The organism is Vibrio sp. 10N.261.55.C5 (assembly GCF_041470505.1).
Lineage (GTDB): Bacteria > Pseudomonadota > Gammaproteobacteria > Enterobacterales > Vibrionaceae > Vibrio > Vibrio crassostreae_C.
In genome coordinates this window covers 1-57,671 of record NZ_JBFRMS010000014.1, presented here as the reverse complement: position 1 = coordinate 57,671, position 57,671 = coordinate 1, and the positions used below count along the sequence as shown (strand labels likewise).

Genomic DNA, 57,671 nt, shown 5'->3' with positions numbered 1-57,671 from the left:
TGCTATTACAGCTACCCCACTTAGTTTTCATTTTCTTGATGCCAACGGCATTCGCTTCAACCCCCAGTTTTTCTTGCCACAAGGGTAAAAGCGTAGACAATGAGGCTTTAATTTCGGATCGATAAAATTCATTAAGCAGCTTCAAACGATTGTCTGTAGTGGTTTTGCTCCCGATACCAAGCTCAATACGATTACCTTTTACCTTGACGAAGTGTTTACATGGTGTTTCTACAATTCTGAGCAAATAACGTTGTCCCCAAAGATAGTGGCTCTCACCACTAACCATTTCTCTAACAGATTGACGGCGCTGGCTAGCAAAATCAGCTTGCTGCTGTTTTATCCATGAAAGCTTATTGATTACCGCTAGGCGGATTGCTTGTTCACTCGTTGCCACAGGCACAGACAAACGCACTGCGCCATTAGGCGGCAATACACTTAAGTGAATATTGTTTATCGCTTTACGATTAACGGTGAGCTCAATACCAGCAATGGTTACTTCATAACTATCGGTCGTCGCCATTAATGGTATTCTCTTTGCGCTTTGATGATATCCATCATACGGTCCAACTGTTCATCAATAGCATCGTCATCGTCCATCTCAAAATCATTAGTCGCTTCAAGGATCGCGTTTTCGATTTTGCGCTCTTTGAACGTATCGCCAAGCCAATCAGCTTCTTTATTCAACCGAACAGCTGTATCGACTTGTGTAGTGAGCACCTCATCATTACCAAAGTTGTCATATAGCGCTTGCTTTGCAAGAGTATCAACGGAATCTGGATAATTATGAGCAGCGTTACTTGTCGGGTTGACAACTTTCTTGGCTAATTCTCGTATTTGCTCTAAATACTCTTGGTAGCTGATGACTTGCTCTCGCCTCTGCTTAATTAACTCATCAAGCAGTGTCGCCATACTTTCAAAGTATTTGGGGTTTACTGGATTTTCATCGACAATTGTTTTACGAACGTTATTCTCAATTGCTTCAGCCATGGCTTCTTCGTTTTTACGAATGTCTTCAGGCAATGATTGCAACCCTTTGCTATCGTTGTTTACCACCAAATCAATTAAGCCAAACTCTTCAAAGTCCATCAGGGTTTCACTGTCATCAGCACGAATATACATGTCGAGTAATTGACGCATCGCTGGCTCAAAACGCTTCATTTCAAGTAAGTCACCGCTACTCAGCTTCACTTCATCTCTTACTTTTTCAAAATAGGCGACTTCTTGCTTGATACTCTGCGCTTCCTCTGCGGTATAGCCCGCTTGCTCCATTTCGTTGGCTAAATTGGTATAGGAACGGATAAGCTTAGCGACCGCTTGATAAAGGGTGAGTCGCAGCGCTTCTTTTTCACTCCGCTCATCTTCATTGGTTGATTCCGCGCCCGATTCACCAACAAAATAGTGCATAAAAGCTTGAGTGTCCCTAGGGGCTTTTACTGGCTCACAGAGAGCTCTCGCCACTTCTAGTGCATTGTCTAAGTCAGTTCTCGCCTCTTTCAATCTATCTTTTAGAAGTCCCGCTACATCTTCATCATCGTAGCCGTCAAAAGCCTCGGCAGTATAGTCTTTAATTGCTTTATCTAGAGAACGGAAGAGATCTTTATAATCAACAATATAGCCATACTCTTTATCGTCCCCATCTAACCTGTTTACACGACAGATTGCCTGAAATAAGTTGTGGTCGGCCATTTTTTTATCGATGTAAAGATAGGTAGCCGAAGGTGCGTCAAATCCTGTTAATAGTTTATCAACGACGATCAACAAACGCATTTGACCAGGCTCTTTGATAAAACGCTCTTTCACTTTCAGCTCAAACTCTTCGACACGCTTAGCTGCTTCTTCTTCACTTTGCTCAAAGTAATCTGCAAGCATTTTGCGGTAGGTTTCATATTTAAACAGCTTTTCTGTTTGGCCAGCGCCAGACTCTTCGCCTTTAATCGAACTTGCGGCTGGTTGGTAACTGGTGACAATCGCGCATTTACCCGCAAGGTCAGTCTTGCTAAATAAATCGTACACCACACAGGCTTGGTGAACACTGGCACACACCAACATAGCATTGCCTCGACCAGAGACCAGTGCAGGCTTTCGCTTCATATCAAGCCAAATATCCATCACGATTCGCTCAAGCCTCGACTTACTCGAAAGAACCTTTTGCATCGTGCCCCATTTTTCTTTGAGTTGTATTTTAGCTAGGTTCGAGAGTCCCTGAGTATTAGCATCAAACCAAGTATCCACCCCTTTACTGGATGTTAAATGCTGATCGATATCCCGAGCTTCATAGCGCAAGTCAAGCACCACGCCGTCACTCACCGCCTCATCGAATTTATAGGTATGAATATAAGGTCCAAATACCTCTAAAGACTTTTTCTTGTCCTTTTTCATGAGTGGCGTACCTGTAAAACCAATAAACATGGCCTCAGGTAATATTGCTTTCATCGCCTCATGCAGCTTTCCAGACTGGGTTCTATGACACTCATCAACCAGTACAAACAAGCTCCCCTTCGCACTAAAATCGTCTGGCAGAGCCCCTTTCAAGTCCTTAAGAAATTCATCGGTTGTGTCGTTTTTTTCACTTTCAGTTGGCTCTTCACCATTTCGGCCAAACTTGTGTACGAGTGAACACATCAACCAAGGGTTTGGCTCATTAAGTGTAGCGACAAGGTCGCTTCCGCTTTTTGTGCGATAGATATCCTCATCCACACCGGTAAATACTTTTTCAATCTGTTCATCGAGCTCTGTTCTGTCGGTGATGACGAGTACCCTAGAATCCGTGACATTCTCTCGAATCCACTTGGCTAACCAAACCATCGTCAAGCTCTTACCCGAGCCTTGAGTATGCCAAATAATGCCGCCCTGTCTTGAGGTGATGTGCTTCTTAGCCGCTTGGATGCCAAAGAACTGATTATGACGGCAGGTTTTCTTAATGCCTGCATCGAACACGATAAAGTCATGCAGTAGTTGTAAGAAGCGTTTTTTCTCACATAGCTGCGCGGTATGTTCATCAAGTAATGTTTCAGTCTTAACCGTTGCATTAGGGAGTTGATGAGCGCTTGGCTGCTCTTTCCACTCTAGGTAGTATTTTTCAGATGTTTCAATGGTGCCATAGCGCAGCCCTTGGGTGTCATTACCCGCCATCACTAGCTGCATGGTGGTAAAGAAGTTGCGAATAAAGTCTTTTTTCTGGTTATCGAGATTCTGGCGAATACCTTCACTCACAGATACCGATGAGCGCTTTAGCTCAATGACACCTAGCGCAATACCATTCACATAGATAACGATATCAGGGCGTTTTTTCTTCTCCCCCTGAATAGTCACTTCTTCTGCAATAGCAAAGTGGTTTGCTTCTGGATTCTCCCAATCAATTAGCCACACGTTTTGGTTTTGCTGACCTGTGCCTTCTTTTTCTTTCACTCCATAACGAAGTAAGCGGTAAACCTCTTTATTGGCATCATAAAGCTTTTTGCCTTCACCCAGAGCAGCGGCAACATCGAGCTTTCTTAGTGTGCGTTTGATAAGTGCGTCAGATATCCCACGTTTTGTCAGCCAATCGGTTAGCAGAGCGGTCTCGATATTTCGGTTACCCTCTCGGTATTCCCAATCGCCCAAATAATCATAATCTAGCTGATCTACAAAGAATCTTCTGAGGCGAGTTTGTGTCACACGCTCTTTTTGTCCAACTTTGCTCATATGTTAATCCCAGCCTTAGAATCTTTTTTTAATATTTCAATCATTTTTTGCTCATGTTCGAGGATTTGCTTCTCGCCCCATTCCCCGCTGTTGTTTAGGTGCAGGATCATTTCGTACAGTTTTAAGGTATCGATGTTTTTATCATTAATGGCTGCTTTAAAATGATCTCGCTTTGCCGAAGGTTGTACATTACTTAACTTTGAGTTTTTACTGTGGCTGATAAGGCATAAGTTACCAAAACGGTGTAGTTCACTATTATCGAGTTTTTTATGGCCATCCAATGGATGCTGTGGATAAAAATGCTCGACTGAGCTTCGGAAGCTAAACTCAAACTGGTTAATAACAGCGTCGGCACCGTTTTCCATTCCATTACACCAAAGCAGGTAATCGAGGTAGTTAAAGACTAAGTTATTCTCAATCTCGCCATACCTGAGTAAATCCATTACCGACTGATCATCCGTGTCTAAGGTACGATAACCCGCACCTTGGTAAATCATGGCGAAATACTCTGATCCTTCTGGCTGTAAAAAACGGCCAAAGACAAATTGGCGAGCTAGATGTTCAAGCTTTTCAAGGTAAACAGCAGGGCTTATTTCATCCAGATAGTACAACTGATACAGCGCACCATTGAGCCAATGTTTATAGACTAGCGTTGGCGTAGAAACGTGAAGTGCGCTCAATAGCATTAGAATACGTCGGTTAATTCCCTCGAAGCCATCTTCGCTGCCATGATTCGCATTACTGTCAAAAGTGTTAATGTAGCTTTGACTCTTATCGTTGTAAAAATGCAACCGCTTGAGACTCCACTTATCTTCACCCTGAGCAAATTCACGCTTGATAATGTATTGGTCAAATAAGTATTTAGACTTCAGCAAGGCAAATACAAAGGCTTTTACTGCTTCAATTCTCGCTTCATTGTCCAACAGGTCTTTTTTAAGTAGATACTGTTCAAACTGCTCAAGTAACCGTTTGTCATCCAAGGCCACATCTTGCTTGGTGGATACTCTCAGTACGTGCAGTAAGAAGTTCGAGAAATTAATCACACTGTTAAAGCGCTCTGGTGTAAGCTCTGCGTCACCGCTTCTTTTTGCTGAAGGTGGATTAGCCAGCATGTCACATAAACGGAGAGAAACGTCTACACTCATGGTGTTGTCGGTTTTTCCTTGACGATTAGCGATCACACTCAGCACATCATCAAAGCTTTGTGGAGTAAACTTGCCCCAATCGTTGGTGCCGAAAAGCTGATGTCGCTCGGCCTTGCTAAAGCCGTATTGAATGTAGCGCTCCATATTGGCGGTTGCATCCCACACCTTCGCCAGAACATCAATACTCTGTTCGCGCTCATTTTTATCTTCAATGTCGTTCAATACTGACATCAAACGAGCTTTAACTACCTCATGCTTTTCAAGCTGCTCACCACGGTTATTCATCACCTCAAAGTAGTGATTAAGATCGGTGTCTTTTGGCACAGAAACACGAGCAATTTCCACTTGATTAAAAAGGTAGGCGCAGAAATCACCCAGTCTATTACCTAGAGCCAATAAGCCTTTTTCAAGAAGATGATACCCCTCAACAACATCAAGGTTGAACTCATCATTTTTCAAATGTTCTAGTGCAACACCTTGCTTCAAAGCAGAAAACGTATCTGACGACTTTTGGCGGCTCTCAAAATCAAGATTCGGTACACCATACCAGCTCATATCAATGGATTGTGGCGCAGAGCGTTTACTTTCTATTGAAATATTGCCCTCAGCAATACGCTTGAGCGCAAAAGCGAGCAAGGTCAGTGTAGTGAAACGCTGTTGACCATCTATTACTTCAAACTGGCCGTCAGGACGCTCAAAGACCACCAAAGTACCAATATAATAGGGTTGGTTCGGCTTGTGCTGCTGGTAATCCTGCACATCTTGAATCAGTTGGTTGATTTCCCCTTCGCCCCAGGCGTAGTTGCGCTGATACATGGGCACGAGGTAGCGGCTGGAATCGGCTAGCAGCTCTTTGACTCTAAAGCTGTGTATTCCATCATGTGTTTTTACGCCAAGACCGCTACTCATAATACTTCATCTCCTGAAACAGCCTCTCAATCTCTGCCAGCTTGGTGCCTTTAACCTCACTTTGTTTAATGGTTGGTAGTGGCCAATTTAAAACATCACTTGGCTGTATCGCTTGCTTAATGCGTTCGAAAACATTGTGCTTTAAAGCATGATTATCCATCGTTACCAACTGCACTACCTGCATTTTCAAGCGGCAGCGATAAGCCCAAACAAACAATTTTTCAATCGCTTGAGATAACTGATTTGGTCCAAACTTATCCAAATAGAAGATCACCCCGCAATCAAACAAGGTGCGAATGTAACCATCACCGGTACGAGAGCGTGACGAGTAACTATTTAGGGTTCGCAAAATCCGACTCGCTAATGGCTCTAATTCATGCCCTAATATAGTAATAGGCCTGTGCTCATCGCCTTTGTGTTCGCTGTCGATAATCGTGCTAATGGTCCGTTGATAGTGGCTGGTCATTTCAAAAAAGCGGCGACCATTGATGATCATTTGGTCAAGGTGAAATGGAAAGCTCATCGTTTGATGATCGATCTTTCTTTGGTATTGGCTGTTGTAGTCATCTACAAAATGGTGGGATATTCTTAGCGGCTCTACATACGGATACAACCCAACCTGCTCAAGGTTTACGCCTTTAAACAGCCCTACCTGTGACTTACCAAAATACTGGGCAGGTTTTCCCTGCGCCCAGTTACGAATGCGAAATAGGTAATTGGCGAACAGGTTCGCAAGTTGCGTGCTTTGTAAGCTTTCCCAGTGACTTACCGACTTGGCTTTTAACTCGTTTTCTGCACTAGAGAACTCACGCAAATGGAACGCTTTTAATAGATCGTGAGGGTCGAGATCACGCCCTCTGGCGTTTTGTGAATCAAAAAACTGAAACGCCTCTGATACATCATCCAATACAAACGTAACTACTTCACAACGGTTGAGCAAAAAGTCAATATCCGCTTCGGTGAAGTCACTGCGGCTGACGGCTCTTCTGGCCGCCATATAGTTTTGATGCAGATTATGGTGCGAAATATCACTGCTGAAACGTTGTGCTTCCAAAAAGCAAGTAAGTGGTGCTTTAAGCTTTTGTAGACACTCCCGCAAATCTTGCCGTTTTATTGCCTGATTTTCACTTGAGCTTTGCAGGCGCTCTTCAATTAACGCCTGTACAAGTAACACCAAGGTGAGTGTTCGCTGCTGACCATCCACAATATCAAGCTGCTCGAGTTTCTCTTGATCATTGCCACCATCGTAGTGACGGTGAAATACCACCGCCCCTAAACGATAGGCCGACTTATCACGATACACTTTTAAGTCATTTAATAAATCGGCAAGATTGGCTTGCGTCCATTTGTAAGGGCGCTGGTACTGAGGAATAACCACATTTTCCAACGCCAATAACTCACCGACTTTCGTCACCCGTTTATCAAGTAAGTGCGGCACGCTTTTGGACACAACAACCGTCATACTAGCTATCCTTCTTGAATGGCAGGCGAGTTCTACCTGTTAACAGCTCTTGCATCATGCCCTGTTTGATTTGGCGGTTCTTCGCCAAACGCTGTTCAAGGGTTTGGATTTCGCAGTCCATATCCGAGAGGATGGCGGCGATAGCGGTTTGTTCTTCAACACCAGGTGAGGAAAATTCAAAATTAACAAAATCTTTCTGATACAAATGAGTAATCGTAGAACCAGCTGTAATTCCTTTCATAAAACTTTTGAAAACAGACGACGTTAGAACGTAGAAAAGATACTTCGGGTGAAAACTTTGTAGTTTTGGACGTATTACAAATACACCACTATTCAACGTTGCAGGTAGTGGCAGGTCATTTATAAAGCCAACTTTCCCAATAGTCCCATCCTTGGTAATCAAAACATCATTTGTTTTTAATTGAATATTTGCATCTTGTTTATATCTCCAATCGCTAACAAAACAGCAGCTATCCCAATTTACATTACCTGCATCAAAATCGGTTCCTGTTACTAGAAATTTTGACCCCGTGTACAAGTACTCTTTTGTAGTTAAAGCCTGCCAACCAATTCGAGCTTTCAATATTGCATTATCACCAATATTTACTTTACCCCAATCCTCAGGAATCTCTCCTAGTTCACTGGGTTTTGTGCCTTTTGGCTGGCCTTTCTTTTCGCCTTCGGTGTAAGTGGCGAATTGCGGCAAACGAGTTTTACCTGTAAGCAGTTGCTGCATGGTAGCGGTTTTAATCGCTTGTTTTTTCGCGATAAGGTTTTCCAACTCCGTTAATAGCGCATCGACATCGGATAAGGCGTTGGCGATGACGGTTTGTTCACGCTTCGGAGGAATTGGAAGTTTTAATTGTAATAAATCTCTAGTGTATATAGCTGCAACACTTGTCGTGCCTGTTGCAATGCCAGCCAAACCAGTGACAAACGTTTTGGTGTTCATGGCTGCATTCATATATGAGTTGCTCGACACCAATTTTTCATCGAACACGAAGCGCATTAGGTTTGAATTAAAGTACGCTTCTGGTAATTCATTTTTCCATATGGCGACTTTTCCAACTAACTCCAAAGTATTTCTAGTATTAAATAAGACATCATTAAGCTCTAAGCGGTCTCTAACACTCACGTTACCTTTAACAAACTCAAGCTTATCTAGCTTTATTTTCCCCCGACCTAAATTGCCCATTTTAATTAATGGGTAATTTGACTCAGTTTCTGAGTTAGCATAATTACCTCCCAATTGTGTTGACGTGATTAATTTATCTAAAGGATAAATATCCCAATCTTCAGGAATAACCCCCACTTCAGTCTGTTTGTATCCTTCAATATTCCCCCGCTTTAAAGCACTCATAGCGACCACTCCAAGCCCATGGCTTTTAAGTGCTTTGCCACTTTATCACTAAGTTCGTCAACCGATTTAGACATTGCTGGCATTGGTGTACTGTATCGCTCTTCTAATTGCTTGACACGGTTAGCCATTTGCTGGGTAACACGCTCAATTTCAGCTGTGATATTGACTTGTAATGTCGCTAACCATTTGTCATCCACTATCAGCGCTTTTACTTCATCAATCGTTAATTCAGGGTATTTGTTGAATACTAATAAATCCAACGCCTCTTGTGCTTCTTTAACCGCTTTCTTAGCGGAAGCTTCAGCATTGAATAGCTTGGTTACTTGTTTAAGCGCTTTTAGCTCTTCAGTATCGGTTGCGAGTTTGGTGCGGGCTGCAATACTAGCTTTGGTGATTTTGTCCTTATCGTTGATGGCTTCAACCAATAAGCCATCTTCACCACCATTCTCCTCAAGATAGTTTTCAAGGGTTTGAGTGGCTTCATCTTGTGTTGTTTGCAGCGCATCCACTGAGGTTTGCTTGTCAGCAAAGTAGCGAGCAACAATTAAACTCAGTGGAATAAGCTCGGCTTTGTACTTTTTCTTAGCAATCACTAAGTCTGGTGTTTCTTTGAGCTTTTCTCCTTTTTTAGCCACAAGCTCGCGTATCGTATTGCCGGCTTGCCAATCATCTTGCATTAACACATACACGTCGTCTTGCATGGTCTCTGCCCAGTAATCCATTAAGATTTGGTAGATGTCGTATTTGCTTAGCAGATCGCTATTGGCATAACCGTTTAATAATTGCTCTGAAATATCGAAGATCAGCTCTTTAGGGCTATCACCTTGTTTGATTTCTTTAAGCTGAGCCTGTTTAACCCAAGCATCAAATGGTTTTAAGCTACGCTGCGCAAAGTCTTTAAACTCTTGGTGCACCAGAATGCGGCCTTTCACTTCACTTGCGATGACTAATGCGTTGCTATAGCCTTCACGAGCAGGTTTAAATAATGTTGCTCGAATATTTGGGAATACCTTCCAGTAACGCGCTAATGCGTCAAGATCGCGATTTGGTATGCCACCTTGCAGGTGCGCACTTAAATCGTGTAAATCTTCTGGCTCTGATGAGTCGATATAGCGTGGAATATTTAGGTTGTAATCGTTAGCTGCGATTTCATCAATAGGCACTAAGCGACTGAAACGTTGAAGTTCTTGGCCTTTGGTAAACACATCGACAATTTTATGAATGTCTTGGCTGCGCAAACGGTTTTTATTGCCATCTTTAATAAAGCCTTTGCTGGCATCCACCATAAAGATTGAACGGCCAGTGATGGTAGGCAGGGATTCATCCCCTTCTTTAAAGCCTGCAACCGCTTTTTGTGCATGCTCTTTATCAATAACGATAATACAAGCAGGAATACCTGTGCCGTAGAACAAGTTTGCAGGTAAACCTATGATACCTTTAATGTAACCTTGCTTAATTAGGTTCTCACGGATTGTAGCTTCTGCATTACCACGGAATAACACACCGTGAGGCAAGATAACCGCACCTTTACCAGTGCTTTTTAAGCTTTTTAGTATGTGTAGTAAGAAAGTGTAGTCACCATTTTTTTCAGGTGGAATACCCCAGGTAAAGCGATCGTATACATCGTTCTCTGGGTTCAAGCCACTGGTCCAGTTTTTATTAGAAAATGGCGGGTTAGCGACACAAAAATCAAAAGCTTTCAGTTGATTAGGCCCATCTTTCCACTCTGGCTCAGACAGGGTGTTGCCTTTAAACACTTTTGCGGTGGCGTTGTCATGCAAAATCATGTTCATGCGAGCCAATGCACTGGTGGCGTTATCCATCTCTTGACCGTAGATAGACAATCCGCGTGGGGCTTCATCACTGGCTTTTAATAGCAAAGAACCTGAGCCACATGTCGGGTCATAAACCGATGCCTCAAGTGGGGTGTCTTTGGTGATACCCACGACTTTAGCAAGAATGCTAGACACTTCTGATGGCGTATAGAACTGGCCTTTGGACTTACCAGATTCGGTAGCAAAATGGCGCATAAGGTATTCGTATGCGTCACCCAGCAAGTCATCACCATCGGCGCGGTTGGCAGAGAGATCTAACCCTTGAAAGATACCGACTAACTTGGTTAGGCGATCGATCATGTCTTTGCCTTTGCCTAATTTGTCCTCGTCGTTAAAGTCGGCAACGTCAATCACGCCTTTAAGATCATTAGCTTCAGCAAGCGCTGCGATGATTTTATTTATTTTATCGCCAATCTCTTTATCGCCTTTGGCCTCAACCATATCGTCGTAGCTAGCACCCTCTGGCACTTTGATCATGCCACGACGCACGCCTTTGTATTTATCAGAGACATATTTCATGAACAGCATGGTCAGCACGTAGTCTTTGTATTGGCTAGCATCCATACCGCCACGCAGTTCGTCACAGCTAGCCCAAAGGGATGAATAGAGTTCTGTTTTTTTAATGGCCATGTTGGTAAACCTTTATAATAATTGGGCGGTTATAATTTGTTGGTATCTAAGCCTGCGGCTTTTAGGCGTGTGGTGAGGTTTCTCATCTTGCTGAATTCTGTTCCATAACTGGGTCTTAGCCCCAACTCTTCACAAAATTCTCTCGCTGTAATATTGACCAACTCATCAGCGTACTTAATCGACTGTAAGTGAAGTTCAGCCATAAACCCGTTCCGTGGAGCTGAGGCAAGTGCTTGTTTGATGTTTTCTCTAATCACTTTGTTCACAATACCCTCAATAAGTTATGTAACGTCGAACTCAGGATTCTAGCAAAATTAGCTAAAATAGCTAACCAATCGTCGCAGAAGTGAGGCTTGTGAATAATTATGTTGAATCACAGCGGGGAATAAGTGCGGGTGAACTAATACAGAGGCAAAAATACGTTAGCTGAGCTCAAGTTATCATGGTGATCACCGAGCGACTCTGTTGGTATCGCAACTACCAAGCGACTTTTTTGAGTTCAACTATCGAGGGGAACTGACCGTAGTCTATCACTAAGAAGTTTCTTTACTTTCCTGTACTCCATCATCGTCATTGGATAATGTTAAACATATTTCCTCAAACTGGTTTAACGTTATGTGATCAACAGCACCACATTCATACAAATCATTTATTGTCTCATGTATCACATACAAGATATCATTCATTTCATGCTCACTTTAGGGCAAAAAACTTTGTTATAACAGTTTATTATGAACAAAACTAATAAGAATAGAATACTCATCACCCCGTTTAAAAGAACAGGTTTCCTAGGCTAAAGTTATTAAATTGAAGAATCACTTCACCAAGTAGTTTCATTTATTTCTGAAGATAAACCAAGCTTTGTAGCATAATTCAGTTTAGAAACAGAGCCGTCCCGTTTCGTGTGCTACTTCGGTAAGCTTCCCCTACCCGTACATTTAGTTTCTTAAGCTAAATCATTTTCCTAGCAACTGTTTAACTCGACATATTGAGTTTTTCAATTACATGGAAGAAAAAGCCGAGATCACTCTCTGCTTAAATGCCCCAAGTCGAAGCTCATCAAACGTCCCTAGTGCTCCATAGAGACTATTTGAGCTGTGTGTACTGCTTTCCCAAGATACTGTTGTTCTCCCATTGTTTGGGGACTCGAGCGGAAGCGCGACACTTAAGCTATTTCCTCGATCAGAGAACTCTGTTTCGATAGGTTTCCCCATACTTACATAGAGACGAGACTCAGGAATATCCTGTTCAATCCTTTCAGAAAACTCAATGAGACTTTGTTCAGCAAAAGTGAATAACCACGCTTGTTGATTTATTGTATTGTTCACACGAAGTATTCGTCCGAGCACCTGCCTGAAATACAATTCCGTTTTGATCGAACTCATATGGCAACATACTTGAAGGCGCGGAATATCAGTACCCTCACTGATCATACCTACACTAACAATCCATTGTGCGTCACTTTGTCGATAACGCTCTATTTCTGCCAGCGGCTCTTCATGTCGATAAGTGACGATAGAAACGGTTTGCCCAAACTTTTGAGATAGTACCTCTTTGATTGTTTGCGCATGTTGAACCGACGCTGCAACAATCAGCCCACCGGCATTGGGAGACCTGATACGTACTTTTTCTAACCGCTCACATCCTAAACCGAGTAGATATTCCATCGCCTCTTGGTTGTGAATAACACTCTGGTAGGATGCTTTTGTCTGTTTAAGCATCTCTAATATTGATGAAAAGGATTCGACTTTTTCGCTACTACTAACAGACAAGTGTTCATTATCAACCAAGACGATTTTAGGCGTTCTACAAACACCATCAGCTATAGCTTGTTTAAGAGTGTATTGGTAATCCACACGAAGCTGTCCGTCTGGGTCGCTGTACTCACCCATGGCAATGGGTAAAGAGTCTGAACGCCACGGTGTACCTGAAAGTGCGAGGGTAAAAGTAGCAAGCCCTTGAATCTTTGTGAGAACTTGCTGCCCCCAAATGTTCGCATTTTCAACCTCAGAGCCAGAGCAATGGTGTATTTCATCAAAGACAACAAAGACCCTGTGATTCCGCAATGTTTGCCAAAACTCATCATTGAGGAACTGGATAGATTGGTATGTTAAAGATTGCCCTATAGCTCCCATACCACCATTAAATGTGCAATTAAGTATAGATGAGAAGGTTCTTTTTATACCATCAGAAACCGTCAATGATGGCGAGAAGCACAATACAAGATCTACCATGTCACTTTGTAGCAGTCTTGAAGCAATATTAGCGGCAAGTACTGTCTTACCTGCTCCAGGTGTAGCTTGGCAAAAGAAATAGGAGCCGTTAGATTGATATTTTTCCAACGCTCTGTCAGAGCATTCACTTTGCCATCCCCTTAACACGGTTTATCTTCCTCATAGAGAGTATTAAGAACCTTTGTTAAAACATTCACTTTACCGAGTAATAAAGCGGCGCGATCTTTAGCTTCCTGATGCAAAGGGGCCAGTTTATTTTTTAGCTCCGGAAATCTGGATACAATCGACTGATACTCGTCAACCTCCCCAAGCACGATCTCAAGCTCACCCTTATATTCATTGCGTTCACTGTTTAAAATGGAATAGTTTTGAACAGGTACTTGAGGTTTTAGATCTGCTTGATTATTCGCGGTTACATTGTCATACAACGCTTTGAATTGATCTGCTTGAAAGTAACGTTTTTTCCGGCCAGAGCCCTCACTTCGCAGCCAACTTTTCTTTTCAAAGTGAAAAATTGCTCGGTACACCTTTTTGCGAGCTTCGGCAGAATTGGAGCCCATATTCTCAAGTGATAGCCACAAATCTCTCGCTTCTAGCACGGTGAATCCATCTAACCCATTTTCTATCAACAACTTGTGCATGACCACACTAATTCTTCGAGCCCGTTTCATTCCCAAAATCATACCAACTAAAAACTAAGTATTGCTTAGTATACAGAAATCCATAAAACTAAGAAAATCTTAGTTAACTTGAGACCTGAGAAATGAAATCTAAGTGTCATTTAAAAACCCAATCCCCGAGCGACTCAAACAAGCTCGAAAAAAAGCAAAACTCTCTCAAAAAGCCTTGGGAGAAAGCATAGGTATGGATGCTAGTTCAGCAAGCCCTCGAATGAATCAATACGAGAAAGGCAAGCACGCCCCAGATGTTCAAACCTTAAAGCTAATCGCTGATGAACTAGGTGTCCCACTCAATTATTTTTTCTGTGAAGATGAAAGCTCTGCTGAACTAGCATGCATTATTTCTCAAATGACTGAGAGCGAAAGAAAGAAACTCATCTTGGCACTGAGTCAAAGTAGAGGTTGATAGTAAAAGAATTTATTATCAATAATACATGTGTTGTTCATAGTGGAACGGTGTGGTGGTCGGAAATTCAAAAGCTCTGAGTCTAGGTATACTTATTAAAGCCTTAGCGGTCGGTTATGTGAGATAAGTGTATTTACAGCCAAGAAAGGACCATACTTTAATCCATATTGATGGGATTAAGAGGCTAGTCCTCTTTACTCTCATTGGCTATGGCGTTTTCAACATCTTTCTTAAATGCCGAAAGTAGATATTTAACGCTCTGCATCGCTTGTACGACTGTGAGTTCATTCCTTTCCATCTGCGACTCTATATCTTCGATTCTACGCTCTACACTCTCTACAGTTGTTTTTAGAGAAGCTGCACCATAAACCTTTGCATAACCATGAAGTTGCTCCCAAGCTAGATCCAGATAAATGTCTAGAGAGCTAATAAGGGTGTGGCCTGAGAATTGCTGTAACTCCTTCTTGAACTGCATGGTATGGAGAACATTTTTCCTAAAATCGTCTTTACTGTTGATCTCTTTTGACACCAAAATTCGATCTATCATCCAATTTGTAAATCGAGCATGTCGCCACAGGTGGGGGGACACTCGTCCTGTAATTGCTAACTCGTCAGCCCATTGTTTGATGTACTTAGTCCAAGATTTAGCACTAAATGGTTGACCATTATTTAAACTAATAAATAGATAATCATGCTTAACCATAAACTTCTTCATAACGCGTCTTCTAACGTCTATATAACTGATTATTTGCTCTAAAAATGTATGATCGACAGGTAGATAACGAACATTATCTTCTTCATTTCGTTTTTTACTAGTTTTGACTCTAAGTGTTCCTGTTCGTCGCGCATCAATATAATCACTATATCTAAGAGTATGGAGCTCTTCGACACGGGCACCAAGCATTTCCATTGATACATAGATCGCTTTATCACGTTTTCGTTTATCGTACTTCTCCCTTTTCGCCAGCCTTTTCAGTTTGGTATCTTTGATATAAGAAACATCTTTCTTTTGGCTATTGATGTATTTCCATATTTTGAGAGCATCCTCCTGACTGACAGGGTGACGACTCTTTATCGCTCCCTTTCTTGGGAATGATGGATGCGTGAAAGTTGTAACTTCTTTTTTATCTTTCCTGCCCTCGATAAAGATAGATCGCCTCTTCTCAATAACAAATATAGCACTAGTTTCATCATGACCAATAAAGTGAGTCAAGTCTTGAAATGTCTGGACAAACTGAAGGAATTTGACGCAAATTTCACCGATCTTCGCAACCTCCGTCGATGACCGTTTAGGTTCGCCATTAGGTTTTACTTCTAATGTAAGATTCTGTATAAAAAGAGTAAACGAACTATCTGTAAGTTGGCTAAAGCGACTCAACGTAGGTTGACTATCTATAAAGCGAATTAAGTGCACAAGCTTATCCGCATACGTCCTAATCGTTGTTGCTTTAAGATTTTTTTGCACTGCTAAGTGGTGCATGTAGGCATTAGCTTCCATACAAGGTTTGTAGTTGGAATAACTAAGAAAAGGGACATCAATTGGTTTTCGCTTCTTTGCAATACTTGGAACACCCAAATGCGTCCAAAATTCAACCCCCCTTAATGTATTGGTAATCATATATTACCTTCAAAATACAGATCGCAAACATTCTGAATCTGATGGTTAGCAGTAAGATAAACCTCCCAACGTTGTTCTTCTGTCCCTTTGTATATAGCGAGGGTCTTCATTTTTGATCGAGATTCACGCAGTAACGCAGTAAGTAACATGTTCTCTCTTTGTAGTGCTTCAATCTCTTTCTTTTGATCCAAGATACGTTTTTTTTGACCAGCATGGGTGTTCAAACTACCCTTGCGTGACTTATTTTCCTTAATCTCGAACTCAAGAGCATTCACTGCATTTTTTCGTAGCTGATCAATTGCATCAAAGCCTCCACCGAAAACCTCGTCCGCGTTAGATTTAAAGGTGTTTAAAGCGCATGGCTCAATATTTCGCTCCAGAGATTCAAGCTTAGCGAGTCCTCCTTGAGATTTTAATTGTTTTAGTAGCTCCTTATCTTCTTTGAATAATTTAGGTGAGCCAATAATTTCATTTAGGTAATCTCTTGTTTTCCATATTTTATTCTGATTTATTTCCTTATTCATCATTCATTCTCCAACTCATTAACTTTTAAAATAAGGTTGAAGCTTTTGACTTCCTCTCCATTCTCATTCTCAACTGTAAAAAACTCTGGATACAACGCTATGGAGCCATCTTCTAGTAACGTTAACACTTCATTTTCTAAATCTTGTTCCGCTTGAAGCTTTTTTATATGCGGAACAGTCTGATATTCATTTCCATCTTCAAAATCCCAAACTGCTTCATCCAACGTTTTAACATGCAGCATTCTAGAGGCATCGTTTGTCAATCTCTTAGCAATGGTTTTTCGAAGTTTCTCAACTTCATTAAGGTCATCGATCATTGATTTTCTACCGATTACACTTTGAACAATGGTGCTTGCTTTTGCACTATTAAGCACTGCGCCTGATTCAGACTCAGTAATATAATTATGTAAGTGTTCTAGATCTGAGTGAGCAAGCATCCAGCGAAGCGCTTCCATATTTTCATAACCTTTTGACCAGAAAAATACTAAAGCAAAGAAGCGTCTTAATTGGTGCTGCCTCACATAATGACGACGGTATTTACCATTACCTATCTCAACGATTTCTGTCTCAAAATAATCGCATAGCGCATCAAACGCTGCATTGAATCCATCAGAATTACGCTTGCCCATTTTAAATGTTTGCGTATCAATATAATTAAACAGACATAGTTCGCCTTTTTTATCCAAACTTGATTCAATAGCTTGTTGATTAAACTGCTCCAACTGCCAAACAAAGCGAGCAATAGATAACGGGATTGGCCTGACTTCCGTTAAGTTCTTACCTTTAATCCCTGTCTTTTTGACTTTAAACCGCAAAGACCAGCCCTCACTATCGTCAATGTAAGGGTTACTATCGGTTAAGCTCTTGCCGTTCTCGTCAATATAAACAAGGTTTCCATACGGTTTCATACTTACAAGTTCATCAACTCGCCTTGCCATAATAGCACCAACAAGTAGCTGAACTGCACCTTGTAAAATATTGAAAAGTTCAAGCATCGATTCGTTGTTTCGGATTCGTGTATGACGACTCTTATCACTCGAAGATATAGCGTCGAACTGCTTGACACCTAGTTTCTTAAAACATGAGTGAACTAAATCAATGGCTTCAAATTTAAGCCAATGGCCAAGCTCACTAGTTGGCATATTCCAATGGAGTGATTCGTCAAATGCCATTGACCGAGAATTAGGTCGCTGAGGATTGGTGTCTTGTCCTGATAATTTTGAATTCGCTTCTACCAATAAATCCAACATGTTAGCCCAAAAGTTAATTCCTTTTTCTTTTGGCGATGGGCAAAATTGTTTTAGAAGCTCATAGCTATCCCTAAATAAGTCGAAAACAAATTCAGGAGGTAATGTTTTAGTACGCCCTTGCTTACGAAGTGTGGCAAGTTTTTGAATAGTAGCAACAGATATATCGCTTGTTACAGGTCTAAATTCACAAACACCGATTTTGTCAACATTAGTATTAATCATTTTAATAACATTTAGCCAGTAGCCAAGACTATCTGGCGAGCTTCCATTACCCCTTTCTTTATTTGCTATTGCTTTGTATTCCGTACTAACAGGTATTGGCTTTAATTCTAATTCTGGAATAGTGGGAATGGTAAGATCATCGGTAAAAATCATTCCCTCGAACAGCAACTTTTTGAGGACGACGTTATTGCCTTGAGGCTTGCTATGACCATATTTATCCCTTGTTTTATTTGCATAATAACGCTGCTTATGAAGCCAGCAACAAGCTTTCACCCTGTCTTTAAGATTTAGAGTAATGTCATCACTAGCTAGTTCACGAGTAGTGTGAGGGTATTTAACCTTGAATGCCTCAACTTCCTCTGTTGGGACAACAACGTTATCTAAAAGATCCTTTATTCGAGAGTTTGTTTCATAAAGTTCATTTATGACTGAGCCAGAGTGTTTCGCAATCGTTATGAGCAATTTTAACCAAAACTCATCTGTTACCTTTTGCAAATGGAATTCCGGCAGTTTTAACGCATCACCGTTCAATAAAATAGTATTTATGAGTACGAGGATCTGGTTGTACTTTTTGACGGCTGTTTTTGAACTAACTAACTTACCGCCATTCTCGTGAGGGTTATCATAGGCGATTAGCCAAAACTTAAAAGCATTTAGCAATGGCTTATGCTTGTCGTTTGTTAGAAGTTTTCCGTCACCCAACGTAATGTCACACCAACGGATTTCTTTTGTTTTTTTTTGGTGATCAAATTTCACTTTTGTAATGTCATCATGAAAATCCGATAACCACCATTCTGGCAGATAGTCCTCTTGCATTGGGATACCAGTGTGAATCTGACTTAATAAAGCAAGAACCCGAAAGTCATCCTTCTCAACGGCATAAGCTGTTAATCGAGACAGCGTATTTATGTGCATTCCATTAAGGAGCTCGGGGTTATCTACAATATCACCAGTAAGCTCCTCAAAATAAATATGATTACATACGGCGGTTAACATGAAATCGCCTCTTTAATGATATCGTGGTTTAGCGGAAGGCCTTTTGCTTTGTTGTACATATCTTGAATTTCATCACTGTCCGAAAAATCCCCTATTTCAAACCGTTTTAATATATAGGATGCAGATTGATACCAGTGCTCAACGAGATCATGAAATTTGGATTCGTCGCCATCAATTTCAATGATGGCTCTTATGCTGATAAGCAATTGAATTAATGGTACTGTGATAGTAAATACGATGTTGTCAAAGAGGCTTTTTTCAGCTGTTGAAACCACCTTGTCAAACGAATCCACATTTAAATCAGGAATCTGACTTAAACCATGATTGTCCATAAACTCTTTAATTTGCTCATAGGACATGTTCACTGCATCTAACAAGTAAGGAGATTTTTCCATCGCTTTAAGAGTAATAGCTTTTTGAAACTGACGAACAACTCGTTCGGTAAAGAAATCCATTAGTGGCTTGGGTAGGTAGGACTCCAACAATTGACGTTGTGCTTCTTTATGTCCTAAAGCATCAGCAACAGCGCTTAGTGATCGCGTCTCTAAATAAATCTGAAGCCCTCGGTGACGACGAATTGCCCTATGGGTAATAACACTGGCGATACTATCAACATCCTGATCAGACAAGCCATGCTCATAAGCGATATTGGCTTTTTCTTTAAGTAAACGAATAAAAAAAGGCTTTTTCTGGTATAAAGCGGCCGATGTTTGTGGGCGAAAAGCTTGGTTGTGTGAGCAAGTCAGCAGCAGGTACATCCAGTTGGGGTTGCCGATGGATTTCAAATGCTCTCTGGCAAGCTCGGTGTGCTCCACAATAAAATCCACAATTAATTTGGAAAAGTCATTTAAAACTACATCTTGTTGCGCCAAATTACGCCCTCTACGCTCCTTTTCACTCGACAATATGAACTTCTCCCCAACCTGAAAGTAGCCTTGTCTTTTACCGTATTCATTAAACAATTGGAGTTTTTGAAGCCATGCAGGGGTGATCTTAGGGTGTTCAATAACAAGTAATGCGGTCAAGGTAAACAGTGTCGAATTTGTAGGAAGATTAAGCTCCTTAATTAGCTCGTATGTCTTAGATCTAAATCCAAGAAAAACATCATAATCGGTACCTTTATAGCCTCCAATGCCATAATGATAAAAAGTAGCTACGGTGTTTTCTAAATGCACACTACCAATAGGGTGAGCTATAGCACCACGACCACCTACGTTTCCTGTTATGGGTTTAACTCTACCATTCTCAATAAATGCTTTATTTCTTTCTTGTCTCCTTTTAATATCGTGAAAATGACTTACTAAAACCGTTTTTAAATATCCCATATCTCGATTATTACGCGCCTCTATAATCTCGATTGCCTCCTCATCTTTAATCTGTAAAGGGATATCAGCAAACCAACGCACCTTTTCCAATTCACTTGCTTTACCGCCACTAGAGAAACTGGGTGGGTTTTGAACTTGTAAAACTTTAGGTCTAATAAAAGGCTTCAAAGGAGAAGGGTAAACCCTTCTATTAATAAACGCAGATTCATACGCCTCAATTGATGTTATAAACGCCCTATTAAAGGCAACTAAATTGTTATTTTTGAAGATGCATTCTGATAATTTAATTTGAAATACTTTATAAAAAGTCACTTGTACATTATTTTCATCAAGTAATAACTCGAAAGATTCAATCGTGCCTTTTTTATCTAATATCGATACAACCTCAAGTAAATTTACCAGCTCAAAGATTCTCGATTGGAGCGTGTTTGTTTTCTGCCCTAATCCATAAATCCTTAAGGCATCATGTATTTTATCAGTAAAATAACGACCATATTTCACGTAGAGAAAGTCCAGCTGAACCACAACATTTCTACGCTCCTGTGATGTAATCAACCAACCATTTAGATAGGCCAGTTTATCATCATTGACTGGCAGTGATTGATATTTACTAATGCAGTCCTGGATATAATGACTAATCTTTGTAATGCCAAATGTTCTTGTAGGAATATCAATGTTATTGACTTTGGCAAGTGTGCACATCACATTATGAATAGGCTTGGAGAAGGTTGTTATTGTTTTAAATTTCAAACCTTCTTGCTCTGCATAAATAAAACCAATGAGCATGTCTAGATGGGATTGAAACTTATCTTTATTACTAAAGATCTCGATACCGTTAAATTTCGTCAAATCCTGAGAATACAAGAAAGCTGCATAAATATTAAATATCTGTATCTTTTTTGTTTCATATCCTTCTGGGTAAACTGAGTCAATTACAGCGCTCACCTGTAAGCTTAATGGCTTTGATATAGCACCAGATAGAAGAGATAATTTGCTCAAAATACTAGTATTCATACGCAAGATACCTTCAATTATTGAATTAATAATAAAGCTAGTACTGGGTTGACAAGTTGTCAATAACATCGATTAATTGAAAAAACATTTATTTCCAACAAAATCAACTAATTAAAGTTTTCTTGATAATAAAAACAAATCCACAGAAATTAGATGTAGGTTTCGCACCTGTGTTCAGCGATGTCGCTAAAGAGCGCGCTGGCGATGTTCGATTTGTTAAAATTGATACCGAAGCTCAACAGCAACTGGCGGCTATGTATCAAATCAGAAGCATCCCAACGGTGATGGTGTTCAAGAACGGTCAACGTGTTGATACGATTAACGGTGCACTGCCAAAAGGTCAATTTGATCAGTGGCTTAATCAAGCACTAACTAAGTAATACTATTGGTTAAGCTATTGATTTAGCATTACTTAATTCTAAGTAAGCACACAAAAATAGGTTAGAGAGTCTTACCAAATCAAGACTATCTAACCTACTGTTTTATTTATGGTTATCACTTAACTTCTTGAATAAAACTACAGCTTCGCCTTTCGCTTGAATATTAGATTCTTGCTTGCCAAACCCGTATTGCTGTTTGATTTGATCTGCGACTTTCTCAGCAATCATAATGGTTGGTGCATTGGTGTTTGCCCCAATCAGTGTCGGCATCACAGAAGCATCAATGACTCTCAAATTATCCAATCCATAAACTTTGAGATCTTTATCTACCACAGCTAAAGAATCGCTACTAGGTCCCATTTTACAGGTCCCGATCGGGTGATACTGAGTGTCTGCACGATTGCGAATATCTTGCTCGATAGCCTTGTCATCACTGGCGTCCACAGGGTAGAAAGCATTGCCTCGGATATCATCAAACGCGGAACTCTCTAACATTTGATACTGCTTCTTCCAGCCCTTAATCATGATCTCCATGTCTTCAGGATGACTGAAAAACGCAGGATCGATCTTAGGCGGATCATAGGGATCATTACTATTGAGCGTTACGGTGCCGTAGCTCTTCGGTCGCAATAAGGTGACATGAGAGGTAAAGCCATGACTGGTATGAATTTTTCTAGCATGGTCATCTACAACAGCGACCACAAATACAAACTCTAAATCCGGTACAGCGATATGATCTTCGGAACAGAGAAAGCCTATTCCCTCTGCAAAATTACTGCTCATTTTACCGCGGCGTTCTTTGTGCCATAGTGGTAAGGCTTTGGTCATTTCAGAGGCCATTTGCAGCGAGATACCAAAAGTTTCACGCTTTTCACTGCATTTATACGAATGTACTAAGTCGATATGAACTTGAAGGTTCTTGCCCACTCCAGGTAATTCATGAACCTGTTCGATTCCATGTGTCTCTAGTTCAGTTTGAGCACCGACACCAGACAGTAACAGCAATTGGGGAGAACCAAACGCGCCAGCGGAAAGAATCACTTCTTTGTTGCATCGTATCTGATAACGCTTTCCGCTAGAACCATATTCAACACCAATCGCCTTCTTGCATTCAAACAAAACCTTATGTGTGGTGGCTTTGGTCACGACCGTGAGATTCGATCGTGAAAGGTTTGGCGTTAAGTAAGCCTTGGCAGCACTGCATCGTTCACCATTCAGCTGTGTTACCTGCGTCGGCATCGCCCCAAACTGAGCAGCGCCGTTAATATCCTCATTGCGAGGTACACCTATCGATTCACACGCCGTTAAATAACGTTCCAACATAGGGCTTGGCGATCTAAGATTGGCCACATTAAGAGGACCACCTTGGCCATGGAACTCATCTTGGTGGACTTCGTTGTTTTCTGCTTTCTTAAAGTAAGGCAAACAGGATTCATAGTTCCAGCCAGCATTGCCCAAGCTTTCCCATCTATCGTAGTCATAGCGATGTCCACGAGCGTACATCATGGCATTGATAGAGCTAGAACCGCCAAGTGTCTTACCTCTAGGCTGATAGCCTTTACGACCGTTCAAACCCGGCTGTTCAACCGTTTCGAATGCCCAATTATTGAGTTTGGTTGGCATCATCGCCACCACGCCAACGGGTGTGTGAATGAATGGGCTGGTGTCTTTACCACCCGCTTCTAACAAGCAAACCGTCACATCAGGATCTTCCGACAGCCGAGAAGCCATCACACACCCAGCTGAACCACCGCCAACAATAATAAAATCATAACTATCCATTTGCCATCTCCGCTATTTCTAGTGGGTGTAACTCACGCTTCAAGATTTTTCCGGTTGCTGTCATGGGTAAGGCTTTACGAATGAATACCTTACGCGGGTATTTGTAGTCGGCGAGTTGCTCACGACACCATGCTATCAAGGCGGCACTATCACATTGCGTATGTTCGTGAAGAACCACATGCGCGTGGATCTCCTCGCCTAAATGTTCATGATGCTCGCCTACCACCGCGACCATTTCGACATCGGGGTGACACATCAACACTTCTTCGACTTCACGTGGATAAACGTTGTACCCACCACGAATAATCATGTCTTTAACACGGTCAACAATGAACAAATTGCCATGCTCATCGACGCGACCGATATCTCCCGTTAAGAACCAACCATCACGAATAGATTCAGCTGTCGCCTCTGGCCTTTGATAATAGCCTTTCATCACACTTGGGCTTTTAATGCAGACTTCGCCGAGTTCACCCATAGCGACAGAGTTGCCTTGTATATCAGTAATCTTGATGAGGTGGCCACATAAAGGCTGACCGACACTACCCGATAAACGATCGCCATCAATATGATTAAAGGTCGCAACCGGCGCCGTTTCCGAGAGCCCATAACCTTCTAAGACTGGTAATTCAAAACGAGATTCAAACTGTCGTATAACCTCAAGCGGCATAGAAGCACCGCCAGAAACACCTAACCTCAAGCTGTGTTTAACCTGTTCAGAGCGTTTGCTTGTGTTTTCTAAACTATCAGAAGACTCTTCTCCCGCCTTTAATAGCGCGATATACATAGTAGGAACACCCACAAACACGCTGACTTTATGGCTAATGATCTGTTCAATAACCAATGACGGTTCAAAACGAGGAATCAACACCATGGTGGACCCTGTTAGCACACTCGCGTTCATCATCACCGTCTGACCGAAGCTATGGAATAAAGGCAGTGTAGCCATTGTGGTGTCGCTGTACTCCAATCTCATTAGATACTGTGACGACATCGCATTGGTTTGCATGTTGGTGTGGGAAAGCTCAGCCCCTTTTGGTTGACCCGTCGTGCCAGAGGTATAAAGGATCACAGCGGTATCATCGCCATGACAAGCCACAGACTCAAAAGGAGTAAAAGGTTGTGCCAACCAATCAGCGATTGATTCATGCTCCCCATTACTTTCTAAAGTAGTGTCTGTGTTTGTTGGGATAGGCATCTCGACAAAGTGTTCACAGTGGTTTGCCTGCTCAAAACCTTGTAAACCATAGCGACCAATTGGAAGCTCTTCACTGCCGTCAAAACATAAATAGGCCTTCGCGTTAGAGTCATTAAGGTGATAAGCGATCTCTCTGGCCTTGAATAGCACGTTCAAAGGCACGACTACACAACCCGCTTTTAGAATCCCGTAATAGGCTATCGGAAAGTAAGTCACGTTCGGGCATGACAACGCTACCTTATCTCCGTTCTGCAACCCAAGCCTTTTCAAGTTAGCAGCCACGTTTCCAGAAAGTTGTTCTAACTGAGAAAAACTGATTTCATCCGATCCCATACGCAGAGCGGCTTTAGTTGGAAAAAGCGAAGCGCTACGCTCCAAATTAACAGCAAGATTGTGCATACATGATCTCCTTGTGCGGCTTAGACCTGTTTGTGACGGTCACCGTAGACGTTCTAATCGTTGTAATAAGTCTCTTTCTTGTCATCACGAGCCTGCACATTGGTGTGTCATGTAGATAAGAGTCGTTATTGAGCAAAATGTTTGAGACGCTCCAATGTGCAGCCCAATAAATTACAACATTTCGATAACATTTCGAACAGGTTTCAAAAAGACAAAAACCGGTGATATTCGGACACAGCCTGCGCTAGCCCAATAAAACCTTGCACACATAAACCAAAATTTGGAACAAGCTTGCGAAAGTGAGAACAAGCAACAGGCGTAAATGTTAAAAGTTCGGTTAAGATATCGATATTCAACAAGAGGCAGCTTATGGAATACACCGCAGTTTACGAACCCGACATGCAAGCATTCGGCATTCTGGATCTTCAGTTGCTGCATCGTTACCTGTCGCCTGTTCTCAGTATCGAAGAGTTGCTCGAAGGCAGTAACATCGATGCTCTCCAACTCAACACACCCGATACACACATCACTTTGGCGCAAAAGCTTGCTGTGTTCAGTAATGCGTTAGCGAATTCCAACGAAGACGGATTGGGGCTTAAAGTTGGCCAACAAGCGAGGTTCAGCGATTTCGGCGTGCTCGGTTATGCGGTGTTTAGCAGCGAAACACTACTCGATGCCTTTTTAATCGGGTTTAAGTATCTGCAACTTGCTGGCCCTGTCCTCAGGAAAACCATGTCTGTAGAAGACAACATTGGTTACTTTCGCGCAGAGCAACTTATCGAACTCGATTCTTTACTGCCCTTTTGTTGTGAATACTGGTTCGCGGCGATACACAGTTTGTGCGAAGAGGTCTTACAGCAGCCCTTTCCTTCTCAAGTGATCCGCTTCCCCTATCCAAAACCTGAATACGGCGATCTATACACAGAGATTTTCCGCTGCCCGGTTGAATTCAATAGTGACCGGCTTGAATGGGAGTTCGACGCAACCACCTTGTATTCATCTCTTCCTACCGCCAACCCCATCACTTTACAGATGTGCTTAAAATCGTGTGATGACATGTTGGCAAAAGTCAGTGCACCCAGTAGCCTCAAAGAGAAAGTCTCTCAGATGCTGATTGAAAGGCCAGGATGTTACCCTTCTATAGAATCCATTTCTTCAGAACTGGGCATGTCTTCTCGAACTCTGCGTCGTCACCTGAAAGCAGCCGATACCAGCTACCAGAAGATACTGGACCACGTTCGTTTTCACCTTTCCCGGCACTACCTTTCTTCAACTCAAATGAGCATTGAAGAGATATCTGAGCGCGTTGGGTTTTCAGACAGCGCTAACTTTCGACATGCCTTTCGTAAGTGGAGTGGAAGCTCGCCACGTCAATACCGTAAAGAAACGGTCTAACACTTAAAATCCCACTCAATCCAAATCATAAAAAGACAATCACGCTGCAATCTTTTTCTAAATTAAACCACCAATGAACAACGGCTTAACGACTTTTTGCCCGCATAAAATCTCGCCAAACCACCAAATATCGCAACCGTATTTTAGTTTAGTTGGTCGATAAATTTCTTTTATCTTAACGACCATTTTTATTTGTTTTACCCAATTCAGTTTCTCCCCCATAGTCGCGGAAAATTCATCGTTTCTTTTACTATCAGAGGCTCCTGCATTGGACAACATCCAACCAACAACTCGCATAACTGTTCCTGTTATTGCATTGTCTTTTTACGCGATCGCTTCAGGCTACTTAATGAGTTCATTACCATTAATGCTGTCTGAGTATGGCTTAGACAAAGATCTATCGAGTTGGTTAGCGAGTGCATTCTATGCAGGTCTACTGGCTGGTACATTATTGATTGAACGTGCCATTGCGCGTGTTGGCCACAAAGATGCGTTCGTCATCGCATTGAGTGTGTTCATCGCAACGATCCTTGTATTGCCATTGATCCCACACCAAGCAGTATGGCTACTAGCTCGCTTTGTGGCTGGTGTGGCGGTTGCAGGTATCTTCGTGATTGTAGAGTCTTGGCTAATGAGCGGTGACGAGTCACAACGCGCAAAACGTCTCGCTATCTACATGTGTTCACTGTACGGCGGTTCTGCAGTTGGTCAGCTTGGTATCGGTTACCTAGGTATTACTGGTGGCGTACCTTTCATCGCAATGTTCACCCTTCTGTTTGGTGCGATCATTGTGCTGATGTACGGACAAGCAACTCCACCACAGATCCACGATGCGCAATCTTTGTCTTTAAAGCAGATCAGCAAATTAAGCCACAGCGCGCTAATTGGCTGCATTGTTTCCGGATTAACGCTAGGTGCGATTTACGGCTTGATGCCAGTTGAACTTGCTCAACGTAACATTGCACACGAAGACATTGGTGGTTTGATGGCTTTGGTTATCATGGGTGGTATGGCTGTACAGCCGATGGTGACTTGGTTATCTCACCACGTAGGACAAGTGTTATTAATGGCTTTGTTCTGCCTGCTAGGGGTTGCAAGCATTGGTGTGCTGACTATCAATCACGATTTCTACGTACTAGGCATGAGCTTGTTCGTATTAGGCATGGCCACATTTGCGCTATACCCAATCGCGATTAACTTAGGTTGCCGTAACCTTGACCCAAGCTACTTGGTGTCAGTGACTCAAATCATGCTACTTTGCTACAGCATCGGTTCTGTTGCGGGACCAATCGTTGCAGACAGCTTTATGGATTCACAAGCAGGATTGTTCACTTACCTGTTCGCGTCTCTACTTGCTACAACGATCTACATGTTGATTGCTAGCCTAAAGCGCTCTCACCTACAGATTGCAGGCGAGTAAGCTTAAATAGACAGACACTAGATGCGTGTCATTAGGGCTCCGAGTTAAGACTTCATGTCTAAGCGAAGGGCCCTTTTCAACTCATGCCTATATGTAACCTTCTTCTCCCACACTTCTCATTTCATCGTGCAAGATGCTAACCGCGACCTCGATGGCTTTTACGGTATTGGCTTGGTGATAAACCGAAATGCTTTTTGAAGCGATGCGAAAAGTTATAAGGATCTTTGTAGCCCAAGCGATTAGCAATCATAGAAACTGACCAATCTTGATATTTCAACAGGCTGGTGGCTTTATCCATGCGTAATTGAATCAATTTACTGCGTGGCGACAGGTTAAATAGCGTCTTGGTGACTCGATTGAGCTGCTCTTCACTGATGAACACTCTTTCGGCCATCCCTGCCACTGTCCATGGCTGGTGCAGACTACTTTCAATTTCGTTAAAGAGCGCTTGAACACGTGCAGTGGTGCTGGTCGACTTAGGCTCAAACCCCGTCAACGTTCGAATAATCTCACTCAAGAGTAACTTACGGTAACTGGCTCTGCCGCCTATCTCAAAGTAAACCAAGTTCATTAATGACCAGATCTGCTCACACTCTCCAAAAGGCACAACCCCCTGACCTAAACTTGCAATGTGCTGCCACTGCTTAGTGTCAGGCGTCAACATCCACGCCATTTTCCAATAATTATATTGAGGATCGAGTTCAAAACGAAATGGGGTTTCAGCAGGAAGCACCACGAGTGTATAAGGCGTAATCGCTTTGACCGATGCTGCGGTTGTTAGAATCCCGCCACCTTCCATAGTGAAAATCAACGTATGAACATTAACGGATTCGCGCTCAACCCAGTAGCCATCATATAGCTTCGCCATGCCGCCCATATAGACACCAAAGCTTTTCATCTCTGGAATATCTTCAACGGTCAAAAAACGTTCTTTACACTGTTCAGCGAGAAAAACATCATCATGCCAAGTTGATTTTGGTCTCATTGAATCAATGACGGATTTGCACAGGTTTTGTTGTTTTTTAAACATGTTGTTACTTCGCTCAAATCACTATAGTTCTGCCATAAATCGGAGAACTTATGACAACTAACATCAACCCTAACTCATCTATGAATAACAAGCCAGAGAGCATCTTACCTCGTATCGTTAAACTTGGTTTGCCTGTTGCTTTGCAAAGTGCGCTTGTCGCTATTCTTGCCCTTGCTGACGTATTAATGGTCAGTGATTATGGTATGGAAGCAGCTGCGGCTGTGGGAATTGCATCAAAATGGCACTTCGTTGCTATTATGATTATGGCAGGGTTGGCCTCAGCAAATGGAACATTAGTCGCTCAATACTGGGGAAAGAATGACCGAAAAAGCGCGCGAACAGTATCATCTATCGCGATGGTGTTTGGCTTAAAAGTTCTGTTGCCTGTTACTGCAATCATCACTCTTGGTTCTCAGTTTTTAATGATGTTGCAAACCAGCGATCAAACCGTGATTGAACTTGGCGCGACTTACCTATGGTATGGCTTCCCCGTTCTACTGCTGACTCACATTGTCGTCGTGGTAGAAGCAAGCATGCGCTCATCAGGTGACACCGTAACCCCGCTGCTATTAGGCGCGGTGACCATTGCACTCAACATTGCGCTTAACTTCGTTCTAATCAAAGGTGCCTTTGGTATTCCCGCTATGGGCGTAGCAGGTGCAGCACTAGCGACGACACTCGCTCGCGCAATTCAAGTCGGCTTGATGTATAGCTACATGCGCATGCGTAAACATTGGTTGTTAACCACGCCTAGCTCACCACATCGTCCATCATTGTGGCTATCTTACCGTCGTATTGCTTTGCCACTAACGATGAATGCCGTGTTATGGGCAATGGGCACTATGGCGTACCAAATGATCTTCGGCCACATGGGCACAACGGAACTTGCCGTGTTCTCTATGCTCGCACCGTTTGAATCGTTGTGTTATTCGATTTTCTTTGGTATTTCGGTAGCGTGTTCAGTGTTGCTTGGTCATTCATTAGGCCGTGATGAGTTTGATGACGCAATGAGCATGGGGCTGACATTCATTAAAGCCGTGGTTGGTTTTGGTGCGGTTGTTGGATTGCTACTGTTTATGGGCAAAGAGCATGTTCTAACATGGCTGAACCTTTCTACAGATGCGCTCTACCCGCTCGCTTCACCTGCAATGACCATTATGTGTTTTGCTGTGGTGATTCGTATGCTGAACATGGTGATCATCAACGGTATCATTCGCGCTGGTGGTGATAATACGTTCTGCCTTCGTATGGACTTCATCGCAATGTGGATGGTCGGCATTCCAGTATGTGTTTACGGCGCGTTTGTCGCTGGATGGGATTTCAAATACATCTATGGTTTGATGTTGGTGGAAGAAGTGGTGAAACTGGCAATTTGTTCTCATCGTTACCTAAGCCGACGCTGGATCAACAACCTCACAGTGACCTATGACGAGCCTCAAGCGGCATAGGCTACTTGGCTAGATTCAAGCTGAGATGGAAGTGTATCTACATCAAAAAGGTCTGCGCAATCAAACCTTTTTCGTTTCTTCAGCAACCACTTTTAAACGCCAGTTACTTCTTATTCATTCGGATATGGCGGTTCGACACATTCGACAGTGGCTTCTCAGACACTTTTCGCTTTTCATGTATCAAATGTCTGATCGCTAAAATCGGATGCTTGAGTAACATTCTTGGCCCAGCATAGCGCATGACTAAACGCATCTGCTCTTTCGGATCGGGCTTATAGCAATGAATCGGACACTTATTACAGGTCGGTTTGGCCTCACCATAAGGGCATCTATCCAGTCGTGTTTCGGCGTAACGCAACAGTTGCTCACACTCCTCACATAACGCGTTATTCTGACGAACTTCACCGTGGTGATCTTTGCAATAGATGTGCACCATCGCAATAACGGTTTTGTACTCCGTTGCGAGCTCACCTTGTAGAATATTGTTATGTTGGAACATGTTTTAATTACCTAATGAGAAACCGTACAGATTGAGATTAACGCTTTCGCTTATCACATCTTCAACTCGCTCGAACACAAAGCCTAACTTAGTCAGTAGTGTGATACTTCGAATGTTATCAGAGGTAGTGATGGCAACTAAATGATCGATATCAGCATTCTGCTTAGCTTGTTCAATTATCGCCTCCGCGGCTTCTTGGGCAAAGCCTTGACCATAAAACTCAGGAGCAAACCCGTAGCCAATATCATGCGATGCTAAGGTGTCTCTTTTTATTAATCCGCAGATACCAATTGGCGTTGAAGTTTCTTTGATTTCAACCATCAACAAACAGACACCCTTCTCTTCATGCATCTTAAGAATGTTGTTTTCAATGTACTCGACAGCCTTTTCAGTGTTGTTGATTTCCTTATCACCAATGTAACGCAGGAAATCTTCTGAGCTGTATAGTCGTTGAATAAACGCCGCATCTTGAGGTGTGATCATTCTTAATCTTAAACGTTCGGTCTCGACTGACTGCATAGTGATATTTTCCTTGCTGAATACCATGTAAATATTGAGTTCTAGAGCTAAAATGATTATCCTCCACCGCCTAAACTAAATACAAGGCTATGCAGCAATGAACCGTAAGAAAAAAATCAATCAAATTCTAAAAAAGAAGCAGAAACAGGCGAATTCTAAACTGCATAGTAGCAACAAGCCTCGCTACATCTCTAAAGCTGACCGTGCAAAAATGGAAGCTGAAGAACAAGCGAAAGCAGCTCAAGAGCAAGCTGAAGGTTCAGTAGAAGCAACGGTTGAAGCTGAAGAGACAAAAGCTGCAGAGTAAGTTTATACTCGCAGTCCTCTTGTCTGACACTCTTTTCAGAGCCAACAGACAAGAACAAAAAAGCAGCCTCAAATTGGGCTGCTTTTTTGATCCTACCATTTTTAATCGCGCTGGTTAGCCTTTGAATGGCTGCACTTCCCAACGGGCAAACGGTGCTTTTGCGTTGATTCCCGCTCTGCCCCAACGATCAACAGAATCCACTACCAAGATACGCTCATTCGGTACCAATGATTTAATCAAGTTGCTTGGCTTTTTCGCTGTAACTAACCATAGAGCATCATCTTCCGAAAACATCTCTTTAAGCTTGGCTTTGTCCTGCTCTGTCCATTCCAGTTCAGCTTTGAACATGCGTTCTTCAACAAACAGTTGGCTGCCAGAGGCGAAATCTTCCAAGCTTTCTGAAAGCAACAATACTGAATCTACGTCATTGTCGAGCAATACTGCTTGCTGCTTGTTGATCAGTTCACGAACATCAAGCATCACGCGTTGTAGGTTGCTATCAATGTTCTCAGCTTGCGCCGGCCACAACAACTTAAAGTCATCAGCCACAATTGCCGCCATACGCGTTAGATTGGTTGGGTTTAACCACGCGTATTTAGACACTTCACCATTTGATAACGTCAGCGCAGCTACACCTTGCGCGCGCGGTGTAATCGCTTGAGCCGCATCCACTTCAACCAAACGGATATTGCCCTGTCTTGCGTATACAAATGTAGGATCAGCTTGCCAAATAGATGACAGCGTTAATGCTACGGTCGCCTTTTCGCCGGATTGAAGGACTTTGCTTGCGCCTTTAGTACCAAACCAGTTTGGCAGACGATCAATACCGTAGCGCTTTGGTGGCAGATATTCGGTGGTAATGTCTGTGCCTTTGGTTAGCTCTGTCGCCAATGCATAAGTCACAGGTGTACTGGTTAGGATGTCTTCTGCATTCACGTTCAGTGACATCACAGAACCAGCCATTAATACACTACCAAGTACACTCACTTGAGCCGTTGCTTTTACTGAGCTAGCGATACGATTCATTAAACAAGTCATGATTACGCCTTTCTTACAATTCGGTATAGCGTTGCTGCTAGGAAAAACGTTGCAGAAACGATGATGATTGAAGCGCCCGATGGCACTGGCAGTTTGAGTTCCATAGGCAACACGGTTCCAACCAAACATGCGATGGTTGCGAGTAATGCCGACAAGAGAACAAAGCTCCCCATACGTTTAGTTAACAATCGAGCGGTCGCACCTGGAATCAACAATAAAGCACCCACTAGAACTGCACCTACGATCTTCACCGCTGCAATTGTCACTAAGGTGATCATCATGACAAACAAGTAATCGTAAAAGCTGGTGTTGTAACCACGAACCTTAGCTATATCAGGGCTGATACAAGTCAGGAGAATGCGGTTGAATGTCGGTATCAAGAGCAAGATGATGATCGCGCAACTACCTGCGAGAATCGCTAAGTCTTGGTCTGTTACCGTAAGAATCGAGCCAAACAGTACGTTTTCAAGCATGTGGATATTGATCTTACGAGCAACATACATCAGTAACGCCGCACCCACTGCCAGTGCTAAAGCAAGGAAAACGCCAACTAAAGTATCGTATGGCACATTGGTTCTGTTTCTTACAAAGTGAAGAAGCAGCGCGAAGATCATACAGAAGCTAAACAGACCAATAATTGGGTTTTCTGGTGGCTCGCCAAGCAAAACACCAATAGCGATACCGGTTAACGCTGCGTGGCCGACGGCTTCTGAGAAGAAAGCCAGACGCTTGGCAATCACCAAAGTACCCAGGCCACCTAGTAACGGGCCCAGTAACAATGCAGCAACCAGTGCATTGACCATGAACGCATACATGAAGCTGCCAGATAACCAACCCGCTTCAACACCACTTACGGCAAGTTGTCGTAGCCAATCCATTACGCAACCTCCTTCGGTTTGTTCATCGCAGCACCACTGCTGTAATGCTGGAATAAGCTTTCAATCTTACTTGGATGTAGTACCTGTTCATGTGGACCACTATCAACCAAGAATCGATTCACAACATGTACATTGGCTTCAAGGCGACGTACTGCGGTTACATCGTGGTGAACCGCAAGGATCGTGCGACCCTCGTCAACACATTCACGAATCAGCGATTCAAGATAACGAACGCCCTGTTCATCCATACCGGTCGTTGGTTCATCCAACACCAATAGACTTGGGTTATCCAATAGCGCTTGAGCAAACAACACACGTTGCTGCTCACCACCCGACAACTGTCCCATTCGGCGATCGCTACGTGTCGCCATACCGACGCGATCCAATTGTGCTAATGCAAGATCCAATTGCTTGGACTTACGACGCCAAAATAGCGGAATTCGAGTTTGGTTAAGCAACACGAAATCCATGACCGTCAAAGGCAAGCTCGATTCGAAGGTCGCTTTTTGAGGAACGTAACCAATACTTGGCTTTTCTGGCCAATGAATATTGATTTGCCCAGAGAAAGGCGTAAGGCCAAGAACAGAGCGCAGCAGAGAAGTTTTACCACCGCCGTTTGGCCCCATGATTACATGACACTGACCCGCTTTAAGTTCTAGTGAGATATCGTCAAGAATGACGTTGTTGTCGTATTGCAGACCGAGGTGATTGATTGAAATCGATGGACCTAACATTATGCGTTCCCGCTTTTAGCTTGGTTCGCCGCCGCAAATTTCATAGCTTCGATTAACGTCTCGAGGTTCTTCTTCATCTCGACTTCGACTTTATCGTCTGCATATTCGCCGTGCGTCATGTGAGAAAAACGGTAAAGCTGAACACCTGTTTCCGCTTCAATGGTGTCAACAAAGCGATTTGGCATGTTGAGCTCATAGAACAAAACATCAATGCCCGAAGCGCGGATCTTTTCGATCGTATCTTGCAGTTGGCTCGCACTTGGCTCAACACCGTGTGCTGGCTCAATCACCGCCGCCACATCTACACCAAACTCTTGCAGAATGTACCCATACGCATTGTGCGTGGTCGCCACCTTCATACCTGAAGTATCTAACTCACCTAATGACAACATCGCATCGCGCTTCATAAAGCGAAATTGCTTTGCGTATTTACGTGCATTCTTACGATAAAAAGCCGCGTTGTCAGGGTCGAGCTTAGAGACCTTACTCGCGATGGTGTAAACCTTTTGAATTGTTGTCGAAAGCCCAACAAAGGTATGTGGGTTAACGGCACCTTGACCAACAGACTGACCAAGAGCAGGAAGTAGAGGCACTTCTTTGTTTGCTTCGATCACGACTAGGTCATCACGTTGCGCGGCTGAAATCACTTTAAGCGCGAAGTCATCGTGACCAATACCGTTTACCACGATGGCGTCCATCTGGCTCAATCTCTTCAAGTCGTTCGGTTGTGGCAAGTAGTTATGCGGATTAAAGCCGGCATCAACCAAAGGAAGGATGTTCACTTTGTCGCCTACTACTGCTTTTACGTAGCTGTAGTAAGGTTGAAGCGTGATACCAATCGTCAGCTTGTTGCTGTCGATCTTATATTCTTTTGCCAATGCATTGGGTGCCATGAACACCGCTAATAACGACATGAACAGAGTCATAATTCGCATAGTAATTCTCTTATTATTAGTGAGCATCGCTTTCATGATGCTGTTCAATTTCTGATTCGTTCACGACCATTTTCCAACCCGTAGACTCTAGCGTGTGTTGGTCAAAAGTAGCGGGCTGTTTCGCTACACCGCCCAAGAAGATCCAGATTTCAGGAGAAACGCTGTTCGCATTTAAAATAAAGGAATCCGCAAAACCATGATCGGTAGGCGTAGCTTGTTCACTTGGAGTAGAGAAGTAATAACCACGCTCGTCCAGTACCCAAGCATGAGAACCTTTGCGCTTCCAACTCTGATCTTCTACAAACGGGGCAACCCATTCATCTTTAAGTGATGCAACACTCGGCCATTCACCATCTGAGTCCATGCGCAGGTCACGGATTTCTTCATGCGCTAAACGCAGCTCTGATAGCATCGCCAAGTTTTCTTGTTCAACATCAGTCACTAGAATTTGATGATCAAGCACTGCTTTAACGTGGGATTCAGCCTGATGAAATGGGATTGCGACAGTTGCAAAGCAAAGGATGAACACAATGATCAGTCCTACCCATTTGCCCTCTCTGCCGCCCGTATCAGCACGTACGCTTTGAATCATCATTTTTCACTGATCTCTACAACATCAACTTCAACTGGAAACTCATGACCTGAATCGAACACAAGGTAGAACTCAGTGTCAGGATGTGGGAATTCAACGATAGAACGTTTATCTGTCATCTCTTTTGCAATCAAGTTGTCTTCGTAGTCGTACATCTCAACTGCGTAATCAATCGCTTTGCTGCCATCCGAATAACCCGCTTCACAAGCAACAGTCTTACCTTCAAACCAGCAGCTCATCAGTGGAAAGTGTGCTTGCGCAGGTAATGCAGCGAAACCAAGTCCCAATGCTAAGCAAGGAGTCATTAAAGCGTTAAGTTTTGTTTTTATTGTCATGGTTCGTACCCTAGCCACAGTGCAAATTCTCAGAAGTAAACTGAGCGTAAAGGGCTCAAATGAGCCCTTAAGTTTTTTTGATTCTTAATCAGGGATCTAGCCCCGATATCACAGACTATTGAAGCAGCGCTTCGAACGTTAGGTGAACGTTCGCGCTTGCTTTGTCTGCCAGTGGGTTGTCAATCAACTCACCTTTGTAGTTCGCTTTCATTACGTAACGACCTGCTACGTCTGGAGTAAACGTGATTTCACCGTTCTCATCACTCACCACATCAATCTGCTCTTGGTGGTTGCGGTAAAGCGTACCTTCACGAGTAATCTCCGCTTTCACGTCTTTCTGGATTTCACCGTTGTAGAAGAACTGGAATGTCACAGGTTCGCCTTCAACGATATCTGAAGGGTGTGTCACAGGCTTCATTTCTAGAAGCTTGCCTTCAATTTTGAACACTGAATCCGTTGGCTTACCTACCGTGATGTAGCTTTCTGCACGAGTGAAGCTGATCTGCGTTACCACGTCACGTGATTTTTCAGGTAGAACTGAGTCACGCTCAGCTTTGTTTGCTTTAATCCACTTCACCGTGTCACGGCGACCCGCTTTGTATTGCGTGTAGTAAGACGGCTGGTTGTTGATCGCCACTTTGTGTGTACCTTCTTCTTCAAAATAGAAGTCGAAGATTGAACGACGCTTGCCACGAATAACGAAGTTAGGACGCTCGCTGCGGCCATCTGGCATGATGACATGAGCATTTTCGCTGCCAGCAGGCTTATCAAAAACAAACGTACCGTGAGACGCAGTAACATCGAACGTTAGCCAATCACCACCTTCTTTAGATACAGTAAAGTGAGATGGCAAAATCCAACGTGGGTGAGCTTGTGCCGTTGTCGTTGCTGCTAGGCCGAATGCCATCACACCCGCTAGAGCAAGTGCTTTGATTTTTGTCTGTTTCATCATGTTCAATTCCATTATTCATAATTGTTAGCCGTGTCGCTCTATCTGAGCCTACGATGACCACTGTCTATTCTGTTCAGCTTGGTTTTAGTTCGTACTTACTAGTTACTGTTCGCACTTGCTATTTAGCGATGTAGTTCAGGGTGATTTCACCCGTCTCTTCCGTTGCTTTTAATTCGTAAGATATGTTTGAATCTGCGAGTGATACTTTTTGGCGAAGGTAATTACGGCCACCGTGTTCACGAACCACTTCGATATGAACCGTGTACTCGCCTTGTTCTAACGTTTCACCGCTGTCGCTCTTACCATCCCACACGAAACGGTACTGGCCAGCAGGACGTGTTGCAGACGTCACAGCATCAACCAGTTCACGATCGTAACGGCCAACCTTTCTCCACCAGCTGCGCAGATCCTTAAGCCATTCGTCTTTACCGACCCAAAGCTCAATGGTTTTCACTGACTTTCGTTCGCTGTTCTCTACCCACACCGCCACATAAGGACGCGCATACATAGAGGTATCAATCTTTGGAAGCTCGAAGCTCACATCAAGTTTTGCCGTATCAGGAATCGCTTGTGCCATACCTAGGCTTGGCAAAAGTGATAAAGCAAAAAGCGCCTTGCTCCAGTTCATTTTTTTCATTTTTAACAACCTTTTAAATCCGTTTAACCTTAAGTTCGCTCTTCAATCCGATTCATCAATCGAATCAAGCGTTAAGGCACGGCGACAAAATAGATAACCAATGAGATTGCAGACCCAAACACCGTCCATTTGATGGAAGTATTAAGCGTCTTTTTCTTAGGTAACAGTAAGCACACGCCAGTAAGCACAAAGAAGATCATCAATAGCGCAGTGATATCGATAAACCATTTCCATACTTCACCGCTGTTACGACCTTTATGCAGATCGTTCAACAATGCGATAACGCCGTAATTAGTGGTTTCGACTTCTACAAACTCAGACGTAACGTCAACAAAAACGGAAGCGTTGTAGCCGGGTCCTTTGAAGTCCATAGATACCTCACCGATGAGCAACTCACCATCTTCAATCTCTGCATAGATGTCCAAACCAGAAGGAACGCCGGAGAGGTTGGCTTCTTCGAACAGAAACGTTTCAAAGGCTGTCTCGTCAGCTTTTAAACGTCCGTCTTGAACCGTAAATAAACTTGTAGGAAGCGTTAGCGTAGAGCGTTGGATATTGGGTTGGCTTGATTCAAATAACTCAGGTCGGTTCAGGGTGATACCGGTTACTGAGAAAAAAAGAACCACGAACAGAAGCGCCATAGAAATATAAACATGAAGTCGACGAGCCCATGACTGAACCGCCCTACTTTTTAACGACATACAAACCAATACCTATAAATTTTATGGCGACAATTTAGTTGATAATCATTCGTATTGGCATTCAATTTACATTGTTTACGTTTGCCGAGTGGCGTAAGGAAATTTACATAACATTACATGGGAAGTAATCGAACTGTATGCATATTCTTGCTAACGTGTACTAAAGGGATTTGATTCGTTTTATTAGAGGTTATTGATAACAGGGTCAAAGCTCAAAAAAGCTCAATCTCAACATGCTTGATTGAGATGGGTTTAAGGTAACAGTCGTAGCTTTAAGGATAGAAAGTTGGGACTATTTGATCACTGGTTTGATGATAGCTAATGAAGCTTAAAAGGATTTGAAATGCGTATTTTTGTTTTGGCTTTTGCTGCGCTAGTGACGGCGTGCACCAGCCAAATAATCAGCACGGAAGAACATATTCAAGAATACATCGGTTCAGACATAACCGATGTACAAGAACGTTATCTCACCGAACGGTCACGCCCTATCAGTTTTTGGGCGTCTCGAAACTATGCTTGGATTGAAACCAAGAAACCGTTAGACAAAGGTTATACAGTACACGCATTCAAAAACCCTTATCGTGATTGCACTATTAACTGGGTTGCTGATACCAGTGGCGTAATCCAAAGTGCGACGTCCCGCGGTACGATGTGCGAGCCTTAACTGACGTACTGGAACGATAAAGTTCAAAAAGCTTTAACCGCCAAAAATTAAAAAGGGTGTCATTTGAACCATCAAATGACACCCTTTTCTATTTACTACTTTCTCTTGTCTTCTGTTGTGCTATTCGCAGTTAGACGTTGCCGTTATCACTCACTGTTCTTAGCTGAGTCAGATATTTAATCCAACCTTTTGCCTCAGAAGAAGGCTCAATGTTGTTCGCACGTTTCGCTTGAGCAAGAGCATTATCAAGATTCTTTAGCTTGTACCATGAACGTACTTTCGCTAAAGCAACATCAGCTTGCTTGTTCTTGTCTTTCACTTTATCCAAAACAACCAGAGCACGATCGTAGTAACCTTGTTGAACCAGTAACTGAGCCACATTCCAATGATATTGCGTGTCTTTTCTAGACGCTAACGTCCACACTTCAATAGCACTGTCCCACTCTTTCGCTAACTGCCAGTAGGTTGCTTGCTCAGCCAGAAGTTGAACATCGCTGTTCGCATCATCTAACTTACTAATTTCTTGTGCTGCGCGCTCTGGAATGCCACGTTTCGCGTAAAGCTGCGCTAACAAGCGGCGATCTGAGTTCTTCAGCTCAACACCTTGTAGATCAGCCAGTGCTAACGTGTTCAATGCATCACGATTACGATCTAACCTAAGTTGAATACCAACCAGTTGACGCCACCAGTTATCTTTCTCGGGTTGAAGTTCAATCAAGCTTTCCAGTGTAGGAATCGACTGTTTCCACTGCTTTAACTGAAGCTGTGCGCCCAGTTTTAGCGATAGAGGTGATAACTCTGGTTTTGAATTGAACTTGTCGTGATTACCGATGGCCACTAGGACTTTCGACCAGTTTTCGATTTGGTATTCCGCTTGTGCAATTCGCATCCAAAGCACGTCTTTCTTTTCTGCCTCTGGCGCTGTTTTTACTAACTCGTAGTAATGTGGAAGCGCGTTTTTGAACTGTTGATCGTTTAATAACAGATCCGCAAGCATACGCTTCGTTATCCAAGCTTGTTCATCCACCAGCAAATTGGTATCGACGGCGTATGTAAGCTGCTTAATCGCCTTATCGGTTTTGCCATCTTGCCAGTAAAAAACACCTAGCATACGAGCTACGTACGCTTTGTCGTAGCCCTTAGAAAGCTCTAAACCTGCTAGTACGTCAATGGCCTGTTTAACCTGTTCATCTTGAGCAAGCTTATGCGCCTTTTGAACACGAATAGCAGTATATTGGGTTAGCTCTTGTGCCTGTGTTGTAAGGGGCATTAACAACAAGCCCACTAATATCCATATATGTTTCATCATTTTGCCAACTTAAACTCTAGTTTCACGGTTTGACCAACCTGAGCTATCGCTTTTCCATCGACGACTTTCGGTTGATATTTCCATTTTTTAAGTGCTCTCATCGCTTCACGTTCAAACATACGACGTGGGTTTGCGTCAGTGACTTGAATGTCAATTGGGCGTCCCGTTTCGTCGATGGTAAAAGACATAATGACATGGCCTTCAGCGCCACGCTTCAGCGCTTTCGCTGGGTAACGAGGTTCTACTCGATACAGAGGCATTGCCTGTTGGTTTGACCCGAAGTCAGAAAATGTCGGTGCGTTAATCGCTAAGCCATCAATGGATGTGTTCAAATCCAATGAAGGCAAAGAAGACATCGAATTCAGAGGCGTAACTTCAGCTTGTGACTGAGACGTTTGCGCTTCCGGTGGCGGCTCTGGCATTTCTGGTTTTTCAGGGACTGCGCGTTGTCTTCTTTGAACTTCTTGTTCTTGTTCCACCATTACCATGTTGAAACTTAACGTCTCGCTATCGTCTGGTGAACGTTGGTGGCCATTATCGACCATCCAAGCCATGAAAGAAAACAGCGCTAAGCCCAACGCGCCCGCTAGCGGTAAAGCAAGAAATAGGCGAATCATTTATGAAGATCCTCCAAGATCATCGCTTATCAGCAGCAAGCGCAATGTTTTTAACACCTGCACCTTTCGCGGCATCCATCACTTTAACAACAGTACCGTTGTAAGCGTGTTCATCCGCTTGAATAACCAAAGAAGCATCAGGTTGTTCTAGCAACAAGTGCTCTAACGTCGCTTGGACACGTTCAACATCTACGACACGCTTGTCGATGAAAATGTCGTTTGCAGAAGTAATCGCAACAAAGATGCCTGCATCCTTTTGGCTTACTACGTTAGAAGCTTGTGGGCGATTGACTTCCACCCCTGACTCACGAACAAATGAACTGGTCACAATAAAGAAAATAAGCATGATAAAGACAATATCAAGCATCGAAGTAAGGTCTATTTGAGCCTCTTCGTTTTTAGAATGACGTCGACCGAGTCTCATCGTTGACTCCTTAAAGATTTTTCTAATTTCAATTCTAAGCGGTTACATACTTTCGCTAAGCGAGCGTGAACGAACATGCCCGCTAACGCTGCAACCATGCCTGCCATGGTTGGCAGTGTTGCTAACGAGATACCTGAAGCCATCAATTTAGGGTCACTGCTGCCTTGTGTCGCCATAACATCAAAAACAGAGATCATACCGGTTACAGTGCCTAGCAAGCCCAACATCGGGCAAATAGCGACTAACAGCTTAATAAAATTCAAGTTTTGGTTAAGCAAGATACTCGCTTGCCCTAACCAACCTTCACGAATGGCTTTGGCATGCCAAGAAGAGTGATCTTCTCTTTCATGCCATTTCGCTATCCAAGCTTGGCGTTGCTTAGGAAAGTAGAACGCAAGATAAAGCACACGTTCTACCACAAGCACCCAATACACTAGGACGACAGCCGCTAGCCACCACAAGACGAAACCGCCCTGCTCCATAAAGCTTGATAAAGACAGCAGCCAGTCACTCGTTAACCAACTCGCTGGTAATAGAGAACCCGACAAAATATCCATTACGCAGCAGTCCCAACTGGTGAAACAACAGCGTTTGATTCAACGGTCTTTTCAGCCTGCTCAGCAACAAGACCAATACCTTGCTTCTCAAGAATATTGCGAATGTTTTCTGCTTGAGTGCTAAGAATGTTGTGTGCCAGTAGAAGAGGCATTGCCGCAACCAGACCAAGTACCGTAGTTACAAGCGCCATCGAGATACCACCCGCCATAACTTTAGGGTCGCCATTACCAAACTGAGTGATCACTTGGAATGTTTCGATCATGCCGGTTACTGTACCTAGAAGACCTAACATTGGAGCAAGTGCCGCTAGAAGTTTTAGCATCGATAAACCTTTCTCTAGGTGAGTTTGTTCATCCACTACCGCTTCTAAAAGTCGCAACTCTAGTGCTTCAACGGTTTGGTTTTGCTCTTTGTTGTAAACCGCAAGAACACGACCTAGAGGATTATCACCCGCTTGCTCTGGGTTCTTAAGTTGCGCGCGAATTTTCTGGCGTGCGATAGCAAGAGAGACACCACGAACTAATGCGATGATTAGACCAATAGCTAGTAGGCCAAGAATCACTTTACCAACCACACCACCCGCTTGTAGACGGTCAGTTAAACTTGGCGTAAGTGCTAATTGCTCTAGCATAAACCCGCGAGAAGGATCGACAACCACGTTAGATACTTCACCATTCGCTAACGAAGAAAGTGACGCTAACGTTGGACCATTTTGTGGTTGCTTAAGGTAAGCGATCGCATCTTCACGCTGAGTGTTCCAGCTAACATAGCCTTGCTCTGTCACAAGACCAATCGAACCTAGTCGGTAAGCGTCAACCTTGTTTGTATTGCCTTCACCATTAATGAATGCAATTTGAGATTTGCTAAGCTCAGAACTCGCTTGGATCTGTTCAACCATGCTCATCCACAAACCGGTCAGCTGTGGCATTGAAGGCAGTGATTTAGCATCAATGATTTGATCAACAGTTGCAGTGTGTTCAGCACGATCAACACTATTCACGGTTGAGCTAAGCTCTGCGCCGAGTTCTTTTGCGTTTTGACGAACGACACCGAACAGCTCGCCTAAGCTACCGGTTTCTAAACGCAGCTTCTCTTCTAAGCGAGCAAGCTTGTTTTCGTTATCACTGAACGTTTGAGTCAGAACATCTGTCGCACCTTGGATAGACGTACGCTTCGCTTCAAGCTGAGCTTTGATCGCTTTCAGTTCTTGTTCTGTCTTTTTGAAATCAGCTTCACGCACTACGTTGTGAGAAGTTTGAGTTCGACTCTCTGATTTTGCTTTATTAACTAGCTGAGCCGTCGTATCTGATGCAGAGAAAGCTGAAAATGAAAGTGATGTAATGCAAAGCAATGCTGCTAATGGCTTTAAGTTCATTACTTAACCTCCGCAACAGTTAAAGAAACAGGTAAAGTAATCAAGCTTGGGGCAGCTTGTTGGCCAGCAATATCGTACGCTTTATCTAGCTCAGACTTCATAGAAGAATCAAGTTCTTGCCATTGAGCTTCTGTTTGATTCCAAGCCCAGTATTGGCTGCCATTTAGGTTACGAGCAACTAAAGAGATACGACCTAAGTGCAGAACATCTGCCTCGATTGTTTTATCACTCGCCAATGCGACACGACCTTGGTAAACACCCAACTTAATGCCGTAGTCCATCTCGATTTGGTATGCCTCTAGGATACGGCGGTATTTCTCAGCGTCACTTACGTCAGCACGAGTCATCATTGCTTGTAGCTTTTCTACTCTTTCTAGACGCTGTTCTTTCTTAATCGGCACGTCTTTCTCTACCAACTGTTCAAGACCATCGATCATTTGATACATCAATGGCACAACACCTTGGCGTGTGTATTTGATTTCTTCGATCTGCTCTTCAATGCTTTGAGCTTCTTGGTTTTGGCTTTCAACCAATGCAGCAAGGTGATCGTGATAGATTTCTAAGTTTTTAACTTCTTCTTGCAGACGCTCAATCTCAGCTTGCAGCATTAAAGTCGCTTGTGAGCTTTTATCAATAACCTTTTGGCTCGAAGCCGACGCGTTATTGGTCTTGTTTTGAATTGATTGAGCTTGATCCAAGCTGTTTGCCATAGAAGACGTTGCAACCAAACTGATGGCAAGCGCTAGGCTAGTTTTTAAAAGATTCATAATTGTAGTCATTTACTATAGAAGAAGGTCAAATACATTTTATTGATAAATACTATTATTGATAAGCACTCTCATTATCATTAAAAGTCACTCGCATTACTAGGGATATTTTACTGAATAGCAGAATCACGAAAGGAGAAAGCCGAAACTTTCCCCTTAGTATTTAGGCTAACAATAGTACCCTACTAACAAATTAGTATTTTACCTGTAAAGTCGCCATGTAGTTACGGCCTTCGCCGATTACTACGTCTTCAGCAAATTGGTGGTTTGAAGATGTTGAACCGCCACCCGCTAGGTATTCTTTATCAAATACGTTCTCGACTGTTAGACGCGCTACGAAATCAAGAGAATCGTCGTACTTAAGCGTGTATGCAGCACCCATATCTACACGTGCGTAGCCGTCTTTCTTGAATGTGTTCGCGCTATCGCCGTAACGAGAACCTTCGTAGATAAGACCCAGGTTCACATCAACTTCGTTTGTTGCTGCATAGGTAGACCAAACGCTTGCTGCAAACTCAGGTACGTCTACTGGACGGTTACCTTCATATGTTTCATGGTTCGTGATTTCAGCATCTAAGTACATTGCAGAACCAGACATTGAGAAGCGCTCTGAAATAAAGCCTTGTGCGGCTAGCTCAGCACCACGGTGAACTTGTTCGCCACCTTGTGTCTTCGTCCAATCGCCTGATGAAGTGTCTTCTACATCCATTGAAATGTTTTCTTGGGTAATATCGAATACCGCACCAGAAACGAATAGACGTTCGTCCATCAGTTCCCACTTAGTACCGACTTCGTAAGACACGCCCGTTGCTGCGTCAAGAAGTTCGCCATCGTTGGTGTAGTTGCGGCTTCCGCTAGACACAACACCTTGTGGTTCGAAACTTTCAGAGTAAGAAGCGTAGATACTACCGTTTGATGCTGGGTGGTAAATCAGGCCAAGCTTAGGCGCTACATTTTCTTCTGCTACGCCATCACTTACTTTACGGTCGAAACGAGCACCCGCAAGAACTTGCCATTCATCATTAATAGTAATCAAATCTTGGATGTAGAAGCCCCAAGTATCGTAAGTACTCATCTTACCTAGCGATGTTGGACCCACTGACGGCGCTGGTACTGTTGCATCTGGTGCGTATTCAGCGCTGCTGAAGCGATCCATACCACGGTAATAGCTGTAGCCTAACCAGTTAGCACCGAATAATAGTTGGTGCTCTGTGCCCGCAAGATCAGCGGTTGTTGTTAGATCAACGTAAGCCGTTCTGAAACGCCATTTATCATGACGGTAGTTACCGCCTTGTGTCACGGTGCCCGTACCATCAGGATTCATATTTGAAAAGCTTGGGTAGCTTTCCATATCAATACGTTCGAAATCTTGGTAGTTGAAACCTGTTTTTAATGACCATGTATCAGTCAGGTTAGCAGCAATATCAAAACCAACGTTCTCAACATCATTCTCGATCTGTGACCACTGTGCATCCCAGATGTGCTTGTCGCTACCTACTCGGTTGCCGTCTAGTGTGTATAGTGCACCAGAATCTGCGCTGCCTTCGTCGTTGGTCTTATCGTAGTGAACAGAAACCATTACGTCTTCAGTTACATCGTAATCAACGAATACACCACCAACAAAACGTTCTGTTTGTGGTTCAGTTCCGTCACCGTAAGTTCTCCAAGAGCCGTAGCTTTCTTTAGATAGAATCGCGCGACCACGTAGAGTTTCAGCGTCGTTCAAAGCGCCACTTACGTCTACCGTTGTACGAGAATGGTCATTAGAACCAATATCTTGGCTAACACTTACTTGCGTATCGTAAGTTGGTTTTTTGCTTACCATGTTGATCAAACCACCTGGTGCAGAAATACCGTAAAGAAGACCAGAAGGCCCTTTAAGTACTTCAACACGCTCTAGCAGTTCAATTGGTTGACGGTAGTGAGACCAATGTTGCTGGCCATTTTTAAGGAAGCCCGAAGAGCTTTCTACCGAGAAACCACGTAGAGAGAAACGTTCACGGTTACGACTTGTACCGCCAGCACTTACACTCGCGTCATTCTTAAGCACGTCACCAAGCGTTGTTGCACGCTGTTCATCGATGATTTGCTCATCGATTACTGAAACTTGTCCCGGAGTCTCTAATTGAGTCGCCTCCATGCGCATTGCTGTTGTGTTCGTGTCGGCTTTATAACCGTAGTCACGACCTTCAACAACCATATGCTCGTCTGTTTTTACTGTTTCTGCCAATACTGCTGGTGAAGCTAATACTGCGCCGATCACTAAAGCCAATGGGCTCTTTGAAAACATGTCCTTTACTCCGCTTTTATTCTTTTAGACGAACACTTTGTTATTTATTCGATGTGTTCGCTGAACCGTTGCCGGTACCACTGAATTATTTCGGGAGTGAATATAAGTGATAACTATTACCATTTGCATTAAATTTACATTCTTTGCATTCGTAAAGTTTTGTAAAGGCCTGTCGGTGAGTCATATTTGAGGAGTTCAACAAAACCATTCAATACAAATAGTTAAGGCTCATGGACGTAAATCGACTGGTTATCTTCACCGAATTTTTTGAAACAACGGTATTTGTTCAGTCAATTGAAGACGTGAAGATTGATAAGAAAATCATCTCTTCTTATTTACTACCTTTGAAACGACAAATTTATGTATAAAACCCTCGATGGATGTAAATTAATAGTGAATTATTTTGTTTTTATTTGTTTAATTTACACAATTATCAGTGATTTTGATCACATCTATAATTCCAAACTCATTTTTTGTTTTTCGAATTGATTATCCGACTGCTAATCTCCTGCTCACTTTGAAAAGGTATCAAAGTTATAAATAATAAGGAGTGTTCTAAATGAATACCAAGAAACCTATGTCTCTGACTGGTCGAGTAATCCTCGGTATGGTCGTAGGTATATTAACGGGATTCGCCATTCAATCCCTTTTTGCAGACAACGGATTTGTTAACAACTACATCGTTAACGGACTCTTTGAAGTGGGCGGACAAATCTTTGTCGCCAGTTTAAAAATGCTTGTTGTGCCTCTAGTCTTCGTTTCACTAGTGTGCGGTACAAGTTCTCTTAAAGACTTATCAACTCTTGGCCGTATGGGTGGCAAAACGCTTGCACTTTATATCGGTACTACTGCCGTTGCCATCACTCTAGCATTAACTATCGGTAACCTGTTCCAACCTGGAGCTGGTGCGGATCTTACTGCTGCGAGCTCTTTCAAATCAGCGGATGCCCCTTCTCTGGGCCAAGTAATCATCGACATGTTCCCAACCAACCCTATTCAGGCGATGGCTGAGGGCAAAACGTTACAAGTTATCGTATTTGCAGTGTTGTTTGGTATCGCAATCAGTGCAGCGGGCAAACCCGGTGAACGTATCGCTGCAGTTTTCTCTGATCTAAACGAAGTGATCATGAAGCTAGTTGCGCTACTAATGAACCTTGCTCCTTACGGCGTATTCTTCTTGATGGCGAAACTGTTCTCTGGCCTTGGCTTAGGTGCGATTTGGAACCTAGCAGAATACTTCTTAGTGCTTGCTGGTACCCTGCTGTTGCATGGCTTGGTGACTTACAGTGCGATGCTTAAAGGATTCACAGGTCTTAGTCCGATTACGTTCCTACGTAAGATGGAAGATGCAATCATGTTTGCATTCTCAACAGCATCTTCGAACGCAACAATTCCAGTAACTATGGAAACGGCTAAGAACCGTATGGGCGTAGACAACAAAGTCGCTTCTTTCACAGTACCACTAGGTGCAACTGTGAACATGGACGGCACTGCAATCATGCAAGGTGTTGCGACGGCATTTATCGCGCAAGCGTACAACATCGACCTTTCAATGGGTGATTACCTAATGGTTATCCTAACGGCGACACTGGCGTCTGTTGGTACTGCAGGTGTCCCTGGTGTTGGTCTTGTTATGCTAGCGATGGTATTGAACCAAGTTGGCCTGCCGCTTGAAGGTATTGCTCTAATCATGGGTGTTGACCGCCTTCTTGATATGATTCGTACCGCTGTAAACATCACAGGTGATAGTGCCGTATCTATCATCGTTGCTAAGTCTGAAGGCGCTCTAGACGAGTCTCGCTTCAACGACCCAGCAGCAGGTGAGAAAGAAGAAGAAGTTAAGCTAGCTCGCCAACAGGCATAGTCTCGCTTATCTTATGCTCTTGTCTTCAAGCTGAGGCGTAATTAATGGCTACGCCTAGCCCATACCAAAGCGCATAAAGAAAAACGCCACTGCAGATGCAGTGGCGTTTTTATTGGGTATCGCTTAAGTCAGTACTACTGAGTTGGGACAGTTATCAATTTAAGGTAATTATCAATAGGGAAAACTAATCACCGATTGGGAACATCAAGTTCACTCTCAGCCCCCCACCTTCTCTATTCTCAGCAGTTACATGTCCATTCATCACACCCATCGCTTCTTTAACAATCGCAAGGCCCAGACCGTAGCCACCAGACCGTTTGTCTCTTGCTGATTCAATACGAGTAAACGGGTCGAATATACCTGCAATCTTGTTATCAGGAATACCATCACCGTCATCTTCTACAGATATTACACTGTAACGTCTATCCATTACCTGTTCGTATGTCGTCACGACCACATGAGCGTTCTCACCCGCGTATTTAATGGCATTCCCGACCAAGTTACCAATGACTCGAAGCAGTAGCCTCTCATCAACGTTCACCATTGATATCGGCGTCTCTAGGGAACCAATCAAAGTTTGATTCGGTTTTAAATCGTTTTGCATCTGCGCGATCAACATTGAACAATAGTGCTCAAGGTGCATTAAACTTAACTTGGAGTCATAGCGAGAGGTTTCTAAGCGGCTAAATTCAAGTATCTCACCCACCAGCTTATTCATCTCTTCTGTTTCATTTTCCATTCGTTCTAGCAAACCAATGCTTTTATCATCAACCTTGCTGCGCAGCAGGTGTAGTGCGAGGTTTTGCCTTGCTAATGGTGTTCTTAACTCGTGTGAGACATCACGAATCAAACAACGTTGCTTTTCAGCCAGAGATTTAATCTCAAAGGTCATATAATCAAAATCGTGTGCAAGCTCGTTGAATTCACGCGTGGTGGAGTTCAACTCCGACACCACACTGACCGTGAAGTCACCTTGAGCCAGTCTGCGGCTCGCTTCTCTCAATCTATCCAACGGTTGCTGAAGGCTTTTGGCCATGATAATCGAGAACAGAGACAATACGACCAATGCAATCAATGCTTTAAGCATATAGGAATATGGCGCAAAAGATTTTGCGGGATGAAACTGGTGCGGTAGTTGGATAACCAGTGTTTTACCGTTATCCAGTGGTAGGCCGAAGATCGGCTTACTCACACGATCACTAAGTTGGTGATCTAACGTTCTTAAGTATTTGAGCTTAAATTCAAAATGTGGGTGCATGTGACGATGTGTGATCGGACGATTGTCTTTATCAATGACGAACAGATAATACTGCTGAGCATTACCCCAGTCCGCGAGTTCATCCATGTCCCCTTCTTCGATCAACACATTCGCTTGGTAAGCAAGGTCGAGCATTTCCGCTTTTACCGATTCTGGGACTTTAAGCAGCGCTTTCATCAAGGCTCTTTCAGCGACACCTTGCAGGATCAAAATACTCACCAAAATGACGGTCAGGTAACTGAACAGTTGGAAAGTGAGTCCGTCTTTACGCTTAGCAATAAAATCAGGGCAACGCAGCAGTTTTTTACTCATGCTCCGACCGACTCTAGGTAACTGTAACCTTTACCACGAACGGTTTTTATATGTTGTTTAGACAAACCTGCCTGAACGAGCTTTCTACGTATATTGCTGATATGCATATCTAAATTACGATCGAAGGGACACAATTCTTTCTTGAGTACATGGATTTGCAGATCAGATTTTGAGACGACAATACCGTCATTTTTGACCAAATAATCAAGCAAGTCTTTTTCAGTGCCAGTTAATGGCAAACGAGAGAGTTGTTCACACAGGCCGTGATTAGAGGAAGCTAAAGATTGTCTTTGGCGTTCAAAACCCACTCGGCGCAAGATCACCTTAATACGGGTTAAGAGTTCAGGAACATTGAAAGGTTTAGCGATGTACTGGTCGGCGCCTGCTTGGTAGCCATCGAGCATTGAGGCATCGTCGTTAAGCGCGGTTAGCATAAGAATGGGAGTAGCAAAACGCTGACAAATACGTCTTGCTACTTGAATGCCGCTTAGGTTCGGAAGCATTACATCGAGTAGAACCAAATCGACAGGGTGAGATTGAATAAACTCAAGCGCGGATTCACCGCAATGAACAGTATCAACGTGATACCCCTCATTTTCTAACACTTCACCCAGTAATTCACACAACTGAATATCATCATCAACAACTAAAACGCGAGACATTACACATACCGATAAATAAGAACTGTTTGCATTCTAATTATCGTTATTATTGATTTCAATTATAAAGTGCCCGATTTCCTCTATAGAAGAAAATCTTTTTCAATCGGTACAAATTTTGATGCAGAATCGATAAGATTTTGAGCAGTTAACCCGGGAACACCATACACTTCAACAGGCTTGCCAAAGCGCTCTTTGATTCGCTCTACAAGGATTTCGAAATCACCGTCTCCTGATACCAAAACAATCGTATCAACCGTCTCAGCAAGTTCTATCGCGTCTAACGCAATACCCACATCCCAATCGCCTTTTGCACTGCCATCTCGACGCTGAATAAACGGCTTTAACTTCACATTAAAGCCCACACCACGAAGGATATGATGAAATTGACGCTGCTTTGGATCTTGGCTTGAGATTGCGTAAGCATTAGCTGCAATAACGTTACGCCCTTCCGTGGCAACATACCAAAACTGGTTATAGTCGAAGTTAGAACGGTATTTGTCGCGCGTCGTGTAGTAAACGTTCTGAACGTCGACCAAAATTGCTATGTTTTCCATAAATTCATACCTTTAGATTTTCCGTATACCCTATTCTATTCAATTGTAAAATGCGAGTCGCTTTACTCAATAAAAATGAACCTGCCAGCTATCGTTAACGTAAATCTAATATCTTTAGCGTAAAGCTAAGTGTCTTTACGTAATCCTAACTATGCTTATTGTAAGTGGATTTGTTTTGAGCGTTTCTTAGGTGGTTCTGATCTTCACCTTCTTCTTTACGTAGCGTTCAAATCGTACTCAGGCTTAAAGTTTTTAAAGGGAGGTTGGCAATGCTGCACCGACAAACACACAATTCGATCGTAAGCATCGACACAACCAAAGCGATGCAAACTTTAAATCAACCATCAAACTCTGGTAGCTGGTTTAGTTTGCTTAAACTACTGACCATCAGCACGGTAATAATCATGAGCTTAACCATCAATTCAGTACTCGCCTACCCCGCTTATTCTCACTCAAAGCCTTTGCCACACCGCAGTGTGATTTATTTCGCTCCAAAGGAAGATTCAATCGTTAAAGAGTTTCTTAATGAAGTGTTGCTCAATAACTGTCAATTGGACGAACGAGATGTCGTCATTATGGTTATTGCTGAGAGTGGTTACACAGTCCCAACTTGGTTAGAAGAAGAGTTTAACTTAGAAGCAGTCACCAGTATTTACGAGATCCCGAAAGGATCACATACCGCTGTTTTGATTGGTAAAGACGGGAAAGAGAAGCACCGATGGAGTGGCAAAACAGATTGGAAACAGATCACCAATATCATTGACGAAATGCCGATGCGCCAACAAGAAATGCAGCGACAAGGCAGCCGCTGCAGTATTTGATTCTTGATGGACTCAGTAGTGGCTTAGAGATCCAATTAGAAGGTCAAACGATCAAGCTTGTTTGTTAAACCAAGCAAGTTTTTCATGGAGCTGAGCCACGCTGCCTACAACAATCAGCGCTGGGCTCTTTGCGACGCTCGCAAGGTCAGCTAAATCACGTAACCCACCTCTAAACACCTTTTGTTCTTGGCGTGTACCGTTTTCGATGATCGCAACTGGCATGTCAGCTCGCATACCATTATCGAGTAGATTCTTCTGAATGTTCGGACTCTCTTTCAAGCCCATGTAAAACACGATGGTATGGTTGTGCTGAGCAAGAGATTGCCAGTCAATATCTTCGCCATCTTTCTTCAAGTGACCTGTAATAAACTGCACGCTTTGTGCATGATCACGGTGCGTCAACGGAATGCCCGCATAAGCCGTTGCTCCGGCAGCAGCTGTGATGCCCGGAATCACTTCAAATCTCACGTCATTCTCAGCTAACGTTTCACACTCTTCACCACCACGACCAAAGATAAACGAGTCACCACCTTTTAGACGCACTACGTGTTTGTTCTCTTGAGCTTTGGTCACTAATAGTTGGTTGATCTGATCTTGCGGTACGCAGTGATGATCGAGCTTTTTGCCCACATACAACATTTCCGCTTCTGGATTAGCCATCGCCAAGATATCCTTTGATACCAAACGGTCATAAACCAACACGTCTGCTTGTTGAATCACTCGTGCCGCTTTTAACGTAAGTAAGTCTGGGTCGCCCGGACCTGCACCTACTAATGAAACAAATCCTGTGTTTCCTGTTTTAACATTCGATGGCGATACTTCTGACATGCTTTGCTCCGAAAGTTAGCTTGTTATATTTCAAGCTTAATTCTGTATGACGATTCATCGTTGTATGAATCACCAATATCCCTACTTCTTAGACTATCAGTTGTTGCCATAAAACTTTACGATTAATTGTAATCAAGATAGAAGTTTATATAACAAAACAATCTATTACGTTGGAAAGCCCTGACATTTGCACCATCATCAAGCACACATTGCTCGCCTTAGGTGCACGGTTATCAAACTAGAGAGTGTTAAGATCAAAAAAGCCCCAAATCAACAGCTTGGGGCTTAACACACATTATTAGTTGCTCATTAACCTAGAACTATCTAATTACTTAGCGCCTAGAGAAGGAGCTGTTTTAGCATGAGTTAGGTATAGAGGAACACACGTCATTAATAGACCACCAACGATGTTACCTAGGATTGTTGGGATAAGGTTGAAGTTCAACCATGTCGCGATACCAAAATCAGCGCCAAGAATCATACCTAGTGGGAATAGGAACATGTTTACCACTGTGTGCTCAAATACGAGTGCGAAGAAGATGAAGATTGGGAACCACATCATTGCTACACGGCCAGATACTGTGCGTGCAGTCATGTTGCCAATCACACCTAGACATACCATAAGGTTACAGAAGATACCGCGTACGAAACACGTGATCCATCCGTCCATACCCATGTTTTCAAAACCTAGGCTACGACCTGTAGAAACAGCAATGAACTTTTGAGCAACAGCGTTTGGTTCTAAAGAGAAGTTACCCGTTAGTGATACTGCAACAAGGAAAGCAACAATCAAAGAACCGATAAGGTTACCAAGACCAACAATACCCCAACAACGTAGGATACGACCCCAAGTAATACCTGGGCGGTTGTCGAATTTCGCTAAAGGTGCAAGGCCGAATACGCCAGTTACTAGGTCATAACCCATTACACTTAGAATGACGAAGCCAACTGGGAACACAAGTGCGCCAACAAGGCCAATACCGGTTTGAACCATTGCTGTAATAGCAACAACAACCGCTAGAGAAAGGATGATACCAGCCATAGTGCTTCGAATCAGAAGATCGCGAGTACTTGTTTTCGTTTTCGCTTCACCCACATCAATCATCGTTTGAACGAATTCAGCTGGTTTGTAATCAGGAGACATAAGGTTGTCCTTAAAAAGTTTAAATTAAAAGTTAAAATTGGATAGGAAAAGGCTCTAGTTGCCGAGTTAAGGCAATATCGAGAACTAGAACCCTTGAACTATCAAATCTTACTCATCCGAAGATTAAGCAGAGATTTCTACAGCGCCTTTGGCAACACGAGCTTTGTACGCTTTCACGTTGAAGTTCTCGTCTTCCATGCACACACCTGTTGCTAGGTTAAAGCGTTGCTTCTTAAGTGGGCTTGCTACCCAAAGCTCTTCTTTGTGCTCAACAATCAAACCACGTGATAGCACGTTAGATTGGAAGTATGGGTCTGTGTTGCTAATCGCGAATACTTCTTCAGCCTCAGTTGGGCGGAAGATAGCCACTTGCTCACCACTAACCAACGCACAAACACCTGTACCTGGGATAATGTCTTCGATCTTACAAACTTTGGTAAATGCCATGATGTCGTCTCCCAATTAAACAGATTCTACGTGAATGATGTCGCCCTGATGCTTTGAAGTAATGGCTTCAGGGTGTTTCTCAGTGAATGTCGCAGGACGGTGTTGTTCACGACCATCTTCAACAAACACAACGTTATCATCGCGGTCATCAGCATTGATGAAGTGTGCAAAGCGCTTAAGTTGAGCTTCGTCGTTGATTGTATCTGTCCATTCACAAGCGAAGTTATCAACTAGGCCAGCAATGTCAGTTTCAAGTTGGTCATTGATACCAAGCTTGTTGTCTACAATCACTTCACTTAGGTAATCAACACCACCTTCTAGGTTGTCCATCCATACCGAAGTACGTTGTAGTGGCGCAGCCGTGCGGATGTAGAACATCATGAAACGGTCGATGTACTTGATTAGCGTTTCTTGGTCTAGGTCGCTTGCCAGTAAGTCTGCGTGGCGAGGCTTCATACCACCGTTACCACATACATACATGTTCCAGCCTGCGTCAGTTGCGATGATACCTAAGTCTTTACCTTGAGCTTCAGCACACTCACGAGTACAGCCAGACACACCAAACTTCATCTTATGAGGAGTACGGATGCCTTTGTAACGGTTCTCGATCATCACGCCTAGGCCAACTGAATCTTGAACGCCGTAACGACACCAAGTAGAACCTACACATGTTTTCGCCATACGAAGTGCTTTTGCGTAAGCTTGACCCGTTTCGTAACCTGCAGCGATTAACTTCTTCCAGATTGCTGGTAAGTCATCTTTCTGAGCACCAAATAGGCCGATACGTTGTGCACCTGTGATCTTGGTGTACAAGTTGTATTCAGCAGCAACATCAGCAAGAACGCTTAGTGCTTGAGGTGTTACTTCACCACCCGCCATACGAGGGATTACAGAGTAAGTACCGTCTTTTTGCATGTTACCTAGGAAGTTGTCGTTGGTATCGTGCAGCTTCACTAATTCAGGCTTAAGGATGTGTTCACCCCAGCAAGAAGCAAGGATAGAACCTGCTAGAGGCTTACATACTTCACAGCCGTAGCCTTTACCGTATTTCTCTAATAGCTCATCGAACGTTTTGATTTCTTCGATGCGAATTAGGTGGAAAAGCTCTTGGCGAGAGTATGCAAAGTGCTCACACACGTCGTTCTTCACTTCAACACCAGCTTTAGCAAGTTCAGCGTTTAGTACTGAAGTCACTAGTGGAATACAACCACCACAACCAGTACCTGCGCCTGTTACTGCTTTGATATCACCGATTGTGTGGTGACCTTCAGCAACCGCTTGAGCGATCTTGCCTTTAGTTACATCGAAACAAGAACAGATAACAGCAGACTCAGGAAGAGAATCCGCGCCAAGTGTTGGCTTTTCAGCACCAGCATGAGCAGGAAGAATCAATGCATCTGGGTGTTCTGGTAGGTCGATTTCGTTCAGCATAAGCTGTAGAAGATCACCGTAGTCAGACGTGTCACCAACCATTACTGCACCAAGCAGCTTCTTGTTGTCTTCAGAAACGATTAGACGCTTGTAAACTTCTTGCTCTTCGTTTTGGTAAACGTAGCTCTTACAGCCAGGAGTACGACCGTTCGCATCGCCGATAGAGCCTACTTTCACGCCCAAAAGCTTAAGCTTCGCAGACATGTCAGCACCTTCAAATGTGCTTTCGTTACCAACAACGTGGTCAACCGCTACCGTTGCCATTTTGTAACCAGGAGCCACTAGGCCGTAGAACGTTTGGTTCCAAGACGCACACTCACCGATTGCGTAGATGTCTTTGTCTGTCGTTTGACAGTGATCATTAATCTCGATACCGCCACGTGGTGCAATACCCAGCCCCATTTGACGAGCAAGTTTGTCTTGTGGGCGAATACCAGCAGAGAATACGATGAAATCAGTTTCTAGCTCTGTACCGTCTGCAAAGCGCATTACGTTACGAGCTTCAGTGCCTTCAGGAGCAATCTCAAGCGTGTTCTTACTTGTATGTACGTTAACGCCCATACGTTCGATTTTTTGACGAAGTTGGTTACCACCCGCTTGGTCAAGCTGCTCAGCCATTAGCTTTGGAGCAAACTCAACAACGTGCGTGGTTACACCAAGAGCTTTTAGTGCGCCTGCAGCTTCAAGACCAAGCAAACCACCACCAACAACCACACCAGATTTAGAATTCTTAGCGGTTGCTTCGATAGCTTTCAAGTCTTCGATTGTGCGGTAAACGAAACAGTCTTTACCTTCGTTACCTTTGATTGGCGGAACGAATGGGTATGAACCTGTAGCAAGGATTAGCTTGTCGTATTGAATTTCACGACCAGTACTTGAGTAAACTGTTTTCTTTTCACGGTTAACGTTAATAGCACGCTCACCGATCAGCATGTTGATGCCGTGTTTCTCGTAGAAGCCTTCTTTAACTAAAGAAAGTTCGTCCGCAGTATGGTGTGAAAAGTAAGAAGAAAGGTGTACACGATCATAGGCTACGCGAGGCTCTTCACAGAAGACTGTGATGTCCATGTTAGCAACGTCTGTCTTCTCGACTAAATCTTCGATATAGCGATGGCCGACCATCCCGTTACCGATTACGACTAGCTTCATCTTGCTCATAAGAATTCCTGAAGGTTATATATTTCTTAACTGAGCGAATAATGAATTATGAAAGAAAATGAAAATATGATGTAAATCAATTACGAAATCGAACTACCCTAAAGGGGTAGGACAAAAGAGGTAGATCTGCTGATTTATCATACGAAGCAAACGAATAACCGTAGGTTTAATAAGGTTTAGCGGGGTTTTATATACACTTTCGTGCAGTAGATAAGATGTTGTAAAGTTTCACAATAGGTTAGCAGTAACACAAGTAAATGACAATCATTTTCACTTGTGGTCATAATAAGTGTAATAACTCATGAAAGCGTTACAGGATCATGAGCAACTATGTATAAATATGAAGAATTTAATGACGCAAAAGACAGTCGCCCTTTTCCATTCCCCACTCATTCCACTCACAAACGGCGCAATTGGTTAACAGATGCTGTTGGTTGTTTAGCAAATGATAGGTTTACATAAAGAAAAGACCGGCACAAAAGTGATCTGATATAGCTTGTTCCTAGTGGTGCTACTGATTAGAGAGCATACGTGGAAGTTTGAACATAGCATGAGGGTTTAGAATTTCAGATAGCAAAAAGGCCAGCATTTCTGCTGGCCTTTCAACTTTGAATAGTGGAGGCGCCTCCCGGAGTCGAACCGAGGTCCACGGATTTGCAATCCGCTGCATAGCCACTCTGCCAAGGCGCCTTCAATAGTGTTTTAAGAGAACAAC

General features: G+C 43.2%; 50 protein-coding genes, 1 tRNA gene and 1 pseudogene (1 of these 52 running past the window's edge). 9 read left to right on the top strand and 43 right to left on the bottom strand.

All coding sequences use genetic code 11. The features are described 5' to 3' along the window. The 9 genes from AB4263_RS07405 to AB4263_RS07365 form a co-directional block, all read right to left on the bottom strand. Nucleotides 1-520, bottom strand: the 5' portion of a protein-coding gene (locus AB4263_RS07405) for a M48 family metallopeptidase (RefSeq protein ID WP_261840037.1). 209 nt of this gene lie to the left of the window's left edge; the window shows 520 of its 729 coding nt (coding positions 1-520); it begins with the start codon at nucleotides 518-520; its stop codon lies off the left edge, out of view. Further along, nucleotides 520-3,684, bottom strand: coding sequence for a type I restriction endonuclease subunit R (locus AB4263_RS07400; protein WP_372098007.1), 3,165 nt, complete (start codon nucleotides 3,682-3,684; stop codon nucleotides 520-522). The genes AB4263_RS07405 and AB4263_RS07400 overlap by 1 nt, the downstream gene beginning before the upstream one ends. After that, nucleotides 3,681-5,738: a DUF262 domain-containing protein gene (locus AB4263_RS07395; protein ID WP_372098006.1), complete on the bottom strand. Its 2,058-nt coding sequence runs from the start codon at nucleotides 5,736-5,738 to the stop codon at nucleotides 3,681-3,683. The genes AB4263_RS07400 and AB4263_RS07395 overlap by 4 nt, the downstream gene beginning before the upstream one ends. Then, nucleotides 5,731-7,125 (bottom strand): DUF262 domain-containing protein, encoded by a 1,395-nt coding sequence (locus AB4263_RS07390; RefSeq protein ID WP_372098005.1) that lies wholly within the window; start codon nucleotides 7,123-7,125, stop codon nucleotides 5,731-5,733. The genes AB4263_RS07395 and AB4263_RS07390 overlap by 8 nt, the downstream gene beginning before the upstream one ends. A 76-nt stretch (nucleotides 7,126-7,201) precedes the next feature. After that, nucleotides 7,202-8,560 carry a restriction endonuclease subunit S gene (locus AB4263_RS07385; RefSeq protein ID WP_372098004.1) on the bottom strand — a complete coding sequence of 453 codons (1,359 nt, stop codon included), beginning with the start codon at nucleotides 8,558-8,560 and terminating at the stop codon, nucleotides 7,202-7,204. Further along, nucleotides 8,557-11,025 (bottom strand): type I restriction-modification system subunit M, encoded by a 2,469-nt coding sequence (locus AB4263_RS07380; RefSeq protein WP_372098003.1) that lies wholly within the window; start codon nucleotides 11,023-11,025, stop codon nucleotides 8,557-8,559. Before AB4263_RS07380 ends, AB4263_RS07385 begins: the two co-directional genes overlap by 4 nt. A gap of 29 nt (nucleotides 11,026-11,054) precedes the next feature. Next, nucleotides 11,055-11,228: a transcription factor gene (locus tag AB4263_RS07375; RefSeq protein WP_372098002.1), complete on the bottom strand. Its 174-nt coding sequence runs from the start codon at nucleotides 11,226-11,228 to the stop codon at nucleotides 11,055-11,057. A gap of 798 nt (nucleotides 11,229-12,026) precedes the next feature. Then, nucleotides 12,027-13,406: a DEAD/DEAH box helicase gene (locus tag AB4263_RS07370; protein ID WP_372098001.1), complete on the bottom strand. Its 1,380-nt coding sequence runs from the start codon at nucleotides 13,404-13,406 to the stop codon at nucleotides 12,027-12,029. Beyond that, nucleotides 13,400-13,930 (bottom strand): hypothetical protein, encoded by a 531-nt coding sequence (locus tag AB4263_RS07365; RefSeq protein WP_372098000.1) that lies wholly within the window; start codon nucleotides 13,928-13,930, stop codon nucleotides 13,400-13,402. The genes AB4263_RS07370 and AB4263_RS07365 overlap by 7 nt, the downstream gene beginning before the upstream one ends. Nucleotides 13,931-14,033: 103 nt before the next feature. Here AB4263_RS07365 and AB4263_RS07360 point away from each other — a divergent pair, with 103 nt between their 5' ends. Continuing rightward, nucleotides 14,034-14,345, top strand: coding sequence for a helix-turn-helix domain-containing protein (locus AB4263_RS07360; protein WP_372097999.1), 312 nt, complete (start codon nucleotides 14,034-14,036; stop codon nucleotides 14,343-14,345). A 184-nt stretch (nucleotides 14,346-14,529) separates the two neighbouring features. Here AB4263_RS07360 and AB4263_RS07355 read toward each other — a convergent pair whose 3' ends face one another. The 4 genes from AB4263_RS07355 to AB4263_RS07340 are packed head-to-tail and all read right to left on the bottom strand — an operon-like array spanning nucleotide 14,530 to nucleotide 21,294. Further along, nucleotides 14,530-15,963, bottom strand: a complete 1,434-nt coding sequence (locus tag AB4263_RS07355; RefSeq protein ID WP_372097998.1) for a tyrosine-type recombinase/integrase — start codon at nucleotides 15,961-15,963, stop codon at nucleotides 14,530-14,532. After that, nucleotides 15,960-16,490, bottom strand: a complete 531-nt coding sequence (locus AB4263_RS07350; RefSeq protein ID WP_372097997.1) for a hypothetical protein — start codon at nucleotides 16,488-16,490, stop codon at nucleotides 15,960-15,962. The genes AB4263_RS07355 and AB4263_RS07350 overlap by 4 nt, the downstream gene beginning before the upstream one ends. Further along, nucleotides 16,487-18,955 carry an integrase gene (locus tag AB4263_RS07345; RefSeq protein ID WP_372097996.1) on the bottom strand — a complete coding sequence of 823 codons (2,469 nt, stop codon included), beginning with the start codon at nucleotides 18,953-18,955 and terminating at the stop codon, nucleotides 16,487-16,489. Before AB4263_RS07345 ends, AB4263_RS07350 begins: the two co-directional genes overlap by 4 nt. Next, nucleotides 18,949-21,294, bottom strand: coding sequence for a hypothetical protein (locus AB4263_RS07340; protein ID WP_372097995.1), 2,346 nt, complete (start codon nucleotides 21,292-21,294; stop codon nucleotides 18,949-18,951). Before AB4263_RS07340 ends, AB4263_RS07345 begins: the two co-directional genes overlap by 7 nt. 155 nt (nucleotides 21,295-21,449) lie before the next feature. Here AB4263_RS07340 and AB4263_RS07335 point away from each other — a divergent pair. Next, nucleotides 21,450-21,674: pseudogene (locus AB4263_RS07335) on the top strand (thioredoxin domain-containing protein); the annotation flags it as partial. A gap of 102 nt (nucleotides 21,675-21,776) precedes the next feature. Here the strand turns inward: AB4263_RS07335 and AB4263_RS07330 are convergent. Both AB4263_RS07330 and AB4263_RS07325 read right to left on the bottom strand, forming a co-directional pair. Beyond that, on the bottom strand, nucleotides 21,777-23,456 hold the full coding sequence (locus tag AB4263_RS07330; RefSeq protein WP_372097994.1) for a GMC family oxidoreductase: 1,680 nt from the start codon (nucleotides 23,454-23,456) through the stop codon (nucleotides 21,777-21,779). Beyond that, nucleotides 23,449-25,053, bottom strand: a complete 1,605-nt coding sequence (locus AB4263_RS07325; protein WP_372097993.1) for a long-chain fatty acid--CoA ligase — start codon at nucleotides 25,051-25,053, stop codon at nucleotides 23,449-23,451. Before AB4263_RS07325 ends, AB4263_RS07330 begins: the two co-directional genes overlap by 8 nt. Before the next feature lie 369 nt (nucleotides 25,054-25,422). On the opposite strand from AB4263_RS07325, the gene AB4263_RS07320 reads away from it, so the two are divergent. After that, nucleotides 25,423-26,448 (top strand): AraC family transcriptional regulator, encoded by a 1,026-nt coding sequence (locus tag AB4263_RS07320; protein ID WP_017064564.1) that lies wholly within the window; start codon nucleotides 25,423-25,425, stop codon nucleotides 26,446-26,448. A gap of 57 nt (nucleotides 26,449-26,505) precedes the next feature. Here AB4263_RS07320 and AB4263_RS07315 read toward each other — a convergent pair whose 3' ends face one another. After that, nucleotides 26,506-26,745, bottom strand: a complete 240-nt coding sequence (locus AB4263_RS07315; protein WP_017060129.1) for a hypothetical protein — start codon at nucleotides 26,743-26,745, stop codon at nucleotides 26,506-26,508. On the opposite strand from AB4263_RS07315, the gene AB4263_RS07310 reads away from it, so the two are divergent. Further along, complete coding sequence (locus AB4263_RS07310; RefSeq protein ID WP_029235229.1) at nucleotides 26,717-27,868, top strand: MFS transporter; 1,152 nt, start codon at nucleotides 26,717-26,719, stop codon at nucleotides 27,866-27,868. The two genes, AB4263_RS07315 and AB4263_RS07310, sit on opposite strands and share 29 nt — an antisense overlap. Before the next feature lie 136 nt (nucleotides 27,869-28,004). Here AB4263_RS07310 and AB4263_RS07305 read toward each other — a convergent pair whose 3' ends face one another. Beyond that, nucleotides 28,005-28,898, bottom strand: a complete 894-nt coding sequence (locus tag AB4263_RS07305) for a helix-turn-helix domain-containing protein (protein ID WP_372097992.1) — start codon at nucleotides 28,896-28,898, stop codon at nucleotides 28,005-28,007. A 50-nt stretch (nucleotides 28,899-28,948) separates the two neighbouring features. On the opposite strand from AB4263_RS07305, the gene AB4263_RS07300 reads away from it, so the two are divergent. Further along, nucleotides 28,949-30,346: an MATE family efflux transporter gene (locus tag AB4263_RS07300; RefSeq protein WP_372097991.1), complete on the top strand. Its 1,398-nt coding sequence runs from the start codon at nucleotides 28,949-28,951 to the stop codon at nucleotides 30,344-30,346. A 103-nt stretch (nucleotides 30,347-30,449) separates the two neighbouring features. Here the strand turns inward: AB4263_RS07300 and AB4263_RS07295 are convergent, their stop codons facing one another. Further along, the gene (locus tag AB4263_RS07295) at nucleotides 30,450-30,845 is read right to left on the bottom strand and encodes a nitrous oxide-stimulated promoter family protein (protein WP_017064560.1); all 396 of its coding nucleotides are present in this window, start codon (nucleotides 30,843-30,845) and stop codon (nucleotides 30,450-30,452) included. 3 nt (nucleotides 30,846-30,848) lie between these two features. Beyond that, a complete protein-coding gene (locus AB4263_RS07290; RefSeq protein ID WP_136978234.1) occupies nucleotides 30,849-31,364 on the bottom strand; it encodes a GNAT family N-acetyltransferase in 516 nt (171 codons plus the stop codon). 97 nt (nucleotides 31,365-31,461) lie between these two features. Here AB4263_RS07290 and AB4263_RS07285 point away from each other — a divergent pair, with 97 nt between their 5' ends. Beyond that, nucleotides 31,462-31,671, top strand: coding sequence for a DUF2986 domain-containing protein (locus AB4263_RS07285; RefSeq protein WP_017060973.1), 210 nt, complete (start codon nucleotides 31,462-31,464; stop codon nucleotides 31,669-31,671). A gap of 114 nt (nucleotides 31,672-31,785) precedes the next feature. Here AB4263_RS07285 and AB4263_RS07280 read toward each other — a convergent pair whose 3' ends face one another. From AB4263_RS07280 to AB4263_RS07240, 9 genes are all read right to left on the bottom strand, one after another. Continuing rightward, nucleotides 31,786-32,709: an ABC transporter substrate-binding protein gene (locus AB4263_RS07280; RefSeq protein WP_372097990.1), complete on the bottom strand. Its 924-nt coding sequence runs from the start codon at nucleotides 32,707-32,709 to the stop codon at nucleotides 31,786-31,788. Between the two features lie 2 nt (nucleotides 32,710-32,711). Then, nucleotides 32,712-33,587, bottom strand: a complete 876-nt coding sequence (locus AB4263_RS07275; RefSeq protein WP_372097989.1) for a metal ABC transporter permease — start codon at nucleotides 33,585-33,587, stop codon at nucleotides 32,712-32,714. After that, complete coding sequence (locus tag AB4263_RS07270; protein WP_372097988.1) at nucleotides 33,587-34,321, bottom strand: metal ABC transporter ATP-binding protein; 735 nt, start codon at nucleotides 34,319-34,321, stop codon at nucleotides 33,587-33,589. The genes AB4263_RS07275 and AB4263_RS07270 overlap by 1 nt, the downstream gene beginning before the upstream one ends. Beyond that, on the bottom strand, nucleotides 34,321-35,256 hold the full coding sequence (locus AB4263_RS07265; protein ID WP_372097987.1) for a metal ABC transporter solute-binding protein, Zn/Mn family: 936 nt from the start codon (nucleotides 35,254-35,256) through the stop codon (nucleotides 34,321-34,323). Before AB4263_RS07265 ends, AB4263_RS07270 begins: the two co-directional genes overlap by 1 nt. A gap of 16 nt (nucleotides 35,257-35,272) precedes the next feature. Further along, nucleotides 35,273-35,851, bottom strand: a complete 579-nt coding sequence (locus tag AB4263_RS07260; RefSeq protein ID WP_029235381.1) for a DUF6162 family protein — start codon at nucleotides 35,849-35,851, stop codon at nucleotides 35,273-35,275. Continuing rightward, the gene (locus AB4263_RS07255; protein WP_017062543.1) at nucleotides 35,848-36,183 is read right to left on the bottom strand and encodes a hypothetical protein; all 336 of its coding nucleotides are present in this window, start codon (nucleotides 36,181-36,183) and stop codon (nucleotides 35,848-35,850) included. Before AB4263_RS07255 ends, AB4263_RS07260 begins: the two co-directional genes overlap by 4 nt. 115 nt (nucleotides 36,184-36,298) lie before the next feature. Next, a complete protein-coding gene (locus AB4263_RS07250) occupies nucleotides 36,299-37,135 on the bottom strand; it encodes a DUF4198 domain-containing protein (protein ID WP_017062544.1) in 837 nt (278 codons plus the stop codon). Nucleotides 37,136-37,253: 118 nt separating this feature from the next. Further along, nucleotides 37,254-37,772 (bottom strand): DUF2271 domain-containing protein, encoded by a 519-nt coding sequence (locus AB4263_RS07245; RefSeq protein WP_372097986.1) that lies wholly within the window; start codon nucleotides 37,770-37,772, stop codon nucleotides 37,254-37,256. A 71-nt stretch (nucleotides 37,773-37,843) separates the two neighbouring features. Continuing rightward, nucleotides 37,844-38,473 (bottom strand): PepSY-associated TM helix domain-containing protein, encoded by a 630-nt coding sequence (locus AB4263_RS07240; RefSeq protein ID WP_017062546.1) that lies wholly within the window; start codon nucleotides 38,471-38,473, stop codon nucleotides 37,844-37,846. 343 nt (nucleotides 38,474-38,816) lie between these two features. Here AB4263_RS07240 and AB4263_RS07235 point away from each other — a divergent pair, with 343 nt between their 5' ends. Then, on the top strand, nucleotides 38,817-39,137 hold the full coding sequence (locus AB4263_RS07235; RefSeq protein WP_372097985.1) for a hypothetical protein: 321 nt from the start codon (nucleotides 38,817-38,819) through the stop codon (nucleotides 39,135-39,137). A 130-nt stretch (nucleotides 39,138-39,267) separates the two neighbouring features. On the opposite strand, the gene AB4263_RS07230 is transcribed toward AB4263_RS07235, so the two are convergent. The 7 genes from AB4263_RS07230 to AB4263_RS07200 form a co-directional block, all read right to left on the bottom strand. Beyond that, nucleotides 39,268-40,446: a lipopolysaccharide assembly protein LapB gene (locus tag AB4263_RS07230; protein WP_102320786.1), complete on the bottom strand. Its 1,179-nt coding sequence runs from the start codon at nucleotides 40,444-40,446 to the stop codon at nucleotides 39,268-39,270. Further along, nucleotides 40,443-41,063, bottom strand: a complete 621-nt coding sequence (locus tag AB4263_RS07225; RefSeq protein ID WP_008219721.1) for an energy transducer TonB — start codon at nucleotides 41,061-41,063, stop codon at nucleotides 40,443-40,445. Before AB4263_RS07225 ends, AB4263_RS07230 begins: the two co-directional genes overlap by 4 nt. A gap of 19 nt (nucleotides 41,064-41,082) precedes the next feature. Next, on the bottom strand, nucleotides 41,083-41,487 hold the full coding sequence (locus AB4263_RS07220; protein ID WP_004739212.1) for a biopolymer transporter ExbD: 405 nt from the start codon (nucleotides 41,485-41,487) through the stop codon (nucleotides 41,083-41,085). Then, nucleotides 41,484-42,044, bottom strand: coding sequence for a MotA/TolQ/ExbB proton channel family protein (locus tag AB4263_RS07215; protein ID WP_010429842.1), 561 nt, complete (start codon nucleotides 42,042-42,044; stop codon nucleotides 41,484-41,486). Before AB4263_RS07215 ends, AB4263_RS07220 begins: the two co-directional genes overlap by 4 nt. After that, nucleotides 42,044-43,420, bottom strand: coding sequence for a MotA/TolQ/ExbB proton channel family protein (locus tag AB4263_RS07210; RefSeq protein WP_372097984.1), 1,377 nt, complete (start codon nucleotides 43,418-43,420; stop codon nucleotides 42,044-42,046). Before AB4263_RS07210 ends, AB4263_RS07215 begins: the two co-directional genes overlap by 1 nt. After that, complete coding sequence (locus AB4263_RS07205; RefSeq protein ID WP_372082856.1) at nucleotides 43,420-44,187, bottom strand: DUF3450 domain-containing protein; 768 nt, start codon at nucleotides 44,185-44,187, stop codon at nucleotides 43,420-43,422. The genes AB4263_RS07210 and AB4263_RS07205 overlap by 1 nt, the downstream gene beginning before the upstream one ends. Before the next feature lie 193 nt (nucleotides 44,188-44,380). Then, complete coding sequence (locus AB4263_RS07200) at nucleotides 44,381-46,477, bottom strand: TonB-dependent siderophore receptor (protein WP_372097983.1); 2,097 nt, start codon at nucleotides 46,475-46,477, stop codon at nucleotides 44,381-44,383. A gap of 559 nt (nucleotides 46,478-47,036) precedes the next feature. On the opposite strand from AB4263_RS07200, the gene AB4263_RS07195 reads away from it, so the two are divergent. Beyond that, complete coding sequence (locus tag AB4263_RS07195) at nucleotides 47,037-48,341, top strand: dicarboxylate/amino acid:cation symporter (protein ID WP_017062553.1); 1,305 nt, start codon at nucleotides 47,037-47,039, stop codon at nucleotides 48,339-48,341. 184 nt (nucleotides 48,342-48,525) lie between these two features. Here the strand turns inward: AB4263_RS07195 and AB4263_RS07190 are convergent, their stop codons facing one another. The 3 genes from AB4263_RS07190 to AB4263_RS07180 form a co-directional block, all read right to left on the bottom strand. Continuing rightward, nucleotides 48,526-49,911 carry a sensor histidine kinase gene (locus AB4263_RS07190; RefSeq protein WP_017064547.1) on the bottom strand — a complete coding sequence of 462 codons (1,386 nt, stop codon included), beginning with the start codon at nucleotides 49,909-49,911 and terminating at the stop codon, nucleotides 48,526-48,528. Continuing rightward, a complete protein-coding gene (locus tag AB4263_RS07185) occupies nucleotides 49,908-50,573 on the bottom strand; it encodes a response regulator transcription factor (RefSeq protein ID WP_017062555.1) in 666 nt (221 codons plus the stop codon). Before AB4263_RS07185 ends, AB4263_RS07190 begins: the two co-directional genes overlap by 4 nt. Nucleotides 50,574-50,653: 80 nt before the next feature. Beyond that, nucleotides 50,654-51,127, bottom strand: a complete 474-nt coding sequence (locus tag AB4263_RS07180) for an NYN domain-containing protein (RefSeq protein ID WP_010429860.1) — start codon at nucleotides 51,125-51,127, stop codon at nucleotides 50,654-50,656. 323 nt (nucleotides 51,128-51,450) lie between these two features. On the opposite strand from AB4263_RS07180, the gene AB4263_RS07175 reads away from it, so the two are divergent. After that, the gene (locus tag AB4263_RS07175) at nucleotides 51,451-51,948 is read left to right on the top strand and encodes a DUF4174 domain-containing protein (protein WP_050546503.1); all 498 of its coding nucleotides are present in this window, start codon (nucleotides 51,451-51,453) and stop codon (nucleotides 51,946-51,948) included. 51 nt (nucleotides 51,949-51,999) lie between these two features. On the opposite strand, the gene cobA is transcribed toward AB4263_RS07175, so the two are convergent. The 5 genes from cobA to AB4263_RS07150 all read right to left on the bottom strand — a co-directional run bounded on the left by cobA (nucleotide 52,000) and on the right by AB4263_RS07150 (nucleotide 57,646). Beyond that, the gene (gene cobA / locus AB4263_RS07170) at nucleotides 52,000-52,776 is read right to left on the bottom strand and encodes a uroporphyrinogen-III C-methyltransferase (RefSeq protein ID WP_017066845.1); all 777 of its coding nucleotides are present in this window, start codon (nucleotides 52,774-52,776) and stop codon (nucleotides 52,000-52,002) included. A gap of 328 nt (nucleotides 52,777-53,104) precedes the next feature. Next, nucleotides 53,105-53,920, bottom strand: a complete 816-nt coding sequence (locus tag AB4263_RS07165) for a formate/nitrite transporter family protein (protein ID WP_017062558.1) — start codon at nucleotides 53,918-53,920, stop codon at nucleotides 53,105-53,107. A 123-nt stretch (nucleotides 53,921-54,043) separates the two neighbouring features. Continuing rightward, the gene (nirD, locus tag AB4263_RS07160; protein ID WP_017062559.1) at nucleotides 54,044-54,367 is read right to left on the bottom strand and encodes a nitrite reductase small subunit NirD; all 324 of its coding nucleotides are present in this window, start codon (nucleotides 54,365-54,367) and stop codon (nucleotides 54,044-54,046) included. Nucleotides 54,368-54,382: 15 nt separating this feature from the next. Beyond that, nucleotides 54,383-56,956 (bottom strand): nitrite reductase large subunit NirB, encoded by a 2,574-nt coding sequence (gene nirB / locus AB4263_RS07155; protein WP_372097982.1) that lies wholly within the window; start codon nucleotides 56,954-56,956, stop codon nucleotides 54,383-54,385. 616 nt (nucleotides 56,957-57,572) lie between these two features. Continuing rightward, nucleotides 57,573-57,646, bottom strand: a tRNA-Cys gene (locus AB4263_RS07150). Between the last annotated feature and the right edge of the window lie 25 nt (nucleotides 57,647-57,671).

What these genes read in the sequence shown, in the direction of transcription:
- AB4263_RS07315 (WP_017060129.1), bottom strand. Translation starts at nt 26,745, where the DNA reads ATGCGAGTTGTTGGTTGGATGTTGTCCAATGCAGGAGCCTCTGATAGT.
- AB4263_RS07330 (WP_372097994.1), bottom strand. Translation starts at nt 23,456, where the DNA reads ATGGATAGTTATGATTTTATTATTGTTGGCGGTGGTTCAGCTGGGTGT.
- AB4263_RS07215 (WP_010429842.1), bottom strand. Translation starts at nt 42,044, where the DNA reads ATGGATATTTTGTCGGGTTCTCTATTACCAGCGAGTTGGTTAACGAGT.
- AB4263_RS07375 (WP_372098002.1), bottom strand. Translation starts at nt 11,228, where the DNA reads ATGGCTGAACTTCACTTACAGTCGATTAAGTACGCTGATGAGTTGGTC.
- AB4263_RS07385 (WP_372098004.1), bottom strand. Translation starts at nt 8,560, where the DNA reads ATGAGTGCTTTAAAGCGGGGGAATATTGAAGGATACAAACAGACTGAA.
- AB4263_RS07235 (WP_372097985.1), top strand. Translation starts at nt 38,817, where the DNA reads ATGCGTATTTTTGTTTTGGCTTTTGCTGCGCTAGTGACGGCGTGCACC.
- cobA (WP_017066845.1), bottom strand. Translation starts at nt 52,776, where the DNA reads ATGTCAGAAGTATCGCCATCGAATGTTAAAACAGGAAACACAGGATTT.
- AB4263_RS07395 (WP_372098006.1), bottom strand. Translation starts at nt 5,738, where the DNA reads ATGAGTAGCGGTCTTGGCGTAAAAACACATGATGGAATACACAGCTTT.
- AB4263_RS07255 (WP_017062543.1), bottom strand. Translation starts at nt 36,183, where the DNA reads ATGACAATAAAAACAAAACTTAACGCTTTAATGACTCCTTGCTTAGCA.
- AB4263_RS07355 (WP_372097998.1), bottom strand. Translation starts at nt 15,963, where the DNA reads ATGATTACCAATACATTAAGGGGGGTTGAATTTTGGACGCATTTGGGT.
- AB4263_RS07300 (WP_372097991.1), top strand. Translation starts at nt 28,949, where the DNA reads ATGACAACTAACATCAACCCTAACTCATCTATGAATAACAAGCCAGAG.
- AB4263_RS07205 (WP_372082856.1), bottom strand. Translation starts at nt 44,187, where the DNA reads ATGAATCTTTTAAAAACTAGCCTAGCGCTTGCCATCAGTTTGGTTGCA.
- AB4263_RS07265 (WP_372097987.1), bottom strand. Translation starts at nt 35,256, where the DNA reads ATGCGAATTATGACTCTGTTCATGTCGTTATTAGCGGTGTTCATGGCA.
- AB4263_RS07320 (WP_017064564.1), top strand. Translation starts at nt 25,423, where the DNA reads ATGGAATACACCGCAGTTTACGAACCCGACATGCAAGCATTCGGCATT.
- AB4263_RS07190 (WP_017064547.1), bottom strand. Translation starts at nt 49,911, where the DNA reads ATGAGTAAAAAACTGCTGCGTTGCCCTGATTTTATTGCTAAGCGTAAA.
- nirB (WP_372097982.1), bottom strand. Translation starts at nt 56,956, where the DNA reads ATGAGCAAGATGAAGCTAGTCGTAATCGGTAACGGGATGGTCGGCCAT.
- AB4263_RS07165 (WP_017062558.1), bottom strand. Translation starts at nt 53,920, where the DNA reads ATGTCTCCTGATTACAAACCAGCTGAATTCGTTCAAACGATGATTGAT.
- AB4263_RS07240 (WP_017062546.1), bottom strand. Translation starts at nt 38,473, where the DNA reads ATGTCGTTAAAAAGTAGGGCGGTTCAGTCATGGGCTCGTCGACTTCAT.
- AB4263_RS07260 (WP_029235381.1), bottom strand. Translation starts at nt 35,851, where the DNA reads ATGATGATTCAAAGCGTACGTGCTGATACGGGCGGCAGAGAGGGCAAA.
- AB4263_RS07295 (WP_017064560.1), bottom strand. Translation starts at nt 30,845, where the DNA reads ATGTTCCAACATAACAATATTCTACAAGGTGAGCTCGCAACGGAGTAC.
- AB4263_RS07185 (WP_017062555.1), bottom strand. Translation starts at nt 50,573, where the DNA reads ATGTCTCGCGTTTTAGTTGTTGATGATGATATTCAGTTGTGTGAATTA.
- nirD (WP_017062559.1), bottom strand. Translation starts at nt 54,367, where the DNA reads ATGGCATTTACCAAAGTTTGTAAGATCGAAGACATTATCCCAGGTACA.
- AB4263_RS07345 (WP_372097996.1), bottom strand. Translation starts at nt 18,955, where the DNA reads ATGTTAACCGCCGTATGTAATCATATTTATTTTGAGGAGCTTACTGGT.
- AB4263_RS07225 (WP_008219721.1), bottom strand. Translation starts at nt 41,063, where the DNA reads ATGATTCGCCTATTTCTTGCTTTACCGCTAGCGGGCGCGTTGGGCTTA.
- AB4263_RS07340 (WP_372097995.1), bottom strand. Translation starts at nt 21,294, where the DNA reads ATGAATACTAGTATTTTGAGCAAATTATCTCTTCTATCTGGTGCTATA.
- AB4263_RS07210 (WP_372097984.1), bottom strand. Translation starts at nt 43,420, where the DNA reads ATGAACTTAAAGCCATTAGCAGCATTGCTTTGCATTACATCACTTTCA.
- AB4263_RS07200 (WP_372097983.1), bottom strand. Translation starts at nt 46,477, where the DNA reads ATGTTTTCAAAGAGCCCATTGGCTTTAGTGATCGGCGCAGTATTAGCT.
- AB4263_RS07180 (WP_010429860.1), bottom strand. Translation starts at nt 51,127, where the DNA reads ATGGAAAACATAGCAATTTTGGTCGACGTTCAGAACGTTTACTACACG.
- AB4263_RS07245 (WP_372097986.1), bottom strand. Translation starts at nt 37,772, where the DNA reads ATGAAAAAAATGAACTGGAGCAAGGCGCTTTTTGCTTTATCACTTTTG.
- AB4263_RS07270 (WP_372097988.1), bottom strand. Translation starts at nt 34,321, where the DNA reads ATGTTAGGTCCATCGATTTCAATCAATCACCTCGGTCTGCAATACGAC.
- AB4263_RS07305 (WP_372097992.1), bottom strand. Translation starts at nt 28,898, where the DNA reads ATGTTTAAAAAACAACAAAACCTGTGCAAATCCGTCATTGATTCAATG.
- AB4263_RS07220 (WP_004739212.1), bottom strand. Translation starts at nt 41,487, where the DNA reads ATGAGACTCGGTCGACGTCATTCTAAAAACGAAGAGGCTCAAATAGAC.
- AB4263_RS07365 (WP_372098000.1), bottom strand. Translation starts at nt 13,930, where the DNA reads ATGAAACGGGCTCGAAGAATTAGTGTGGTCATGCACAAGTTGTTGATA.
- AB4263_RS07250 (WP_017062544.1), bottom strand. Translation starts at nt 37,135, where the DNA reads ATGATGAAACAGACAAAAATCAAAGCACTTGCTCTAGCGGGTGTGATG.
- AB4263_RS07400 (WP_372098007.1), bottom strand. Translation starts at nt 3,684, where the DNA reads ATGAGCAAAGTTGGACAAAAAGAGCGTGTGACACAAACTCGCCTCAGA.
- AB4263_RS07380 (WP_372098003.1), bottom strand. Translation starts at nt 11,025, where the DNA reads ATGGCCATTAAAAAAACAGAACTCTATTCATCCCTTTGGGCTAGCTGT.
- AB4263_RS07175 (WP_050546503.1), top strand. Translation starts at nt 51,451, where the DNA reads ATGCAAACTTTAAATCAACCATCAAACTCTGGTAGCTGGTTTAGTTTG.
- AB4263_RS07290 (WP_136978234.1), bottom strand. Translation starts at nt 31,364, where the DNA reads ATGCAGTCAGTCGAGACCGAACGTTTAAGATTAAGAATGATCACACCT.
- AB4263_RS07285 (WP_017060973.1), top strand. Translation starts at nt 31,462, where the DNA reads ATGAACCGTAAGAAAAAAATCAATCAAATTCTAAAAAAGAAGCAGAAA.
- AB4263_RS07325 (WP_372097993.1), bottom strand. Translation starts at nt 25,053, where the DNA reads ATGCACAATCTTGCTGTTAATTTGGAGCGTAGCGCTTCGCTTTTTCCA.
- AB4263_RS07230 (WP_102320786.1), bottom strand. Translation starts at nt 40,446, where the DNA reads ATGATGAAACATATATGGATATTAGTGGGCTTGTTGTTAATGCCCCTT.
- AB4263_RS07275 (WP_372097989.1), bottom strand. Translation starts at nt 33,587, where the DNA reads ATGGATTGGCTACGACAACTTGCCGTAAGTGGTGTTGAAGCGGGTTGG.
- AB4263_RS07195 (WP_017062553.1), top strand. Translation starts at nt 47,037, where the DNA reads ATGAATACCAAGAAACCTATGTCTCTGACTGGTCGAGTAATCCTCGGT.
- AB4263_RS07350 (WP_372097997.1), bottom strand. Translation starts at nt 16,490, where the DNA reads ATGATGAATAAGGAAATAAATCAGAATAAAATATGGAAAACAAGAGAT.
- AB4263_RS07280 (WP_372097990.1), bottom strand. Translation starts at nt 32,709, where the DNA reads ATGACTTGTTTAATGAATCGTATCGCTAGCTCAGTAAAAGCAACGGCT.